General features: G+C 44.2%; 62 protein-coding genes and 2 pseudogenes (1 of these 64 cut by a window edge). 57 read left to right on the forward strand and 7 right to left on the reverse strand.

Annotated elements, in window-relative coordinates; translation table 11 throughout:
- Positions 1-125 precede the first annotated feature (125 nt).
- Positions 126-4,004, forward strand: coding sequence for a TIM-barrel domain-containing protein (locus tag HMPREF1254_RS05250; protein WP_036879572.1), 3,879 nt, complete (start codon positions 126-128; stop codon positions 4,002-4,004).
- A 132-nt stretch (positions 4,005-4,136) separates the two neighbouring features.
- Here the strand turns inward: HMPREF1254_RS05250 and HMPREF1254_RS05255 are convergent, their stop codons facing one another.
- Positions 4,137-5,576, reverse strand: a complete 1,440-nt coding sequence (locus HMPREF1254_RS05255) for a C69 family dipeptidase (RefSeq protein WP_023057698.1) — start codon at positions 5,574-5,576, stop codon at positions 4,137-4,139.
- Between the two features lie 642 nt (positions 5,577-6,218).
- On the opposite strand from HMPREF1254_RS05255, the pseudogene HMPREF1254_RS05260 reads away from it, so the two are divergent.
- From HMPREF1254_RS05260 to rplQ, 38 genes and pseudogenes are all read left to right on the forward strand, one after another.
- Positions 6,219-6,745 (forward strand): annotated as a pseudogene (locus HMPREF1254_RS05260) (IS30 family transposase); the annotation flags it as partial.
- A 55-nt stretch (positions 6,746-6,800) separates the two neighbouring features.
- Positions 6,801-7,115 (forward strand): hypothetical protein, encoded by a 315-nt coding sequence (locus HMPREF1254_RS05265; RefSeq protein WP_023057640.1) that lies wholly within the window; start codon positions 6,801-6,803, stop codon positions 7,113-7,115.
- 694 nt (positions 7,116-7,809) lie between these two features.
- The gene (locus HMPREF1254_RS11715; RefSeq protein WP_081699043.1) at positions 7,810-8,244 is read left to right on the forward strand and encodes a TNT domain-containing protein; all 435 of its coding nucleotides are present in this window, start codon (positions 7,810-7,812) and stop codon (positions 8,242-8,244) included.
- The gene (locus tag HMPREF1254_RS05280) at positions 8,244-8,462 is read left to right on the forward strand and encodes a hypothetical protein (RefSeq protein ID WP_023057680.1); all 219 of its coding nucleotides are present in this window, start codon (positions 8,244-8,246) and stop codon (positions 8,460-8,462) included. Before HMPREF1254_RS11715 ends, HMPREF1254_RS05280 begins: the two co-directional genes overlap by 1 nt.
- 333 nt (positions 8,463-8,795) lie before the next feature.
- Positions 8,796-9,251 carry a PKD domain-containing protein gene (locus HMPREF1254_RS05285; RefSeq protein WP_231385811.1) on the forward strand — a complete coding sequence of 152 codons (456 nt, stop codon included), beginning with the start codon at positions 8,796-8,798 and terminating at the stop codon, positions 9,249-9,251.
- A pseudogene (locus HMPREF1254_RS12305) lies at positions 9,244-9,387 on the forward strand (IS982 family transposase); the annotation flags it as partial. The gene HMPREF1254_RS05285 and the pseudogene HMPREF1254_RS12305, both read left to right, overlap by 8 nt.
- Before the next feature lie 352 nt (positions 9,388-9,739).
- Positions 9,740-10,123 carry a 30S ribosomal protein S12 gene (rpsL, locus tag HMPREF1254_RS05290; RefSeq protein ID WP_004350155.1) on the forward strand — a complete coding sequence of 128 codons (384 nt, stop codon included), beginning with the start codon at positions 9,740-9,742 and terminating at the stop codon, positions 10,121-10,123.
- Positions 10,124-10,376: 253 nt separating this feature from the next.
- Positions 10,377-10,853, forward strand: coding sequence for a 30S ribosomal protein S7 (gene rpsG, locus HMPREF1254_RS05295; protein WP_023057662.1), 477 nt, complete (start codon positions 10,377-10,379; stop codon positions 10,851-10,853).
- 23 nt (positions 10,854-10,876) lie between these two features.
- The gene (fusA, locus tag HMPREF1254_RS05300) at positions 10,877-12,991 is read left to right on the forward strand and encodes an elongation factor G (RefSeq protein ID WP_023057634.1); all 2,115 of its coding nucleotides are present in this window, start codon (positions 10,877-10,879) and stop codon (positions 12,989-12,991) included.
- A gap of 93 nt (positions 12,992-13,084) precedes the next feature.
- On the forward strand, positions 13,085-13,390 hold the full coding sequence (rpsJ, locus tag HMPREF1254_RS05305; RefSeq protein ID WP_004350159.1) for a 30S ribosomal protein S10: 306 nt from the start codon (positions 13,085-13,087) through the stop codon (positions 13,388-13,390).
- 124 nt (positions 13,391-13,514) lie between these two features.
- Entirely contained in the window at positions 13,515-14,129 is a 615-nt protein-coding gene (gene rplC / locus HMPREF1254_RS05310) for a 50S ribosomal protein L3 (protein ID WP_023057671.1), read from the forward strand.
- Positions 14,129-14,758, forward strand: coding sequence for a 50S ribosomal protein L4 (gene rplD, locus HMPREF1254_RS05315; protein ID WP_023057685.1), 630 nt, complete (start codon positions 14,129-14,131; stop codon positions 14,756-14,758). The genes rplC and rplD overlap by 1 nt, the downstream gene beginning before the upstream one ends.
- A 15-nt stretch (positions 14,759-14,773) precedes the next feature.
- The gene (gene rplW / locus HMPREF1254_RS05320) at positions 14,774-15,118 is read left to right on the forward strand and encodes a 50S ribosomal protein L23 (protein ID WP_023057690.1); all 345 of its coding nucleotides are present in this window, start codon (positions 14,774-14,776) and stop codon (positions 15,116-15,118) included.
- Positions 15,119-15,126: 8 nt separating this feature from the next.
- Positions 15,127-15,951, forward strand: a complete 825-nt coding sequence (gene rplB, locus HMPREF1254_RS05325) for a 50S ribosomal protein L2 (RefSeq protein WP_023057679.1) — start codon at positions 15,127-15,129, stop codon at positions 15,949-15,951.
- A 22-nt stretch (positions 15,952-15,973) separates the two neighbouring features.
- The gene (gene rpsS, locus HMPREF1254_RS05330) at positions 15,974-16,240 is read left to right on the forward strand and encodes a 30S ribosomal protein S19 (RefSeq protein ID WP_023057705.1); all 267 of its coding nucleotides are present in this window, start codon (positions 15,974-15,976) and stop codon (positions 16,238-16,240) included.
- A 34-nt stretch (positions 16,241-16,274) separates the two neighbouring features.
- The gene (gene rplV, locus HMPREF1254_RS05335) at positions 16,275-16,679 is read left to right on the forward strand and encodes a 50S ribosomal protein L22 (protein ID WP_004350170.1); all 405 of its coding nucleotides are present in this window, start codon (positions 16,275-16,277) and stop codon (positions 16,677-16,679) included.
- A gap of 8 nt (positions 16,680-16,687) precedes the next feature.
- The gene (gene rpsC / locus HMPREF1254_RS05340) at positions 16,688-17,419 is read left to right on the forward strand and encodes a 30S ribosomal protein S3 (protein WP_023057653.1); all 732 of its coding nucleotides are present in this window, start codon (positions 16,688-16,690) and stop codon (positions 17,417-17,419) included.
- A gap of 14 nt (positions 17,420-17,433) precedes the next feature.
- On the forward strand, positions 17,434-17,862 hold the full coding sequence (rplP, locus tag HMPREF1254_RS05345) for a 50S ribosomal protein L16 (RefSeq protein WP_004350174.1): 429 nt from the start codon (positions 17,434-17,436) through the stop codon (positions 17,860-17,862).
- A gap of 3 nt (positions 17,863-17,865) precedes the next feature.
- Complete coding sequence (rpmC, locus tag HMPREF1254_RS05350) at positions 17,866-18,060, forward strand: 50S ribosomal protein L29 (protein ID WP_023057693.1); 195 nt, start codon at positions 17,866-17,868, stop codon at positions 18,058-18,060.
- 2 nt (positions 18,061-18,062) lie between these two features.
- Entirely contained in the window at positions 18,063-18,329 is a 267-nt protein-coding gene (gene rpsQ / locus HMPREF1254_RS05355; protein WP_036874578.1) for a 30S ribosomal protein S17, read from the forward strand.
- Between the two features lie 2 nt (positions 18,330-18,331).
- Positions 18,332-18,697 carry a 50S ribosomal protein L14 gene (gene rplN / locus HMPREF1254_RS05360; protein WP_023057652.1) on the forward strand — a complete coding sequence of 122 codons (366 nt, stop codon included), beginning with the start codon at positions 18,332-18,334 and terminating at the stop codon, positions 18,695-18,697.
- Positions 18,698-18,716: 19 nt separating this feature from the next.
- The gene (gene rplX, locus HMPREF1254_RS05365) at positions 18,717-19,034 is read left to right on the forward strand and encodes a 50S ribosomal protein L24 (RefSeq protein WP_023057633.1); all 318 of its coding nucleotides are present in this window, start codon (positions 18,717-18,719) and stop codon (positions 19,032-19,034) included.
- A gap of 1 nt (position 19,035) precedes the next feature.
- Complete coding sequence (gene rplE / locus HMPREF1254_RS05370; protein WP_004350183.1) at positions 19,036-19,590, forward strand: 50S ribosomal protein L5; 555 nt, start codon at positions 19,036-19,038, stop codon at positions 19,588-19,590.
- A 6-nt stretch (positions 19,591-19,596) separates the two neighbouring features.
- Positions 19,597-19,899: a 30S ribosomal protein S14 gene (gene rpsN, locus HMPREF1254_RS05375; protein WP_023057674.1), complete on the forward strand. Its 303-nt coding sequence runs from the start codon at positions 19,597-19,599 to the stop codon at positions 19,897-19,899.
- Positions 19,900-19,985: 86 nt separating this feature from the next.
- Complete coding sequence (rpsH, locus tag HMPREF1254_RS05380) at positions 19,986-20,381, forward strand: 30S ribosomal protein S8 (RefSeq protein ID WP_023057706.1); 396 nt, start codon at positions 19,986-19,988, stop codon at positions 20,379-20,381.
- A 14-nt stretch (positions 20,382-20,395) separates the two neighbouring features.
- Positions 20,396-20,968 (forward strand): 50S ribosomal protein L6, encoded by a 573-nt coding sequence (gene rplF, locus HMPREF1254_RS05385; protein ID WP_023057669.1) that lies wholly within the window; start codon positions 20,396-20,398, stop codon positions 20,966-20,968.
- 18 nt (positions 20,969-20,986) lie between these two features.
- Complete coding sequence (gene rplR / locus HMPREF1254_RS05390) at positions 20,987-21,331, forward strand: 50S ribosomal protein L18 (RefSeq protein WP_023057632.1); 345 nt, start codon at positions 20,987-20,989, stop codon at positions 21,329-21,331.
- 6 nt (positions 21,332-21,337) lie between these two features.
- Positions 21,338-21,850 (forward strand): 30S ribosomal protein S5, encoded by a 513-nt coding sequence (gene rpsE, locus HMPREF1254_RS05395; protein WP_036879483.1) that lies wholly within the window; start codon positions 21,338-21,340, stop codon positions 21,848-21,850.
- A gap of 12 nt (positions 21,851-21,862) precedes the next feature.
- Positions 21,863-22,039, forward strand: a complete 177-nt coding sequence (gene rpmD, locus HMPREF1254_RS05400) for a 50S ribosomal protein L30 (RefSeq protein WP_023057720.1) — start codon at positions 21,863-21,865, stop codon at positions 22,037-22,039.
- 22 nt (positions 22,040-22,061) lie between these two features.
- A complete protein-coding gene (gene rplO / locus HMPREF1254_RS05405; protein WP_023057686.1) occupies positions 22,062-22,508 on the forward strand; it encodes a 50S ribosomal protein L15 in 447 nt (148 codons plus the stop codon).
- Between the two features lie 3 nt (positions 22,509-22,511).
- Positions 22,512-23,849 (forward strand): preprotein translocase subunit SecY, encoded by a 1,338-nt coding sequence (secY, locus tag HMPREF1254_RS05410; RefSeq protein WP_023057667.1) that lies wholly within the window; start codon positions 22,512-22,514, stop codon positions 23,847-23,849.
- Between the two features lie 393 nt (positions 23,850-24,242).
- A complete protein-coding gene (infA, locus tag HMPREF1254_RS05420) occupies positions 24,243-24,461 on the forward strand; it encodes a translation initiation factor IF-1 (protein WP_004350199.1) in 219 nt (72 codons plus the stop codon).
- 13 nt (positions 24,462-24,474) lie between these two features.
- A complete protein-coding gene (ykgO, locus tag HMPREF1254_RS11720) occupies positions 24,475-24,591 on the forward strand; it encodes a type B 50S ribosomal protein L36 (protein WP_004350205.1) in 117 nt (38 codons plus the stop codon).
- An 89-nt stretch (positions 24,592-24,680) separates the two neighbouring features.
- Complete coding sequence (gene rpsM, locus HMPREF1254_RS05425; RefSeq protein ID WP_004350207.1) at positions 24,681-25,061, forward strand: 30S ribosomal protein S13; 381 nt, start codon at positions 24,681-24,683, stop codon at positions 25,059-25,061.
- A gap of 83 nt (positions 25,062-25,144) precedes the next feature.
- Positions 25,145-25,534: a 30S ribosomal protein S11 gene (gene rpsK, locus HMPREF1254_RS05430; RefSeq protein ID WP_023057629.1), complete on the forward strand. Its 390-nt coding sequence runs from the start codon at positions 25,145-25,147 to the stop codon at positions 25,532-25,534.
- A gap of 71 nt (positions 25,535-25,605) precedes the next feature.
- Positions 25,606-26,211: a 30S ribosomal protein S4 gene (rpsD, locus tag HMPREF1254_RS05435; protein WP_023057664.1), complete on the forward strand. Its 606-nt coding sequence runs from the start codon at positions 25,606-25,608 to the stop codon at positions 26,209-26,211.
- Between the two features lie 12 nt (positions 26,212-26,223).
- The gene (locus HMPREF1254_RS05440) at positions 26,224-27,216 is read left to right on the forward strand and encodes a DNA-directed RNA polymerase subunit alpha (protein ID WP_023057678.1); all 993 of its coding nucleotides are present in this window, start codon (positions 26,224-26,226) and stop codon (positions 27,214-27,216) included.
- 167 nt (positions 27,217-27,383) lie between these two features.
- Complete coding sequence (gene rplQ, locus HMPREF1254_RS05445) at positions 27,384-27,962, forward strand: 50S ribosomal protein L17 (protein ID WP_023057673.1); 579 nt, start codon at positions 27,384-27,386, stop codon at positions 27,960-27,962.
- 229 nt (positions 27,963-28,191) lie between these two features.
- Here the strand turns inward: rplQ and HMPREF1254_RS05450 are convergent, their stop codons facing one another.
- Positions 28,192-29,166, reverse strand: coding sequence for a C10 family peptidase (locus HMPREF1254_RS05450; protein WP_326480571.1), 975 nt, complete (start codon positions 29,164-29,166; stop codon positions 28,192-28,194).
- Between the two features lie 642 nt (positions 29,167-29,808).
- On the opposite strand from HMPREF1254_RS05450, the gene HMPREF1254_RS05455 reads away from it, so the two are divergent.
- The 5 genes from HMPREF1254_RS05455 (at position 29,809) to HMPREF1254_RS05480 (ending at position 34,265) form a co-directional block, all read left to right on the forward strand.
- Entirely contained in the window at positions 29,809-30,012 is a 204-nt protein-coding gene (locus HMPREF1254_RS05455; protein ID WP_023057658.1) for a hypothetical protein, read from the forward strand.
- 202 nt (positions 30,013-30,214) lie between these two features.
- A complete protein-coding gene (locus HMPREF1254_RS05460; RefSeq protein WP_036891093.1) occupies positions 30,215-30,547 on the forward strand; it encodes a hypothetical protein in 333 nt (110 codons plus the stop codon).
- A 1,272-nt stretch (positions 30,548-31,819) separates the two neighbouring features.
- Positions 31,820-32,101 (forward strand): hypothetical protein, encoded by a 282-nt coding sequence (locus HMPREF1254_RS11455; RefSeq protein ID WP_051331284.1) that lies wholly within the window; start codon positions 31,820-31,822, stop codon positions 32,099-32,101.
- Positions 32,102-32,189: 88 nt separating this feature from the next.
- Positions 32,190-32,888 (forward strand): hypothetical protein, encoded by a 699-nt coding sequence (locus HMPREF1254_RS05475; protein ID WP_155945425.1) that lies wholly within the window; start codon positions 32,190-32,192, stop codon positions 32,886-32,888.
- 525 nt (positions 32,889-33,413) lie between these two features.
- A complete protein-coding gene (locus HMPREF1254_RS05480) occupies positions 33,414-34,265 on the forward strand; it encodes a glycine zipper (RefSeq protein WP_023057651.1) in 852 nt (283 codons plus the stop codon).
- A gap of 135 nt (positions 34,266-34,400) precedes the next feature.
- On the opposite strand, the gene HMPREF1254_RS05485 is transcribed toward HMPREF1254_RS05480, so the two are convergent.
- Positions 34,401-35,624 (reverse strand): acyloxyacyl hydrolase, encoded by a 1,224-nt coding sequence (locus HMPREF1254_RS05485; protein ID WP_023057719.1) that lies wholly within the window; start codon positions 35,622-35,624, stop codon positions 34,401-34,403.
- A 253-nt stretch (positions 35,625-35,877) separates the two neighbouring features.
- Here HMPREF1254_RS05485 and HMPREF1254_RS05495 point away from each other — a divergent pair, with 253 nt between their 5' ends.
- Positions 35,878-36,822 (forward strand): SPFH domain-containing protein, encoded by a 945-nt coding sequence (locus HMPREF1254_RS05495; protein ID WP_023057631.1) that lies wholly within the window; start codon positions 35,878-35,880, stop codon positions 36,820-36,822.
- A gap of 5 nt (positions 36,823-36,827) precedes the next feature.
- Entirely contained in the window at positions 36,828-37,052 is a 225-nt protein-coding gene (locus HMPREF1254_RS05500; RefSeq protein WP_023057650.1) for an Arc family DNA-binding protein, read from the forward strand.
- 159 nt (positions 37,053-37,211) lie between these two features.
- Here the strand turns inward: HMPREF1254_RS05500 and HMPREF1254_RS05505 are convergent, their stop codons facing one another.
- Positions 37,212-37,652 carry a hypothetical protein gene (locus HMPREF1254_RS05505; RefSeq protein ID WP_023057638.1) on the reverse strand — a complete coding sequence of 147 codons (441 nt, stop codon included), beginning with the start codon at positions 37,650-37,652 and terminating at the stop codon, positions 37,212-37,214.
- Between the two features lie 158 nt (positions 37,653-37,810).
- Here HMPREF1254_RS05505 and mnmA point away from each other — a divergent pair, with 158 nt between their 5' ends.
- From mnmA to HMPREF1254_RS05550, 9 genes are all read left to right on the forward strand, one after another.
- A complete protein-coding gene (gene mnmA / locus HMPREF1254_RS05510; RefSeq protein WP_023057659.1) occupies positions 37,811-38,893 on the forward strand; it encodes a tRNA 2-thiouridine(34) synthase MnmA in 1,083 nt (360 codons plus the stop codon).
- A 595-nt stretch (positions 38,894-39,488) separates the two neighbouring features.
- The gene (locus HMPREF1254_RS05515) at positions 39,489-42,800 is read left to right on the forward strand and encodes a SusC/RagA family TonB-linked outer membrane protein (protein ID WP_036891098.1); all 3,312 of its coding nucleotides are present in this window, start codon (positions 39,489-39,491) and stop codon (positions 42,798-42,800) included.
- 12 nt (positions 42,801-42,812) lie between these two features.
- Positions 42,813-44,390, forward strand: coding sequence for a RagB/SusD family nutrient uptake outer membrane protein (locus HMPREF1254_RS05520; protein WP_023057675.1), 1,578 nt, complete (start codon positions 42,813-42,815; stop codon positions 44,388-44,390).
- Between the two features lie 28 nt (positions 44,391-44,418).
- Positions 44,419-45,339: a zinc-binding metallopeptidase gene (locus tag HMPREF1254_RS05525; RefSeq protein ID WP_036891108.1), complete on the forward strand. Its 921-nt coding sequence runs from the start codon at positions 44,419-44,421 to the stop codon at positions 45,337-45,339.
- Between the two features lie 12 nt (positions 45,340-45,351).
- The gene (locus HMPREF1254_RS11460) at positions 45,352-46,962 is read left to right on the forward strand and encodes a DUF4302 domain-containing protein (RefSeq protein WP_023057626.1); all 1,611 of its coding nucleotides are present in this window, start codon (positions 45,352-45,354) and stop codon (positions 46,960-46,962) included.
- Positions 46,963-46,972: 10 nt separating this feature from the next.
- Positions 46,973-48,286 carry a BACON domain-containing protein gene (locus HMPREF1254_RS11465; RefSeq protein WP_023057639.1) on the forward strand — a complete coding sequence of 438 codons (1,314 nt, stop codon included), beginning with the start codon at positions 46,973-46,975 and terminating at the stop codon, positions 48,284-48,286.
- 1,180 nt (positions 48,287-49,466) lie between these two features.
- Positions 49,467-50,033, forward strand: coding sequence for an alkyl hydroperoxide reductase subunit C (ahpC, locus tag HMPREF1254_RS05540; protein WP_023057672.1), 567 nt, complete (start codon positions 49,467-49,469; stop codon positions 50,031-50,033).
- A 159-nt stretch (positions 50,034-50,192) separates the two neighbouring features.
- The gene (ahpF, locus tag HMPREF1254_RS05545; protein ID WP_023057700.1) at positions 50,193-51,752 is read left to right on the forward strand and encodes an alkyl hydroperoxide reductase subunit F; all 1,560 of its coding nucleotides are present in this window, start codon (positions 50,193-50,195) and stop codon (positions 51,750-51,752) included.
- A gap of 165 nt (positions 51,753-51,917) precedes the next feature.
- Positions 51,918-52,391, forward strand: coding sequence for a Dps family protein (locus HMPREF1254_RS05550; RefSeq protein ID WP_023057695.1), 474 nt, complete (start codon positions 51,918-51,920; stop codon positions 52,389-52,391).
- Between the two features lie 272 nt (positions 52,392-52,663).
- Here HMPREF1254_RS05550 and rsgA read toward each other — a convergent pair whose 3' ends face one another.
- The 3 genes from rsgA to rsmA form a co-directional block, all read right to left on the reverse strand.
- Entirely contained in the window at positions 52,664-53,596 is a 933-nt protein-coding gene (gene rsgA / locus HMPREF1254_RS05555; protein WP_023057646.1) for a ribosome small subunit-dependent GTPase A, read from the reverse strand.
- Positions 53,597-53,836: 240 nt separating this feature from the next.
- Complete coding sequence (frr, locus tag HMPREF1254_RS05560; protein ID WP_023057641.1) at positions 53,837-54,397, reverse strand: ribosome recycling factor; 561 nt, start codon at positions 54,395-54,397, stop codon at positions 53,837-53,839.
- Between the two features lie 174 nt (positions 54,398-54,571).
- Positions 54,572-55,381, reverse strand: a complete 810-nt coding sequence (gene rsmA / locus HMPREF1254_RS05565; protein WP_023057714.1) for a 16S rRNA (adenine(1518)-N(6)/adenine(1519)-N(6))-dimethyltransferase RsmA — start codon at positions 55,379-55,381, stop codon at positions 54,572-54,574.
- A 332-nt stretch (positions 55,382-55,713) separates the two neighbouring features.
- Here rsmA and HMPREF1254_RS05570 point away from each other — a divergent pair, with 332 nt between their 5' ends.
- Both HMPREF1254_RS05570 and HMPREF1254_RS05575 read left to right on the forward strand, forming a co-directional pair.
- On the forward strand, positions 55,714-56,790 hold the full coding sequence (locus HMPREF1254_RS05570; RefSeq protein WP_023057663.1) for a Gfo/Idh/MocA family protein: 1,077 nt from the start codon (positions 55,714-55,716) through the stop codon (positions 56,788-56,790).
- Between the two features lie 41 nt (positions 56,791-56,831).
- Positions 56,832-57,049 carry the start of a Gfo/Idh/MocA family oxidoreductase gene (locus tag HMPREF1254_RS05575; protein WP_023057649.1) on the forward strand. 1,267 nt of this gene lie beyond the right edge of the window, so the window shows 218 of its 1,485 coding nt (coding positions 1-218); its start codon is at positions 56,832-56,834; the stop codon falls past the right edge of the window.

The raw sequence follows: 57,049 nt of genomic DNA on the forward strand, positions 1-57,049 counted from the left end.
CCACTTTTGTACGTTTTTCGTATTTTGTAACTTTGTAAAAAGATAGGCTGCGCCTCAGCCATTCAAACAAGTTTGATGGCCTTTCGGCTTAAACTATTATTTCACTAACAAGTTATCGATAAACTATGAAACAATCTTTTGGTATTCTTGCACTCACCACGTTTGCGTCACTGTCTACATGGATGGTAAATCCGGCTGTAGCAAGCAATCATGCGATGATGAATCGTGCAGGTGTCACGTCTGCCATGGGCGTTGAGCTGTCATCGCCGGCTCGAGCCCTCGTTACCGGCGCGCGCATGCTCAACGATCATGCCGCAGTGTTCACGCTCGCTACCAACCAGCAAATTACAGTCGACTTTTATGCGCCCAACATCTTCAGGCTTTACCAGGACAGTATCGGTCTGCCGATGCACAATCCTCAGGCAAAGCCTCAGGCAGATATCCTTGTAGCACAACCACGGCGGGCAGTAGGAGCCGTTGACTTGAAGCTGCTGGGCGACAACTATCTCCTCACTACTTCCTCATTGCAGGTGGCGTTGAGCAAGCAACAAGGCGCGATGGCCCTGACCGACTTGCGTACGGGGCAAGTGGTGGCGCGCACGCTCTCCGCACCCATCATCGAGAAAGACAAGGTTAAGCTGCAGTTGACAAGCCGGCCCGATGAATATTTTTATGGCGGCGGTGTGCAAAACGGACGATTCTCTCACAAGGGAAAGAAGATTGCCATCGAGAATACCAACAACTGGGTAGACGGCGGTGTGGCATCGCCCACGCCATTCTATTGGAGCACTAAGGGATATGGCGTGATGTGGCACACGTTCAAGCCGGGCAGCTACGACTTTGGTGCGACCGATCCTTCAAAGGTGCTTTTGCAGCATGATACGCGTCATCTGGACTGCTTCTTCATGGTAGACAGCGCGCCCACGGCCTTGCTCAACGATTTTTATCAGCTCACGGGGCATCCCGTGCTACTGCCTAAGTTTGGCTTCTATGAAGGCCACCTTAATGCCTACAACCGCGACTATTGGAAAGAGGTGAAGAAGGGACGCGGCGTGATGACCTTTGAAGACGGAAAGGAATATACGGAAAGCCAAAAAGACAACGGCGGCGTGAAAGAGAGTTTGAATGGAGAGAAAAACAACTATCTGTTTTCGGCTCGCGCCGCCATCGACCGGTATGTTAAGCACGACATGCCGTTAGGATGGTTCCTGCCCAATGACGGCTACGGAGCAGGATATGGACAAACCGCCACGCTCGACGGTAACATCGCCAACCTGAAAATGTTTGGCGACTATGCGCGCTCGAAAGGGGTGGAAATCGGGCTGTGGACGCAGAGCGACTTGCATCCCAAAGACGGTGTAGAGGCACTTTTGCAACGAGACATCGTCAAAGAAGTGAGAGATGCTGGGGTGCGCGTGCTCAAAACAGACGTCGCCTGGGTGGGCTGGGGTTACAGCTTTGGCCTGAACGGCGTGGCGGATGTCGGCGCCATCATGCCCCGTTATGGTGACAATGCGCGTCCCTTCATCATCACGTTAGACGGTTGGGCCGGCACGCAACGATACGCGGGCGTGTGGACAGGCGACCAGACAGGAGGCGACTGGGAGTACATTCGTTTTCACATTCCTACCTTCATTGGGTCTGGCCTATCCGGGCAACCGAATGTAACAAGCGACGTGGATGGTATTTTCGGCGGACGCAACGTACCTGTGAACGTGCGCGAGTTTCAGTGGAAAACGTTTACCCCAATGGCTCTGAACATGGACGGTTGGGGTTCAAATCCTAAATATCCGCATATATTAGGCGGTAAATCGGTGGCTCTCAACAGATGGTCGTTGAAGCTCAAGTCGCAGCTCATACCCTATATTTACACCACTGCCCATGATGCCGTGACGGGAAAGCCCATGATGCGCCCCATGTTTATGGAAGAGCGCAACGCTTACACACTGGGTCATCGCACGCAATACCAGTATATGTTTGGCGACGCTTTCTTGGTAGCACCTGTTTATAAAGACACGCATGCCGACAAAGAGGGTAACGACGTGCGCGACTATATTTATCTGCCACATGGAACGTGGATAGATTATTTCACGGGCCAGCGCTATACGGGCGGACGCATCATCAACCAGTTTGATGCACCACTGTGGAAACTGCCGCTGTTCGTAAAGGCCGACGTCATCATTCCTTACACGCACGCCAACAACAATCCCAGCGAGATACGTCGTGATTACCGGGCGTACGAGGTTTACGCCATGAACGGATGTGTGGGTCATGAATATGATGACGACGGCAAGACGCAGGCTTACTTGAAAGGGGAGGGGGTGAATACTAAGATATCTACCCAGGTGAAGAAAGGCATGTTGACCGTGCAAGTGGAGAAGACGACGGGCGGTTATCAGGGATTTGAGCCGGAGAAACAAACCGACTTTAAGCTCAATGTCACACAGATGCCTAAGAAACTATGGGCAAAGGTGGGCAATCGCAAGACCAAGCTCAAGCAGGTGTTCAGTCAAAAAGAATTTGAGCAGGGTGAGAACGTGTGGTTTTACAACGAGCGACCTGACCTGAACCAATGGGTCAAGGCGGGCGAAGAGTCGGTGGGCGAAGTGATTAAAAACCCACAGGTGTATGTACGCTTGGCCAAGAACAATGTCACAGAACATGCGACGGAGCTTGTCGTGAAGGGTTTCTGCTTCCAGCCTGCCGAAGCGTTGCTACATCAACATGGCCCACTTGCCGCACCTACTTTCAATCAGCAGCGAAGTAAGGAACTGGCTTATCAGCTCACACCTGCGTGGAACGAGGTGAAAGGTGCGGATTATTATGAATTGGAGTTTGACGGCCAACTTTATTCTACACTGCGCACACCTCAGTGTACCATTGACGATTTGCAGCCTTTAACCTCCTACGATTTCCGTGTGCGCGCAGTGAATGCCGCCGGAAAGAGTGATTGGCAGCCGTTCTCTTTGAGCACGGTCAGCGACCCTTTGGAATGGGCTGTGAAAGAACTGCGCGCACAGACGTCGGTTCCGGCGCAGACGGGAGAAGGTACGGCGAAACTCTTCGACCGTGACGTGAAGACCATTTGGCATACGGCTTGGGACAACAACAAGGTCTTGCCGTTTGATATGATTGTTGATTTGCGCGCGGTTCATCAGCTAGACCATCTGTGTTACGTTCCGCGTACCGATGCGGGTAACGGTACTATCTTAAAAGGAACATGGGCATTGTCTGCCGACCGGCAAACCTGGACCGCACCCATAGCGTTTACATGGCAGCGCAATGCGGATGAGAAGTGCATAGCTTTCACTGGTCATCCCAAAGCAAGATACGTCAAGTTTCGTTTTGAAGAGGCGGTAGGCGGCTTCGGCAGCGGTGCCGAGATGTATGTGTTTAGAAAACCAAACACCGAAGGTGAGATACAGGGCGACATCAATCGTGACAAGCGTATTGACGAAAACGACCTGACATCGTACATGAACTATACGGGATTGCGCCGTGGTGACGCTGATTATGATTATGTGTCAATTGGCGACATCAACCACAACGGCCTCATTGACGCTTATGACATTTCGTGCGTGGGTGTTGAGTTGGACGGCGGTGCGAGCCAGCGCAACGATCAGGTGCGTGGCTCGTTGGAACTGATTGCGCCAAAAACGTTCAAGGCTGGCGATGACATTGAAATACAGGTGGTGGGCAAGAACCTGCATTTTGTCAATGCGCTGAGTTTCGCATTGCCTTACAATGCTGATGAACTGGAATATCGCGGCGTTACCTTGCAGGGCATGAAAGAAATGGTAAACCTCACCTACGACCGCCTGCATACCAACGGACAGAAGGCCTTGTATCCCACCTTTGTCAATCGTGGCAACAACTTCTTGCTGGATGAGGGCGACCCCAAGCTCTTCATCATCAAGTTCCATGCGAAGAAGTCGGGCAAGCTGAACCTGAAGATGCGCGACGGCATGTTGGTTGACCGCAACTTGGGCGTGAGCAACTTCTAACTGCGGATGGAACGGTGGGGTGGTGACCCACGAGAAAAACCTGATGAAACCAATTCTTCTGTCTTATGGTAAGACATATCTTTTGGTTTCATCAGGTTTTTATTTATGGTTCAAATAAACCTCGCGGTTCAATCAAGCACCGTGGAACAGATATTCGGCTTGAATGTCTTTGGTGAGTTCTGTGAACAACCGCTCTTGCAACTTGTCGGCCACGCATAGTGCGCGCGTCAGCACCTTGTCAGAAAATTCTTGCAGCATGTCTTTAGCACGTAACGGCTGTGTTTTGTATATACGCAAATACTCTTCTTCCATTTCACGCTGCCGTTGGTCGGTTTCCTCCTCAAATTTGCGGTACGTCTCTTTAATCATGGGTGCGTATTTGTTGTAGTTCACCATGCCCAGCACCATCACCTTACGGAATTTCCAATAAGCAGAATCGGCACTCGACTGGTCGGTTCCCTGCGTGTATTCAACCGGATATGAGCTGATGCCCTGATACAGCGGCAGGAACAAGCCGAGGTCGGCCATGCCCATGGCAACGTATGCGACGCAGCCAATGGCCTGAGGCAGTTCGGGACGCACCTGCAGGATGTGCGTCTGCGTGGTCCTGAAGATAGATACCGGGCGGTAAGGCTCTTTGGGGTTGCTATGTAGATAGGGGTCGTGTTCGGTATTGTCGTAGTGGAAACGGAACGCCGTGCGCAAGTCTGTTATGCTGATAGGTTTCTCGGCCTTGGCGTAAACGGGGAATGTGTTTTTGGTTACGTCATTTTTAACGGCCGGCGAGAACATCTGCTGCAGGCCCCATACGCGCGGATAGTTATAGGTGGTGTCGAGTTTTATGTCGCGCGCATACGACGCGTGGAAATCAAATTCGCCCTTCTTCGGGTCGTGTAATCCATGTTTCTCGGCAAACTCAATCAAGTCGGCGGATGCCAAATAGTTCTCTTTGTCGCATGGGTCGTACTGGCGGAAACGGCTCTGGTTGCCCGTGACGAAATATTGCTCTTTCGGCATTCTGCAAGCCAACCACCGATGTCCGCAGGCCGTTTCCAAGTACCATATTTCTTGTGCGTCTACGAATCCGATGCCGAAACCTTCTGCGATACCATGTTTCTCAATGAGCATGCCCAAGCGCTCCACGCCCTCGCGTGCGGTGTGAACGTAAGGCAGTACAATATTGAATACGGCATTTTCGGCCAAACCCGTTTCTACCAAAGGGTCATGTTTTAACACCTCATCGCTGCTGAAGATACTTTCAGTCGCACTCATGCCCACGCCGGCGGTGTTGAATCCTGCGCTTCCCCAGTGGTGCGGTAGGTTGAAGGGTGCCAATGCGCTGTACCCCAATGCTTCTTTGGGCAGTTCACAGCGGAACGGACTGTCCAGAGCGATAAATTCTTTCGGTCCTTCTTTCGTATCTTCGTACAGTTCGTAGTTTTTGGCTTCCATGGCATCCCAGTCTTCTGAACGGGCTACAATCATGGAACCGTCGGCTGTCATCTCTCTTCCTACTATGATGGTAGTACACTCTGATGGTAATTCGCTTACCTGATGTTTTTTTTGTCTCATACTCGTTTTATGTGATATGATGGTTAGAAATATGATGTTGCGCGGTATTAGACCCCGCCATTTGCAAATTTATGAATAATTTTTGGATGATGTATCGATAGGGTAGTAAATTTTACAGAACCATACGACTCCTTTATATAATGATTTTGGTTGGTGTTTGTAGCCTATCAATCGAAACGTTCTTCGGTGAAATGGCTTCCGCTGCAACAACTTTTTAACACAAATACCGGACGTTTTTTTAACCAACTTGCTCATACATTGAAAATATGCGAAATATAGAGGCGTTTTGTTATTTTGTTGATAATTAGATTGTTATTCGATTTGAAAATCTAAAACACCATGAAAAGGAGAAGTAGATTGAAGGGGAAATACCTTCTTTTTGTACAAAAAGGCCTGCTATAGGATGCAAATTGGGACATAAAAGCGTGCACATTACGCGGCAAGAGCATACCTATTGCAAGGAAAAAGCATGCATATTGCCGATTTGTTCTGTGTGAATGTAGTAAAAGATGATGATTTTAAGACTTTCAACACCTAAAACATCTCCCTGATTTATCTATTTCTCAATTTTGTTTTGTCAAAGAAAACGAATCGATTTAACAAACGAAAGGTTCATTAACACATGCGGGTAACGATGGCTACATCTATAACATCATCCACAATGACACAACAGGGGAGCTTGCCAAGCACACAAGGCATAAGATGAAGTATAGGCTTCGTCCCAAGGGCAGATATCTTCCAATCAAGGACAGGGTGAGTATCCATGAAAGAAGTAAGGAAGTTGACGGGAAGAGATTCGGAGATTTTGAGATGGACTTAATCGTAGACCCTGACCAGCACGCCATACTCACGCTGGTGGAGAAGTCTACCAGTATGCTGCTTATGCAGAAACTGCCAAACAGTCAAAGCCTCTGGCAAAGGTAGTTAGGAAACAGCTGCGGCCATACAAGGACTGCCTGAAGACCATTACAACAGACAACGGGCCTGAATTTGCGGCACATAAGGACAATACAAATAAGCTAATCAGACAATATATACCGAAAAAGGATTCGTTTGAGCGTTATACAGACAAGAGAATAATGTCTATACAAAAGAAACTGAACGAAAGGCCGAGAGAAAAATTAAACTTTTCTACACCAAAACGAGAGTTCTTTAAACACGTTTTGTAATTTTGCACTTGCTGGTTGACTCTGCGCATTGTTAAATTATAGATACGATGCCGCTATGAAAAAATATTGGACTAAATTGAGATTTGACATCTTTGATCATTTCGAATTAGATATAGACGATGTTGAGAAATTTGGCTCTATGGAAAAAGTCAGAGATAAAACCAATGGCATTGGTGAAATACTTAGCAATATAACACGTCCTCGCGATGAAAGAGGGTATGAATTATTACCATCAGGACCAAGTGATATTATCTTTCAAGAAGCTGCTGACGGTTTCTGTTCATGGTTTATCTTCCAATACATGAGAGGATACAAACCGTTTGTGATTATGATATCGAAAGAAATTGACTTTGAAAATCTATTGAAGTAATGTTGATAAATAAAACTAAATATAAAATTATAATAGTAAATATGTTTTTTTGCTGCTTCGGAATAGTCATAAGTTATCACTTTAGAAGTGATATATTTACTATTCCAACAGGATATTATGTTTTAGAGGCCGACACGTCCAACGTTGGGAAAAGCTCAAGGCATCTGATAGTACTTTTATCTAATGTTCCATATTTAGAGAATAATGTTAAGAAATGCCTTGAAGAATCATTTTGGAGGCATATTACCTTAGACGCATTACATTTTTACAATGTATATTCTGTACGTTATTATCGAGAAACAAAATATCTGACTCGCAACTTTAAAGAAGGAAATCAATATGTTCCATTATATAGCCATTGGGATAACACAATGATTGGAGAAATCATTTCAAGGACGAATTGGGGAATATTGCATTTTGCAAACGTGAAAATGGGACAGGATTCTATAGCATTATAATTAATGATACAGGTTATGGATTTCATATGTTTGTAGATCTTGTTAAAAGAGATAGAACTTATCAGGACTTCAAAGATATAAAAGACTTCTATATTAAAAAATGCAAGGAATTAGGAATCAAGAAAAATCATATGGAGATTGATGAAAAATATTGAGAAATTTGTGCAAAAAGTTGTTCCTTGGATGAATTTAAACTTATCTAAAAGGCGAACGAGAATACAAAAAGGTAATGAAATATGAAAAAGTGTAATGTTCCATATCGCTCAATAGCAATATTGTTATTTACCACATTACTGTCATCCTGCCTAAAAGAGACTGCTGTTCCTATCGAGTCTGCATTCTCAATCGAATCATCAGAAGATAAGACCTCCCCTGTAACCATCCATTTGAGAAACGAGAGTTATGGGGCTCATAGAGGAAGATTCGCCTCTCCTAAAAGGTCTGACGGTACTATGTTTTCTTTTAAAGGTCGGGCCTTAAGAGGTGATGAAACTGATTATGCAGAATTCTATGATCTTGTTGTTCTGGAAGATATTTCTGTAGAGCAAGGTTCTATTATACCTTGGTTTAATCAACCAGGACAAGGTAGTCAAATTATGTTCTCTGAAGGTATTGAAGAACTGATCAAGGAGGGGAAAATAGAAATTCGCAATTTAAAGAAAATAAAGTGATGGAAATTTCAATAAACGAAAAGAGTGTTTTAGAGTTAAATCAACCACAAATTTTTCATCGAGAAGATTTTGTTTGTATAAAAATTCACGACACCGTAGAGCATATATATATATATAAAGAAAATAAATCTGAGAAGTTTGTTGCTTTTGGATTGACATATCCTAACAACAAAGGAGTTCCAATTAAAAAAAAATCGATTCTATTGCAAACAAACTAAAGTTTCTTAAAAAAAACATATATGCTAAAACGGGGTATATATCGTATAGAATGGAAATTGCAGATGAAATGATAACGCCTTTTGTTATTATAATGTGTAAATACGTGTTCTACTTTGGACTTCTTGCTGGCGATAATTCAAGAGGACCCAAAACTATGATTGTATTATTGGGAGTGCGGAAATACGAAGAAAAATAATATGCTTAGTAGAGTTATACGACTCCTTCTGTTAACGTGTTTAGGCTCTTCCTGTCTCAAGGAGACTGCTGTTCCTATCTAATCGGCATTCACCATTGAGACATCAGAAGATAAGACCTCACCTGTAACTATCCAATTGAAAAATGAGAGTTATGGGGCTGATGAGTGTGACTGGATATTTGGAGGAGGACAGCCTTGTAGTTCTACAGACAAAAGCCCAGGAAAGGTTATATTCACTCAGGCAGGTGAGCACAAAATTACCTTACGAGTCTGGAATGCTGTAGAGGAAAGGACAAGTCAGCAGACCCTCAGAGTTGACGCCGCCATGACGATAGACTTTGATTTTACCGTGGCAATCAATGATATTGCTCCGGGAACTGTTTCCATCATCAACAAAAGCAAAGGCGGAAGCCAATATGAGTGGACTTTTGAAGGTGGCATCCCCTCTACATCCAACCAACAACATCCGGGAACAATAACCTTTGCGGACGGTGGTGAGCATAAGATTCACTTAAGAGTATTCAATGGCAGTAAATACGAGGAACGTACTAAGACGCTAACCCTACAACCTCCTATTCAAGCCGACTTTTAAGTCGTACTTCTCTAACGCTGTTTCTTACAACCGTTTTGTTGAACTTGAATGTAGGGTGTTTTTCCCTCTTATGTTCTTTCTTAATCTGTGTGCATTTGGAAGATGTGCAGGTGTTACATTTGTTGACTCAACAATGAACATTACCCTTAACTTGTCAGAATAAGGTCGGGATGAATCCGAATTGGGGTATAAAATATAATACGCGAGAGTACGTTTTACAGATTCTTTTCGCGCTCTTCACGAACGATAAGTGTTGTTGATATACATTCGTTTTCGGTGTAAATTATCAAAATGAATGCTATATTTTGTTAAATTTTTAAGCTCGTGAAAAATTGAACTTATTATTTTGTACGAGTTTTAATTATTATTTGTACCTTTGCAGCCCGAAAAGGTTCATTGTATCCAATTCACTAAAGGGGATATTGTGTCCTCTTTCGATATCGCTTCGATAATATACAAAATAATATATAAAATTAAAAAGTAAAATTATGCCTACTATTTCACAGTTAGTAAGAAAAGGCAGACGGGTGATTGAAAGCTCAAGCAAGTCGCCAGCTTTGGACAACTGTCCTCAGCGTCGTGGCGTTTGTGTGCGCGTGTATACAACCACTCCAAAGAAGCCTAATTCGGCGATGCGTAAGGTCGCCCGTGTTCGTTTGACCAACCAGAAGGAAGTAAACTCTTACATCCCAGGAGAAGGACACAACTTGCAAGAGCACAGTATCGTGCTGGTTCGTGGCGGTCGTGTGAAAGATCTTCCTGGTGTTCGTTACCACATCGTTCGCGGAACATTGGATACCGCCGGCGTTGCAAACCGCACGCAGCGACGTTCTAAATATGGAGCGAAGCGCCCTAAGGCAGCTAAGAAGTAAGCTGAACGCAAGAAAGATTCTAAATCAGCGGGTTCTGTGGTTGGTAAGAATGTAGATGATACATGACTTCAGAACCGGAGATTGGAAAATGGCTCAAGAGCCCAGTGACTTGGAATCTTTTCTTTATCCCATTAAAATAATATTTATCGTTTTGCTGGAGAATTATTATCAAGGTTGAGTAAATGCTCAAGAGTGGGTGTTGAAGATCAAAACAATAACAGCCTCCGCAGACACAATTTTTTATTAAGTAAAAATGAGAAAAGCAAAACCAAAGAAGCGTGTGATCTTGCCAGATCCAGTCTTCAATGACAAAAATGTATCTAAGTTTGTCAATCACTTGATGTACGATGGAAAGAAAAATACAGCGTACGAAATCTTCTACAAAGCTCTGGATACCGTTAAGGCTAAGATGGGCAATGAAGAGAAGTCTCCATTGGAAATTTGGAAGCAGGCGTTGGATAACATTACACCGCAAGTGGAGGTGAAGAGCCGTCGTATCGGTGGTGCCACATTCCAGGTGCCAACGGAAATCCGTCCTGATCGTAAGCAGAGTGTATCGATGAAGAACTTGATACAGTACGCACGTAAGCGTGGTGGAAAGAGCATGGCAGATAAGCTCGCAGCAGAGATTATGGATGCCTTTAACAATCAGGGTGGCGCTTATAAGCGTAAAGAAGATATGCACCGTATGGCTGAGGCAAACCGCGCATTCGCACACTTCAGATTTTAATGATATAATAAGGTAAAAAGACAATGGCAAATCGCGATTTACATTTAACACGTAACATAGGTATCATGGCCCACATCGATGCCGGTAAAACAACAACTTCTGAGCGTATCTTGTTCTATACAGGAAAGACTCATAAGATTGGTGAGGTGCATGATGGAGCAGCTACTATGGACTGGATGGCCCAGGAACAGGAGCGTGGTATTACCATTACTTCTGCTGCGACAACCTGTACCTGGAAATATTTAGGGAAAGCTTTCAAGATTAACCTGATTGATACTCCGGGACACGTCGACTTTACCGCTGAGGTAGAACGTTCTTTGCGTGTGCTCGACGGTGCAGTAGCAACCTATTCTGCAGCCGATGGTGTACAGCCACAGTCGGAAACAGTGTGGCGTCAGGCTGATAAATATAATGTACCGCGCATCGGATATGTGAACAAGATGGACCGTTCAGGTGCAAACTTCTTCGAGACAGTTCAGCAGATGAGGGACATCTTGGGTGCCAACCCTTGTCCAATTCAGATACCAATCGGTGCTGAAGAAAACTTCAAGGGTGTAGTTGACCTTATTAAAATGAAGGCGATGTATTGGCACGACGAAACTATGGGTGCTGAATACGACGTTACGGATATCCCAGCAGAGTTGGTAGACGAAGCGAACGAGTGGAGAGATAAATTGTTAGATTCTGCTGCAAGTTTTGACGATGACTTGATGGAGAAATATCTCGAGGGTCAGGAAATCGATGAGATGCAGTTGATCAAGGCAATCCGTAAAGGAACTTGTGCCATGGAGCTGACTCCTATGGTACTGGGATCATCCTATAAGAACAAGGGTGTTCAGCCATTATTGGATTACATTTGTGCATTCTTGCCATCACCTCTGGACACGGAGGCGATTGTGGGTACCAATCCCGACACTGATGAGGATGAAGACCGTAAGCCTTCCGAGGATGAGCCGACAGCCGCTTTGGCGTTCAAGATTGCGACAGACCCGTTCATGGGACGTTTGGTGTTCTTCCGCGTGTATTCCGGAAAAGTTACCGCGGGCTCGTATGTCTACAATCCGCGTACGGGTAAGAAAGAGCGTATCAGCCGTCTGTTCCAGATGGATTCTCATAAGGAAATTCCGATGGATTCGATCGACGCGGGTGATATCGGAGCCGGTGTTGGATTCAAGGATATTCGCACGGGTGACACCTTGTGTGACGAGGAGCATCCTATCGTGCTGGAATCCATGACATTCCCCGACACCGTGATTTCCATAGCCGTTGAGCCAAAGAGCCAGGCAGATATTGCTAAGCTGGATAACGGTTTGGCCAAGTTGGCAGAGGAAGACCCAACGTTTACAGTTCGTACCGACGAGCAGAGTGGTCAGACGATTATCTCTGGTATGGGTGAGTTGCACTTGGATATCATCATTGACCGTTTGAAACGTGAATTTAAGGTTGAATGTAACCAGGGCAAGCCACAGGTTAACTATAAGGAGGCTATCACCAAGGATGTAACCTTGCGTGAAGTTTACAAGAAACAGAGTGGTGGTCGTGGTAAATTCGCCGACATTATCGTTACTGTTGGTCCCAAGGATGAGGATTATACCGAAGGCGACTTGCAGTTTGTTAACGAGGTTAAAGGTGGTAACGTGCCAAAGGAATTCATTCCTTCTGTACAGAAGGGTTTCCAAGATTGCCTGAAGAATGGTGTCTTGGGTGGCTTCCCTGTTACGGGCTTAAAGGTTACATTGACGGATGGTTCTTTCCACCCTGTTGACTCTGACCAATTGTCTTTCGAGCTTGCTGCACATAATGCATTTAAGAATGCTTGCCCGAAGGCTGGTCCTGTTTTGATGGAGCCTATCATGAAAGTGGAAGTAGTGACACCAGAAGAGAACATGGGTGACGTGATTGGCGACTTGAATAAGCGTCGCGGTCTTGTACAAGGCATGGATGAAGCGCGCAGTGGTGCTCGTATCGTTAAAGCAATGGTGCCATTGGCCGAGATGTTTGGTTATGTAACTGCTTTGCGTACCATCACATCAGGACGTGCAACTAGTTCGATGGAATATGATCATCATGCACCTGTTTCTACCTCTATCGCGAAGACAGTGCTTGAGGAAGTTAATGGTAAGGCAGATCTTCTTTAAAAAAGAATATAAGGAAAGAGAATCACATCTTAGCGTATGACTCTTAAGATGTGTATCTCTCTCCTCTTAATAAATAACTAACAAATATCAAAGATGAGTCAAAAAATCAGAATTAAGCTGAAGTCTTACGACCACCAGTTGGTTGACAAATCAGCTGAGAAAATTGTGAAGGCAGTAAAAGCAACAGGTGCTATTGTCAGTGGTCCTATTCCATTGCCTACTCACAAGAGAATTTTCACCGTGAACCGCAGTACTTTCGTGAATAAGAAAGCACGTGAGCAGTTTCAACTCTCAAACTTCAAGCGTTTGATAGATATCTATAGCTCATCAGCCAAGACAGTTGATGCTTTGATGAAGTTGGATTTGCCCAGTGGTGTTGAGGTAGAAATCAAGGTGTAAATTAACGTATGAAAAGTTTTTTGTAGGGGAGCATGAGTAATTGATTTGAGAAGTATCTACTCGTCCACTCGTCAACTAAAGAACTTAAAAACTAAAAAACTCATAAACTAATAATTTTATTGAAATGCCAGGATTAATTGGAAGAAAAATCGGAATGACATCCGTTTTCAGTGCCGACGGTAAAAATATACCGTGCACTGTTATCGAAGCTGGTCCTTGTGTTGTAACCCAGGTCAAAACAGTGGAAACCGATGGTTACAAGGCTCTTCAATTAGGTTTCGGAGAAGCAAAGGAAAAGAGAACAACCAAACCTTTGTTGGGAACCTTCAAAAAAGCCGGCACAACACCTAAAAAGCACTTGGTCGAGTTCAAATTTGATGGGGAGTATAACCTGGGTGACACTATTACTGTTGAGTTGTTTAACGATACAGAATTCGTTGACGTAATAGGCACCTCAAAAGGTAAAGGCTTCCAGGGCGTAGTTAAGCGTCACGGATTCGGCGGCGTAGGTCAGCGTACACACGGTCAGGATGACCGAGCTCGCAAGCCGGGTTCTATTGGTGCATGTTCTTATCCAGCTAAAGTGTTTAAAGGTATGCGCATGGGCGGCCAGATGGGTGGTGACAGAGTCACAACTCAGAATCTGAGAGTGTTAAAAGTGATTCCAGAGAAGAACCTCTTGATTGTCAAGGGCTCGTTTGCTGGATGCAATGGTTCAACTGTTTTAATTGAGAAATAATGGAAGTTAGCGTATTAAATATCAATGGTCAGGAAACTGGAAGAAAGGTTACGTTGAACGAAGCTATCTTCGGAATAGAGCCAAACGACCATGTGCTATATCTTGATGTAAAGCAGTATCTTGCAAATCAGCGTCAAGGAACAGCCAAGGCGAAAGAGAGAAGTGAGATGAGTGGTTCTACTCGCAAACTTGGTCGCCAGAAAGGTGGTGGCGGGGCACGTCGCGGTGATATCAACTCGCCTGTACTTGTTGGTGGCGCACGCGTGTTTGGTCCAAAACCACGTGACTATCGCTTTAAATTGAATAAAAAAGTAAAGAATCTTGCTCGTAAATCAGCTTTGTCATACAAAGCACAGGAGAACGCAATCGTTATCGTGGAAGACTTTACTTTGGATGCCCCAAAGACTAAAGATTTCGTAAATATTGCAAAAAATCTTAAAGTCGAGGGTAAGAAGTCGCTCCTGGTTTTGCCAGAAGCAAATAAAAATGTATATTTGTCGGCTCGTAATCTGCAACAAGCAGAAGTGATGACGGCATCTACACTCAATACTTATAAAGTTTTGAATGCAGATGTTCTTGTTGTGACAGAAAACTCGTTGAAGGTGATCGACAATATCTTAATTAAATAAAGGAGACAATAGAAAATGGCAATTATCATTAAACCACTGGTCACTGAGAAGATGACTAAGATTACAGACAAGTCTTCTATTGAAAAAACTTATAAGGTGAAAGGCGAGAGCCGCACTAAGGTTGCAGAACTGAAGTATGGTTTCATCGTTCGTCCAGAAGCCGATAAGCTCCAAATTAAGAAAGAGATTGAAAGTCTGTACAACGTTACAGTAATAAATGTGAACACAGCTCGCTACGCAGGTAAGCGTTCAAGTCGCTATACTCGCGCTGGACTTGTGAAGGGACAGAAAGCTGCGTTCAAGAAAGCAATCGTCACTCTGAAAGAGGGCGATACAATTGATTTTTACAGCAATATTTAAAATAAAAAATGGCAGTACGTAAATTTAAACCGGTAACTCCGGGACAAAGACACAAGGTTATTGGCACGTTCGAGGATATTACTGCATCCGTGCCAGAGAAGTCTCTCGTTTACGGTAAACGCTCTTCTGGTGGTCGAAACAACACCGGAAAAATGACTGTCCGCTACATAGGTGGAGGTCATAGAAGAAAACTTCGTTTTATCGATTTCAAGCGTGAGAAAGATGGTGTTCCAGCTGTAGTAAAAACAATCGAATACGATCCAAACCGTTCGGCTCGTATCGCTTTGTTGTTTTATGCAGATGGTGAAAAACGTTACATTATTGCTCCTAATGGACTACAGGTAGGCGCTACGCTGATGTCTGGTGCTGATGCTGCGCCTGAGGTTGGTAATGCACTTCCTTTAGCAAACATTCCTGTTGGTACAGTGATTCACAACATTGAATTGCGTCCAGGTCAGGGTGCGTTGCTCGTTCGTTCGGCTGGTAATTTTGCTCAGTTGACTTCTCGTGAGGGCAGTTATTGTGTGATTAAGCTCCCTTCTGGCGAAACTCGTCAGATATTGAGTGCTTGTAAGGCTACGGTAGGTAGTGTTGGCAACTCTGACCATGCATTGGAACAGTCTGGTAAGGCTGGTCGTTCACGCTGGTTAGGTCGTCGCCCACACAACCGTGGTGTAGTGATGAACCCTGTTGATCACCCAATGGGTGGTGGTGAAGGCCGTCAGAGTGGTGGACATCCACGTTCACGCAAGGGCTTGTATGCTAAGGGCCTCAAGACTCGTGCACCTAAGAAGCATTCTAACAAGTACATTATTGAAAGAGCTAACAAATAATCAAGTAAACTAAGAGTAAAATATGAGTCGTTCACTTAAGAAAGGTCCGTATATCAACGTAGCTCTGGAAAAGAAAATTCTCGCTATGAATGAGAGTGGAAAGAAGAGCGTTGTTAAAACATGGGCAAGAGCTTCAATGATTTCCCCTGATTTCGTGGGTCACACTGTTGCAGTCCATAACGGAAATAAATTTATCCCTGTTTACGTTACAGAAAACATGGTAGGACATAAGTTAGGAGAGTTCTCTCCAACTCGTCGTTTTGGTGGCCACGCCGGTAACAAGAAATAATAGGGACAAACCATTTAAAAAGTAAAAATTAATAATGGGAGCAAGAAAGCATATAGCGGCTGAAAAATTAAAAGAAGCCCGCAAAAATTTATACTTCGCAAAGCTCAAAGGTGTTCCTTCATCACCCCGGAAAATGCGCTATGTAGTAGACATGATCCGAGGTATGGAAGTTAACCGCGCTCTCGGAGTATTGAGATTCTCAAAAAAGCAAGCTGCTCAAGATATAGAGAAGTTACTTCTTTCTGCAATTGCTAACTGGGAAGCTAAGAATGATCGTAAGGCTGAAGATGGAGAGTTGTTCGTCAGCCGTGTCTTCGTAGATGAAGGTGTTACGATGAAGCGTATGAGACCGGCACCGCAAGGCCGTGGGTACAGAATTCGTAAGCGTAGTAACCATGTTACTTTGTTTGTTGATGCCAAAACTAATGACGAAAAATAATAAATAGAATGGGACAGAAAGTTAATCCAATAAGCAATCGACTTGGAATTATCCGTGGTTGGGATTCAAATTGGTTCGGTGGTAAGGACTTCGGAGACAACCTTGTAGAAGACAGGAAAATCCGCAAGTATCTTAACGAGCGTTTGGCTAAGGCAAGCCTTTCACGCATCGTCATTGAACGTACCTTGAAGCTCGTTACCATTACTATTTGTACAGCAAGACCTGGTATCGTCATTGGTAAAGGAGGTCAAGATGTAGATAAACTCAAGGAGGAATTGAAGAATCTTTTCCATAAAGATATTCAAATCAATATTTTTGAGGTAAAGAAGCCTGAACTCGATGCCAACATTGTAGGAAACAATATCGCTCGCCAAGTAGAAGGTAAAATCGCTTACCGCCGTGCTATCAAGATGGCCATACAAAATACGATGCGTGCTGGTGCAGAGGGTATCAAGGTTCAAATTTCTGGACGTTTGAATGGTGCAGAAATGGCACGCAAGGAAATGTACAAAGAAGGTCGTACACCATTGCATACATTCCGTGCTGACATCGATTACTGCCAGACAGAGGCGCTTACGAAAGTAGGCTTGCTCGGCATCAAAGTTTGGATTTGTCGTGGAGAAGTTTATGGTAAGCAAGAATTGACACCAAACTTCACACAGGATAAGACTAATACTGGTCGTCCAAACGGTGGCCGTAACAGTGGTCGCGGTAATCGTAGAAGAAACAATAACCGTTAAAAGAAAAAGTTATCATGTTACAGCCAAAAAGAGTAAAATATAGAAGACCTCAAGATGGACGTGGAAACAAAGGAAACGCCCATAGAGGAACACAGCTCGTTTTCGGTTCGTTCGGTATCAAGACGCTTGAACCCAAATGGATCGATAGCCGACAGATAGAAGCTGCACGTGTAGCAGTTAACCGTTACATGCAGCGTGAAGGACAAGTCTGGATTCGAATCTTTCCGGACAAACCAATCACTCGTAAGCCTGCCGATGTCCGTATGGGTAAAGGTAAGGGTGATCCCATGGGATGGGTGGCTCCGGTTACACCGGGACGTATCCTCTTTGAAGTAGAAGGTGTAAGTTTTGATGTAGCTAAAGAGGCATTGCGCTTGGCTGCTCAGAAGTTGCCTGTGAAGACAAAGTTTGTTGTACGACGTGATTACGATAAAAACGCTTAAGCTATGAAGATGACAGAATTAAAAGGACTCGCTGAAAAAGACTTGCGAGAGAAGCTAGAGAACGCTGAGGCAGCTTACAGTCAGATGAAGCTAAATCATGCTGTGTCTCCACTGGAGAATCCATCTCAGATTAAGGTTGCTCGTCGTGACATCGCTCGTATGAAAACTGAACTGCAGCAGAGGGAACTTAAAAAATAACAATGGTTCAGATGGAAACAAGAAATTTAAGAAAAGTTAGACAGGGTGTCGTTGTTAGCAACAGCATGGATAAGACTATCGTCATTGCTGCAAAGTTCAAAGAGAAACACCCTATATATGGTAAGTTTGTTCAGAAGACAAAAAAATACCATGTGCATGATGAAAAGAATGAGGCTAATGTAGGTGATACAGTACTCATTATGGAGACACGTCCTTTGTCGAAAACAAAGAGATGGAGATTAGTTCAAATAGTAGAAAAAGCTAAGTAATTATGATACAGGCAGAATCAAAACTTACAGTATGTGATAACAGCGGCGCACGTGAGGCTCTTTGCATCCGTGTTCTCGGTGGTACCGGTCGCCGTTATGCAAGTGTGGGAGACATTATCGTTGTTTCAGTGAAAAACGTAATCCCATCAAGCGATTTGAAAAAAGGTGCAGTATCTAAGGCTTTAGTCGTTCGTACAAAGAAAGAGATTCGTCGTCCGGATGGTTCATACATTCGTTTCGATGACAATGCTTGTGTTTTGTTGAATAATGCTGGGGAGATAAGAGGAAGCCGTATCTTCGGTCCTGTTGCTCGCGAGCTGCGTGCAATAAACATGAAAGTGGTTTCTTTGGCACCAGAGGTTCTTTAATTATTAAAATAACAAGCAAATGAGTAAGTTACATATAAAGAAAGACGATACAGTGATTGTACTGTCCGGTTCGGATAAAGGCAAGACTGGAAAGGTGCTCAAAGTGTTGGTCGACAAGGAACGCGCCATTGTTGAGGGAGTGAATGTAGTAGCCAGGAGCACAAAGCCTTCGGCTAAGACTCCCCAAGGAGGCATTGTAAGGCAGGAAGCACCTATACATATTTCTAATTTGAGTTTAATTGACCCAAAGAGTGGCAAAGCTACTCGTATTTCTATCAAAAGAGATGGAAAGAAAGTGATACGAATCGCCAAAAAATCAGGGGAGGAAATCAAATAATATGGATACAGCGCAATTTAAGAAAACTTATAAAGAGAAAATCGCTCCAGCATTGAAAGAACAGTTTCACTACTCTTCAACAATGGAGGTTCCCGTTCTCAAAAAAATCGTCATCAATCAAGGACTTGGTAATGCAACTGAGGACAAGAAGATTATTGACGTTGCAGTGAATGAGATTTCATCAATTACCGGTCAGAAAGCCGTTACGACCTATTCTAAGAAAGATATTGCAAACTTCAAACTTCGTAAGAAAATGCCGATCGGTGTGATGGTAACCTTACGTCGCGAGCGTATGTATGAGTTCTTGGAAAAACTCGTACGTGTGGCTTTACCTCGTATTCGTGACTTCAAAGGAATTGAAAGTAAGTTTGATGGACGCGGTAATTATACGCTGGGTATTGAAGAGCAAATCATCTTCCCGGAAATCAATATCGACGCGATCGATCGTATACAGGGTATGAACATCACTTTTGTCACGTCTGCCAAGACTGATGAAGAGGGATACGCTTTGCTCAAAGGTTTCGGCCTTCCATTTAAGAACGCAAAAAACGATTAAAAGAATATGGCAAAAGAATCAATGAAAGCTCGCGAAATTAAGCGTGCGAAGCTTGTGGCTCGCTACGCAGAAAAGCGCGCAGCTCTTAAAAAGGTTGTTGCAACATCCGAGGATCCTGCAGAAGCTTACGAGGCAGCTCGTAAATTGCAGTCAATTCCTAAGAACGCGAATCCTATCCGCCTTCATAACCGTTGCAAGGTTACGGGACGTCCAAAAGGATATATCCGCCAATTCGGCCTTTCTCGTATTCAGTTTAGAGAAATGGCTTCGCAAGGATTGATTCCTGGCGTTAAGAAGGCAAGTTGGTAATTGGTAACACATTACTGACACCATACATCAATTCGATGCTAATTTAATATTGTCGGGGTAGTCCCGATTAATTAAACTTTTATAAAATGACAGATCCAATAGCAGATTATCTGACAAGACTCAGAAATGCGATTATGGCACATCACCGTGTCGTTGAGATTCCTGCGTCTAACTTGAAAAAGGAGATTACTAAGATCCTTTTCGAGAAGGGATACATCTTGAACTATAAGTTCATTGAAGATGGTCCTCAGGGAACAATTAAAGTTGCTTTGAAGTATGATCCTACTACAAAGCAGAACGCTATCAAGAAATTGAAGCGAGTGTCTACACCCGGTTTGCGCCAGTATACCGGTTATAAAGACATGCCGAGAGTAATTAACGGACTAGGTATTGCCATATTATCTACGTCTCAGGGTGTAATGACTGACAAGGAAGCTACTGCACAAAAAATAGGCGGTGAGGTTCTTTGCTATGTATATTAATTGGAGGTTAGAATATGTCAAGAATAGGAAAATTGCCAATTAGTATTCCAGCAGGAGTAACTGTGAATTTCGACGAGAAGACTAATGTCTTTACTGTCAAGGGACCCAAAGGCGAATTGACTCAGGAGATTAATCCTTCGATCAAGCCATACATTAGTGATGGACAAATTACCTTTGAGGTAGATGAGAAAAGTCCGGTAGACTATAAGCAAAAACAAGCTTATCATGGTTTGTATCGTTCTTTAGTCAACAATATGGTTGTTGGTGTAAGCGAAGGCTATAGCAAGACACTCGAGCTTATCGGTGTTGGTTTCCGTGTATCCAATCAAGGTAATCTTGTAGAGTTCTCTCTCGGATATACTCACCCAATCTTTATCCAGCTTCCTAGTGAAGTGAAGGTTGAAACGAAGTCAGAAAGAAACCAAAATCCGCTTATTACGCTTGAGTCGTGCGATAAGCAACTGTTAGGTCTCATTTGTGCTAAAATTCGTTCTTTCCGTATGCCTGAGCCTTACAAGGGAAAAGGTATCCTCTTCAAGGGAGAGGTTATTCGTAGAAAGTCTGGAAAGACAGCTGCGGCTAAGTAATTTTAATTTTTTACGATTATGACAACAAAGAAAGAAAAAAGACGAATGAAGATAAAGTTCCGTATTCGTAAGAATGTAAACGGAACAGCTGAGCGCCCACGTCTAAGTGTTTTCCGCTCTAATAAACAGATTTACGCTCAGGTAATAAATGATATAACTGGTACAACTCTTGCTTCTGCGTCCTCTTTAGGCTTGGAAAAAATGCCAAAGGATGAGCAGGCCCAGAAGGTTGGAGAACTCATCGCACAAAAGGCACAAGCAGCTGGAATAGAAGCTGTTGTTTTTGACCGTAATGGTTATCTCTACCATGGTCGTGTTAAAGAGTTGGCTGATGCTGCTCGTAAGGGCGGACTTAATTTTTAAACGGTTATGGCAATGAATAAAGTAAAAATAAATAGCGACGTAGAATTAAAAGATCGTTTGGTTGCAATCAACCGTGTTACAAAAGTGACAAAAGGTGGTCGAACATTCACTTTTGCTGCTATTGTCGTTGTAGGTGATGGCAACGGAATTATTGGTTACGGACTTGGTAAGGCTGGTGAAGTAACATCTGCCATAGCCAAGGGCACTGAAGCAGCCAAGAAAAATTTGGTGAAGGTTCCGGTATTGAAAGGTACGATTCCTCATGAGATAGAAGCACGTTATAGCGGTGCACGAGTATTCTTGCGCCCGGCTGCAGCTGGTACAGGATTGGTTGCCGGCGGTGCAATGCGCGCAGTGTTGGACAGTGTTGGTATTACAGACGTCTTGGCTAAGTCAAAGGGATCTTCTAACCCTCACAACTTGGTAAAAGCTACGATCTTAGCGTTGAGTCAGGTTCGTGATGCATACACCATTGCAGGTGCACGTGGTATCGATATGAATAAGGTATTTAACGGATAAGGAAACTGAATAATGGCAACAATAAAAGTAAAACAAATCAAAAGCAAAATTGGTGCTCCTGTGGACCAGAAGAAAACGCTGCTGGCATTGGGACTTCATAAAATCTCTCAGATTGTTGAAGTAGAGGATACGCCAAGTATGCGTGGTATGATTCGGAAGGTACATCATTTAGTTACCGTCGTTGAATAGTAATCTTTTAAGAAGTAAAATCATGAAATTATATAATTTGAAACCAGCAGAAGGCTCTACTCATTCACGTCGTCGTATTGGTCGTGGTCCAGGTTCTGGACTTGGCGGAACTTCTACTCGTGGACACAAAGGAGCAAAATCTCGTTCTGGTTATAAAAAGAAGGTTGGATTTGAAGGTGGTCAGATGCCACTTCAGCGCCGTGTACCTAAAGGTGGCTTCAAAAATATCAATCGTAAGGAATATTTTGCAGTGAATTTGTCGACACTCCAGACGTTAGCAGAAGAAAAGAACCTTGCCAAGATTGGAATCGCCGAGTTGGTGGCAGCTGGCCTAACCAATGGCAAGAAGCTTGTAAAAATCTTAGGCAACGGTGAACTGACAGCTAAAATTGACGTTGAAGCAAATGCATTCTCAAAAACTGCTGAAGAGGCAATTAAGGCAGTAGGTGGTAACACAACTATAATCTAAGTAATGAAAAAGTTTATTGAGACACTGAAGAACTGTTGGAAGATTGAGGATTTGCGCCAGCGTCTCCTCATTACGCTTCTGTTTACGGCCATTTATCGTTTTGGCTCGTTTGTAGTACTGCCGGGTATTAATCCTGCTTCGTTAGGACAACTCCAAAAGCAGACTGAAGGCGGCTTGATGTCGCTGCTTGACATGTTCTCTGGTGGTGCATTCTCAAATGCGTCAATCTTCGCACTTGGGATCATGCCTTATATCTCAGCTTCTATCGTTATGCAACTTCTTGCCGTCGCTGTACCTTATTTCCAAAAGATGCAGCGAGAGGGAGAGAGTGGTCGGAAGAAGATTAGTATGTACACTCGATACCTGACAGTATTCATTTTGCTGTTGCAGGCCCCTAGTTACTTGATGAACCTGAAGTATCAGGCTTCACAAGCGTTGGCTACAGGTATCTCATGGACTGTCTTCATGATTCCAGCTACCATTATTCTGGCTGCAGGAAGTATGTTTATCCTTTGGTTAGGTGAACGTATAACAGATAAAGGCGTAGGTAACGGTATCTCATTAATTATCATGATAGGAATCATCGCCCGCCTTCCTCAGGCTTTCGTGCAAGAGGCAGGTTCACGCTTAACAGCTATTAGCGGAGGTGGATTAATCATGTTTATCGTTGAGTTGCTGATTCTGTTTGGTGTGATTTGTGCTGCAATCCTGCTGGTACAGGGAACACGAAAAGTCCCCGTACAGTATGCCAAAAGGTTGGTGGGCAACAAGCAATATGGTGGTGCACGTCAATACATCCCATTGAAATTGTTCGCAGCCAACGTGATGCCTATCATCTTTGCGCAGGCATTGATGTTCATTCCTTTGGCTATTGTTCAGTATCAGTCAGACAATGCGTCTCCTGTAGTTCGTTCTCTCATGGACCCACACAGTTTGTTATATAATGTCATCTATGTGATTCTGATAATAGCATTCACGTATTTCTATACAGCAATTACCTTGAATCCTGTACAGATGGCAGAAGATATGAAGCGCAATAATGGTTTTATCCCAGGAATTAGACCTGGTAAGGATACAGCCGAGTACATTGATACTATTATGTCTCGCTTAACCTTCCCTGGTTCTTTGTTCATTGCTTTTATCGCGATTATGCCAGCTTTAGCAGGTCTGTTGAACGTACAGCAAGGATTCTCTCAGTTCTTCGGAGGTACATCTCTCTTGATTCTCGTTGGTGTTGTCATAGATACTTTGCAGCAGATAGAGAGCCACTTATTGATGCGTCATTACGATGGACTGTTGAACGTGGGGCATACTAGAGGAAGTCATGTATCAGCCTATTAATCTTTAAGTCTGAGAGTGAGTATATTCCTAAAGACTGAAGATGAAATTGACCTGATGTGTGAGGCGAAGCAACTGGCAGGAACAAAGTGCGCTGAAGTTGGTAAGCATATTCAGGAAGGTGGTTATGGCTCCTTGCTTGATTGCTTAGCACACACAATCATCAGAGGCCATGGAGTTGCCCAGAGCATTTTTTGAATTTTCAAGTTTTGGAGATCCATTTCGGGGAAGTACCTGTACCTCTGTCAATCATGTAGTTGTACATGGCATTTCAAACAGGCAAATCATCTTACGTGATGATGACATCGGCCAGAATACGATAATCATTCATCATGGTCAAGTGGAGATTTTATCAACGTTTAAGAATATTGATCTTTTAGAAAGAACTAGTTAATTATGGCAAAACAGTCTGCAATAGAGCAAGACGGAACCATCGTTGAGAGTTTATCTAACGCTATGTTTCGTGTAGAGCTTGAAAACGGTGTGGAGATTATAGCACATATCTCTGGGAAAATGAGAATGCACTATATAAAGATCCTGCCTGGTGATAAGGTGAAGGTCGAAATGAGTCCTTACGATTTGACCAAAGGCAGAATCGTTTTCAGATACAAATAATCAAGTATAAGATATGAAGACAAGAGCATCATTAAAGAAACGTACACCCGACTGTAAGATCGTTCGTCGTAAAGGTCGTCTGTTCGTCATTAACAAGAAAAACCCGAAGTTTAAATTACGTCAGGGCTAAAAAGATGAAGAGTTGTTCTACTCAATGAGAATTGAAGTGTGCAGCTCAAATCCAATCAAAGTTATTTATTTTATTAATTTTATCAACAAATGGCAATAAGAATTGTTGGAGTAGATTTGCCCCAGAATAAGCGTGGCGAAATCGCATTGACCTATATCTATGGTATTGGTCGAAGTAGTTCAGCAAAGATATTGGATAAGGCTGGTGTAAACCGTGACTTGAAGGTTAGTGAATGGACTGACGATCAAGCAGCCAAGATCCGTGAAATTATCGGTGCTGAATTCAAAGTAGAAGGTGATCTCCGCTCAGAGATCCAGATGAATATCAAGCGACTGATGGATATTGGTTGTTATCGTGGCGTTAGACATCGTAATGGTCTTCCAGTTCGTGGTCAGAGCACCAAAAACAATGCTCGTACACGTAAGGGTAGAAAGAAGACTGTTGCTAATAAGAAGAAGGCTACTAAGTAAATTTAGTTGAGAGTTGAGGGTTGAGAAACTATTTTCTCAATACATTAAAACTTAAACTCCTAACTTTTAAACTAAAAAAGATTATGGCAAAGAAAACAACAGCTTCAAAAAAGAGGAATGTAAGAGTGGACGCACTGGGACAGTTGCATGTTCACAGCTCATTCAACAATATTATCGTTTCATTGGCAAACAGCGAAGGTCAGATCATATCTTGGTCTTCTGCAGGTAAGATGGGCTTCCGTGGCTCTAAGAAAAATACTCCTTACGCAGCACAGATGGCTGGCGAGGATTGCGCTAAAGTTGCTTACGACTTGGGATTGCGTAAAGTTAGAGCTTTCGTGAAAGGACCTGGTAACGGACGTGAATCTGCCATCCGTGCGGTACATGCTGCAGGAATTGAGATTACAGAGATAATTGATGTTACTCCATTGCCACACAATGGGTGCCGTCCTCCAAAGAGACGTAAGGTATAAATTCTCATCTTGAGCCTGCTTTTATTGTCAGGCTCCAGATATTCATCACTAGAAAAGTTTATTTTTATATTATGGCTAGATATATAGGTCCGAAATCTAAAATTGCACGTCGATTTGGTGAACCCATCTTCGGCGCTGACAAAGTTTTGTCCAAGAGAAACTTCCCTCCTGGACAGCATGGCAATAACCGACGCAGAAAGATGTCTGAGTTCGGCGCCATGTTGGCAGAGAAGCAAAAAGCAAAGTATACATACGGTGTACTTGAGCGTCAGTTCCGTAATATGTTTGAGAAGGCTGCTAAGGCTGACGGAATTACCGGTGAGGTTCTCCTTCAGAACTTAGAATGTCGTCTTGACAATGTTGTATTCCGTTTGGGTATTGCCCCAACGCGCGCTGCTGCTCGTCAAATGGTAGGGCATAAGCACATCGTCGTTGATGGAAAAGTTGTCAATATTCCTTCTTATGCAGTTAAGCCAGGCCAAATTGTTGGTGTACGTGAGAAAGCGAAGTCTCTCGAAGTCATCGAAACTTCTTTGGCAGGTTTCAACCATAGTAAATATCCTTGGATTGAATGGGATGAAAATTCTAAGAGTGGTAAGTTCTTGCATTTGCCTGAACGAGCTGACATCCCTGAGAATATTAAGGAACAGTTAATCGTTGAGTTGTACTCTAAATAAATCATTAAATTAATGGCGATATTAGCATTTCAAAAACCTGATAAAGTAGTAATGTTGGAGGCTGATGACAAGTTCGGCAAGTTCGAATTCCGTCCTCTTGAGCCTGGCTTTGGTATTACCATCGGTAATTCATTGCGCCGCATTCTCCTTTCATCACTTGAAGGCTATGCTATCAATACCATCCGTATCGCTGGTGTTGAGCATGAGTTCTCTTCAGTACCTGGTGTAAAGGAAGATGTTACCAACATTATCTTGAATCTCAAACAAGTTCGATTCAAGCAAGTAGTAGAAGAATTCGAGAATGAGAAAGTTAGTATCACCGTAGAGAATTCCACTGAGTTCAAAGCGGGCGATATCGGTAAGTATCTGACTGGATTTGAAGTGTTAAACCCTGATTTGGTGATTTGTCATTTAGATGCTAAAGCTTCCATGCAGATAGACCTGACCATCAACAAAGGACGTGGATACATTCCAGCTGACGAGAATCGTCAATGCTGCACGGATGTCAATGTTCTCCCAATCGATTCAATCTACACCCCAATCCGTAATGTTAAATACTCTGTTGAGCCTTATCGTGTTGAGCAAAAAACCGACTACGACAAGCTTGTCATTGAGGTAACGACGGATGGTTCCATATCCCCAAAGGATGCACTGAAAGAGGCTGCTAAGATTCTCATCCATCACTTCATGTTGTTCTCTGATGAAAAGATAACACTTGAAAGTCCTGATCAGGACGACAACCAGGAGTTTGATGAGGAAGTGTTGCGCATGCGTCAATTGCTTAAAACGAAGCTCGTTGACTTGAACCTCAGTGTTCGCGCACTCAATTGTCTCAAGGCTGCCGAAGTTGAAACGCTCGGTGACTTGGTACAGTACAACAAGACAGACTTATTGAAGTTCCGCAACTTTGGAAAGAAATCGCTTTCTGAGCTTGATGATTTGCTCGAAAGTCTGAATCTATCATTTGGAACCGATACATCAAAGTATAAACTGGATAAGGAGTAAGGTTTAAGTATGAGTTGTTAGGTTTTTAAGTTTTTAAGTTTATAAGTTTAGTTTGGATACTTTGAGTAATCAATAGTCTGATAACGAATGCGTAAACTTTCCATCTACTTAAATCCTTAACGTCATATTATGAAATCCACTCTCATCCACAATGAACAAAACAAAAAATGAGACACAATAAAAAATTCAACCACTTAGGTCGTACTGCATCTCATCGTGATGCTATGCTTGCTAACATGGCAGTATCCCTGATCATGCACAAAAGAATCACTACGACCCTCGCAAAGGCAAAGGCTTTAAAAAAGTATGTAGAGCCACTGATTACTCGTTCAAAAGACGATACAACCAATTCGCGTCGTGTAGTTTTCCGCTACCTTCAGAAAAAGGAAGCTGTGACAGAACTGTACAAGACTGTAGCTCCAAAAGTAGGTGATCGTCCAGGCGGTTATACCCGTGTAATCAAGCTGGGTACTCGTCAAGGTGATGCTGCTCAGATTGCTTTTATCGAGTTAGTTGATTTTGATGACAATATGGCAAAGACTGAGAAAACAGCTAAGAGAACTCGTCGTAGCCGTCGTTCTTCAGGTAAGAAGAATGATGAAGCTGCTAAGGCTGAAAATGCTGTTGAAACAGACAATGCTGTTAAGGTAGAACCAACTGAAGAAACATCGAAAGAGGCTTCTGAAGCTAATGCCAAAGAAGATGTTTCTGAAGCAAAGGCACAAGACGAAAAGGATGCTAAGTAAATTTTACCATATTGGTTTCAATATGAACGCTCTCATCCAATTGGCTTGAGAGCGTTTTTTATAAGTACACTCGGCATAAGTACTGTCTAATGGGTAAGTCCCGATTAAGTCTTAGTAGCGGGAATTACATTGTCGTTCGTTGAAGAGGCTATTTAGTCTTCCTTCAATTGTCATCATTGTCTCCAAGGATGGCTCCTATTGAATGAGGCCGAGGATGAGACCAACAAGGCTATTGATAAGGCCAAGCAGGAACCCACGAAAGCCACGGAATTGACTTCCAATAACTATCTTCGGCTTGATAGTTTGTTGTCTCAAGGTCGCGTTGTTGTCCATTTCCTTCGATAACTAAAGCAAGTGTGCCATTGACAGGAGTGCTGCTCACGTTCCAAACCTTCGCCTCGCCCCTGCTGATAGCTCGTTTGGAGAATTCCTCGATGGTGAGCTGGCTGCCATAATACAGGGTGAGGTGACTCATCCACGCTCCTTGCTTCTCTGGATGAATGCCAACAATCATGTCTTGATAGTAACTGTAGTCGCCACTATTCTTTGGTGTCAAGATGCCGATGTCGAAGTAGCCGTCTTGAGAGCCTCCCCAGCCCCAGTTGATATGTACTTTGCCTTCTGCATTATAACCATCGATTACAAAAGCATGACCGTTTTCCCATTTCGAGTTGTTGCCCGAATAGTAAATGGAGCGTTTCTCAGACAATTCCTTATACACCATGTCCATCCATTCTTGTTCTGAATAGTAGTTGCGGGTGTAGCGGTTCATGTCAGGATTGTAGCCGAAATTGTTAATTGATGCGTTCTGTGCAGATTTTGTGTACGAAGAACTGAAGTTAGGTTTATAATCCATATTGACGGAAATGCCCACCTGTCGCATCAACTCTGACACAGCTTTGGCCTCTTCGTCAGTGTATTTTCCTTTTTCATAGATAGGCAACATCTTGTCCCACTGATAAGGGGATGCGGAAAAGTCGGCGGAGAGCGTCTCACCATTCATCGAATAACTGTTCGACCCTTTCCCCACAGTGGGATACTTGTAATAGCGCATTATCTGTGACATAGTGATTGCCACGCAGCCCACAAGATAGGGGTTGCCGTTAGCATTCTTTTGCACATCGTTGTTGAAGGGGGCTTCTTGTTGCCATCTGGTTTCTATGAGTGGGTCTACATGGTTGGGTAGGGGTGCCGATGGCGCGATGGTGCCACTGTAGCCATGTCAGCTGGCTAAACGCGAGGCTATGGCTGCGTTGGCCGCCCGTAAGTGCTATTGAAAGGCGGGATTGATGTTCGTGTCGTTGGTATATGGCTTGTTTGATACACCGACAACGGCTTCAATGGCGTCGTCGTTGGCCAATACCACAAAACCCGGCTAATGTGTCACAACGATGGTAATACATGCCTTTTTTACCGACATGAAACTATAAGGAAAAATATGTCTCGCCATGCCGTCATGACCTCTCATCTTTTAACAACGAAAAACACAAAAGAATCTAAAAACGTTCCGCAAGGGATATTTTATAAAGGAACGTTACGTTCTATCTAAAACAAAAACATCGTTGCAGCCTTTCACTTTTGACGAAAAATCGAAGAGAAACTACAACGCATTGATTTTCGCTTTTTCGTCAGAACGTCTACGTTTTTTGGTTTCTTTATATCATACGCACATTTTCGTGTTTTCTGTTTATTTCGTTGTTGATTTCTTCTACGCTGTTTACAACACCAAAATATATAATGTTTAAATTAAAATAGCCATGGGCCGCGTCGAATGTTTTCTACAGAATCCATGGCCGATTCATCTTTATTTTCTATTTTTGCAAGGTACAATATAAATATTTAAGGTATGGAAATCATAGCATTACTGGTGTTTATAGTCATTGCCCTTCTGGGCTGGGGGTGTGGTGTGCTGCACGACAAATGGTTCAATTACTGCCCAACAGCTGATGAGGAGGGTGCTTTTAACAGTGCCGCACACACCACGGATGGCGAGTTGAGCCTGAGGGATATTCTGAAGACCAACAGCATTAAAGGTTTTCAGGCCATCTGATAGCTCGCCTTTTTGAAGAGGTTGGTTTTCGCTGTTGTTCGTCTTTGTAATACATTGATAATAAATGCGCTAACTCTTTCATGTTTAATGATTTAATGCATCCAAAAACATGGCATACTTGGTTCCGAGGGAAAAATGCACGGCATAGAGCTTATGATTACATGGTCAGAAGATCAAAAAACTTGGAATAGAAATTGCGGCCGTGAATCTAGATGATAAAGGAGTGCTAGTATACAAAGAAGTTGGCAATACATACACTTCCACGCATAATTATTTTGTTAGTAATAGTAATGAAGTTGAGTTTATACTTGGAGGTAAACGTCATACAGTATTGGCAACAGGACAAGTGCATACCCATCCTTCTTGGAATCCAACTCAGACTGAAAATCCACTAGGGATAAGTGGGGCAGATATAAATTTGGCTAATAAATATTTTGATGGAATTATTAATATTTTGCTAGTCCCAACGAAACAATTATTCAAAGTCTCGGTAAATGGAAATGGACTGGCTTTTCCCGTAGAGAGAAAATGGTAAGTTTTTTCATAATATTTTAAATTTAAAGGAATGTATAAAGTTATATTTTTCTTAATATCGATCACTCTCTTATGTCTTTCATGTAACAATGAAGGCTATAAGGAGACAGACAGGTACATGGAGATAGACAATCAAGATTTGAAAAGGGAACTGGCTTTTTATGTTGACTCCTTGGATTCCATTCATAAAGGCGAGGACTATGTCATAAGAGTATATTGTCGGGACATCAGCAACATTCTGAAGCGATATACAATATCCGATGAGATTGATTATGATTCGTGGAATAGATGTCCATATAATTTTAAAAGCAAAGTTCATGGTAAGGATATCTTGTTTGTGATGTGGACGGCGAATCCGAGACAATCGCTGGCTATGAGCCCCGTTTTCAAATTAGATGACAAAAGCTTTGGCAAGGAGGTAAAGAAATACTTTCCAAAAATATACAAGAAATATGGCTTGAAAGATTCTCGTTATCCTCAGATAATATACGAGCCAGACTTGATATATCTTACTTTTTTACGGAATAAGCTCATTGGAAAATATAGGAGTAGAGGATTGCCTGGAGACCATGTACCCGTCAACATTAATAAAAAAATAATATATATGTGACATCAATCAATAGTCTGTTAAGTTTTTGTGGTTTGCGGCGTAATAGACATTTGGTAGGCCGAAAAGCTCCAAATGTTCTTTATTTAACCCGTTGGTTGAATTAAATTAGAGCGAATTTGACTTGCCCGGTAGGCCTATAGAAATGCACTCCCAATAAATTTAAATGTATTTGGAGGTTGGAATAATAGCACACCTAGAGGACACGGGATAGTTACAGGACCGACTATCATTGGTTTCATCACTGGTGCATGGGAAAAAAATAAAATTGAAAAAGGAAGTCTCAAGATTAGCTGAAATCGATAAACCTTTACAGTCAGTATACCCAGATTTTTCATAACTTGCGGAGTAAGATCGCTTTATAATGGTGCATATTCCGTCATAAATGAATTGTGGGCTAATTATAGAATGTCCGCCATTAAACTTAATTTTACGAAACATGGTCTAGAAAGGGCCTTAAGCCTTGGCTTTACAGAAAAACGAATCAAAGAGATTATATATTATGGGAAAAAACGTTCCAATACGCAAAAGGTGGAAAATAAATACAAAATTTACTTATAAAGACAATATCGTTATATTAAACCATAATGGAAACGTAATAACCACTTTTAGTAATTTTGAAGGGGCGGGTAGTCTTCCAAGAGGATATTTTAAAGGATTTTGATCATGGAAAGAGTTGACAAATTAGTTAATGACATATTAAAGAAATGGAATCCATTAGAGGTTCCATCCGAAATAGCTGAGGATGAGTACTCTTCATATGTTACATTTATAATGAAATACTCCCAAAATATAAATAGTATCTATTTATGCCCCAAAAAAATATTGACTGATTATATGGATATGGAAATTTCGAATCTCGAGGACGATGCAGAATTGGAACAAATTGCCAGAAGCATATATGAGGCGGTCTTGAGCGATGATGCATTTAAACAGACTATAGAATAGATGCTTTGTACCAGACTTTTATGAGGAGATGGTAGCTTTCGATATAATACAAAGAGCTTCATGGTTAATTTACAAAATATCGTACGTTATGAAACATCAAGTTTACTTTTTGCCATTTGTTGTTTTTTATTTACTGATGTCTGGTTGCTCAATAAAACGAAGCGATACAGAAGAAGTTACCAATGACACTATAGTATGTAAGAAGAAAATTCAAGACCACCTTGTTAGGTATTGTACTTATGAATATTTTATAATTAATAAAGGTGACACCTCTGCATATTCATTTATATTTAGATCAGGACGCGCTTATCCTCATGATTGTAACATGGAGATTGTGAACTGGCCAAGGTACAAGCAGTATTTGATACCAAAAGATACTATAATATCTTGCTATGAACCAAATTATAAAGACTTTTTAAAGGAAATGGATTTATGTTTAAACGTCGCATTGAATGAGAAAGATTCTATAAATCTCAAACATATAGTCTTTCGCCTTGTTAATTGTACGGATATAGCTATTGAAACTTCAAATTTATTTTACAAGATGAGGAGAAAAGATCTTACTCATCAGAATATCTTAGATGCTTTGCAAAAGACTTCATTAAAAGAAGATTTCAATAGAATCCTTAAAAAATACAATTTACATATTGCGGACGAGAACTGTTATGAAGAGATATATCTTGTAAAAAAATCAGACTTCCTGAATATTAGTAACTATTCTAATAAAAAAGAAGTACCAGATTCCATCTTAGATGTAAACGTCAGTTTAAATATTGCTCATATGTGATCCAATCATGACTTCTGAGTGATTTAATCCTCCTCAGGGTAAGGGTCATTGTGGAACAAACGGCAGTTTGAGTCACAAAGACACACCTTGCCAGTATAAAGAAATGATACTTTTGTTGTTGGTATTACCTCCCAATATTTCCTGACCAAAGTTAAGACTGATCGACTTATTAGCTTCTTGACTTATCGACTGAGTTAAGTATGTAGTTTAATGAGTGAGTCAATTTTGACCTGAGCTAAAACTAACTTACTGACCATCTGACTTATAGATTTACTTTATTCTTGATTATACTTTGTAAACGAGGGTGTGGCGTATTGAATGTTGGTAGGTAGTGGGGGGCTTTGGAATAGGGTTTTCCCTACGGTTTTATCGGGAAAATCCCCGCTGCATGAAAGTTTTGTTTGCTATCTTTGTAGTGCTGGAAAACGGGCCTGAAGATATTATTTGAGTCGTGTCCTGGCGTTAAGCTGAGGTCTGTTGGGTAGGCTTGACAGACGAAAATTCGGATTTATAAATACAAGAAACATGAGAAGAGGTTTGGTTACAGCTGTTTGTGCCACGGTGCTGTTGAGTAGCTGCGGCACTTATACGGGTAGCGGTGCTTATACTGGCAGTACCCTTGGATCCGTTTTGGGAAGTGCTATTGGTGGTATCAGCTATGGCGCCCGTGGCAGTGATATCGGCACGATTGTCGGTATGGCGGGTGGTGCCATCGTGGGTGGCGCCATTGGTGCGCAGGCCGACAAGAAGCGTCAAGCCGATTTGGAACAATATCAACGCGACAAGGAGGAACGTGCTTATCAGCGTAAGCAGCGCCGACAGCGCCAAAATGAACAGCGCGACGACCGCAGCTCTAATTACGAGCAGCAGGGCAAGGCGTATAGCGGCTTCGATGAAACGAATAGTGGTGACGACCGCTTGTACGATTTCGAGGGCAGTGATTACACGGGTGATTACAGCGCACAGAAGCCCACCACCCATCTACCCGAGTCGTCAAGTGTGGAAAAATTGGCGAAGGGACTCAGCTATACCCCGGCCATCGAGATTCGTAACGCTCGTTTTGTAGACGACAATCAAGACAATGTCATTTCGCGTGGTGAAATCTGTAAGGTGATTTTTGAAGTGTACAACCGTGGCACTCAGACCTTGTACGACATCCAACCAACAGTGGTAGAGATGTCTGGCAATAAGCATCTGTCTATTTCACCCAGTCTGCATGTGGAGAAAATCGAACCGGGTGCAGGCATTCGGTACACGGCAGTGGTTCGCGCCAACAATAAGTTGAAAAAGGGAACGGCTAAGATTTGTGCGTCTGTCGTACAGGGAAACAAAGCCATCTCGAAGGTTTGCGAGTTTAATATTCCGACAAAGAAATAATCGAAAACCAGTCATCTATCGCACCATTGCAGTTCTCTTCCAGTTAGACAACATACTTATATTAGCCCGATGTGGGCAAGTAAATGCTGAGCAACAATTGTTGTTCGGCATTTTTAATGAGGGTAAGAAACCGCATTAGCGGCCTCGTTTGTGATGAAAGTGATAGCCAACGCCCAACATGAGGTGATTGGGTGTTTTGAAGTCGTATAAGCTATAACCGATGTTGAGGAAAACAGAATGCGCTACATCTACCTTCAAAGCCAGTGTTTGATACCATCCTTTGAGTTCGGCATGTGCATTGATGAGATTCTTTCCCATGCCCGCATCGATGGTGAAATAAGGCATTACAAACTCAGCCCTGGCAGAAAGCCCGAGAGACATTTGTCGGATGGCGGACGGACTCACAACATGATCCAGGTCGTTGTGCGATTCATTATAGGCTACGGCGTAGTCTTCAATGTACAGATTCGAGCTGCTGTCGTACACGCCATCCAGCGAAATGCCGGCATTGAACCAGTGATTCAGGTTGTAGAGCGGGGTGAAGTTGAAACCTATCACGCCGTATCTGTCTGGCAAAGCTACGGGATTGCCATCCAAATAGATGCCCTGTTTGCGCCAGGCGCCATAAACCAAAAGGTCGTAGCTGATGTGCTTGTTGAACGGCGGAATGGCTCTTTTCGGAATCAGTTTGTCATTTTTACGATTCAGGTAGTAGGCCAGACTGACGCGTCCGCCTAAAATGTTGAGCCCGGCATTGGGTATTGAGGTGTTACCATTGGAGTAGTGGGAAAGTGAAATGCCTGCGTTTAAGTCCAGATGGTTGGAGAGTCGCCACCTCAGATAGAAGTCGGCGTCGATATAGGCGGTCACTTTTGATCCTATGACCTTATTCTGTGGGTTGGTTTCCTGATTGTAAGGATGCCAATTGAAGGTAAGCCCCAGGTTCCATTCATAATTGAGCGACAGGCTGGAGGTGAATCTCTTGATGGGCGCACCCTGAAAGATAAAAGCCGACAGCGGGTTCCCCAATTGTGGATTCAGGTTGTGGTAAGCCAAACCAATGCCTTGGTAAGCATCCTTGTACGTCTGTGCTTGCACACTGGCCTGTGGCATCTGAAAGGCATATTTCAGGCGAGTGGTGAAGGCATGGTTCATCGTTCGTCGCTCATCGTTAGCCCCTTTGAGGTACGGGTTGGTGTGCAAAATGGTCGATGGAACAACGTCCCATTCCAGTCGGTGAATGGTCTTCTGCTGCACTTGCAAGGTGTCAGCATCTTCTGCATGAACACTGTTGGCAAAAAGAGCAATCCATAGAATGCTCAATGAAAGCCTTGTACCTGTCTGAAAAATGAGTTTCATGATGCGATGATGATTACAGCAACAAAAATAATGAAAATGATTGGTTGTGGCAATAGAATGGAATTAAAAATCAATTTACCGTAGTCACTGCCGACATAAATGGAGGGTAGGGCGGTAGTAGCTTTGCTGTTGGCTTTGTGTGGCGTGTTAAATAATGCTAACAAAGAGCATAATAAGCGAAAAATAGTTGGTGGATATGCCTTTTGATACATATATTTGTGATATCAAAATAATATCAATAATCAACAAAATTATGGAAAACAAAGAGTTTACTTTTAAGGGAATGAAGGTCAACGGATTCGTCATGTTATTCGTGTTTATAGCCATTTTCGCCTTGGGTGTGTTCCTTATTTCGGCTGGTGTCGACTCTTCGGATGGGCAAATCGGGGCAGGTGTGAGTCTTTGCGTCACAGACTTGATCTTATTGATGGGCTTTGTGCAGATAGAACCCAATGAAGCTCGGGTGATGATGTTCTTCGGAAAGTATCGCGGAACCTTCTCGGAAGTGGGTTATTATTGGGTCAATCCATTTATCAGTACGAAGAAATTGTCTCTCCGTGCCAGAAACTTGAACGCCGAACCCATCAAGGTTAACGATAAAATTGGCAACCCTGTGATGATTGGGTTGGTGCTGGTTTGGAAGCTGAAGGATACGTATAAGGCGATGTTCGAAATCGATTCGCAGACCATGGCGCAAGGTCTTGGCATCTCAGTGGGTAAGGATGTGAGCAGCATTATGCGGGCTTTCGAGAACTTTGTGATGATACAGAGCGAGGCAGCCCTACGCCAAGTTGCTGGTCAGTATGCCTATGATAACAACGAATCCAATCAAGAAGAACTGACCTTGCGTGGTGGTGATGAGTCTATTAACAAGGAGTTGGAAATGAAGTTGGCCGAAAGATTGGAGATGGCCGGTATCGAAATCGTTGAGGCTCGTATCAATTATCTGGCTTATGCGCCCGAGATTGCAGCCGTGATGCTGCGCCGTCAGCAGGCATCTGCCGTCATTATGGCCCGCGAGAAGATAGTAGAAGGAGCGGTATCGATGGTGAAAATGGCCATAGACAGGCTTTCCAGTGAGGGCGTTATCGATCTTGATGATGACAAGAAGGCGGCAATGGTAAGCAATTTGATGGTGGTTCTCTGTGGTGATGATACGGCTCAACCTGTTGTTAACACGGGTACGTTGAACATGTAAGGCGAATGGCAAAGAAAGAAAACAAGAATAAAAGTTTCATTCTGCGTATTGATTCAGACACGATGGACGCGGTAGAGAAATGGGCTGCCGATGAGTTTCGGTCTATCAACGGCCAACTGCAATGGATTATCAGTGAGGCTTTACGCAAGAATGGGAGACTCAAAAAACGAAAGATGCAGGTGGTGGAGGAAGATAAGCCAGATGAAAGCGCTGAAGATCCGACTACCTAAGCATCCTATGTCTTTGCGGATGGATGGCTGTTCGTACCTTCATTCATAATCCGTAATATGGGTAGACTCACACGCAATGGCTGATTCGAGAAAATAAACATGCCGAAGAAGGAAAACCCTCTTCGGCATGTTGGTTTAAATGCGCTTGTGTCGTATGCTTTACTTCTTCAGCTTCAGGTCGGTATTGGTACCTTCTCCTGCTTCTTCAAACTTGTCGGATACCAGACGCAGTGTCTGATCGTCCAACTGAAGGAAGGTTATTGAATCCATTTTTTCTGACTGTACGCGTACATAATTCTTGCCGTTGTTCTCAATCAGTCTGGCTATACCAGTAGTGCGAGCCATGGTTTCTTTACCCTTTGGGGTAACAGCTACCTGCTCGTAAGCAAACTCCTTGATGCTGTCTCCGTAGATCGAAAGGCTGTACTGGTACGTACCATCAGCGGCAGGACCCTCACCTTCGTAAACCAGTGTGTCGGCTACAACCGTAGTGTCGGTTGCCAAAGAATCTGTACCCTCTGCATTGGCTGCTTTCTTACCATTTTGCTGACACGCAGCGAACATAGCTGCGGCAGCGAACATAAATACTAACTTTTTCATATTTTCGTTTGTTTATAGAATAATATGAAGATAACTCTTTTTCGATGTTTATATTGTAGCTGCGTGTGATAATATTTGTAAAAAACGAAAAGCCACCCGACCTTACCGGCAAAAATGCGTATCTTTGCCGATGAAACTAAGCATAGGAGAGGCAAGAAATGGGAATCAACGTAGCTGATATCAAGGACAAACGAATCGCTGTGCTGCTTTCGGGCGGTGTAGACAGCTCGGTTGTGGTGTACGAATTGGCGCAAATGGGACTGCATCCCGATTGTTTTTATATCAAGATAGGCCCCGAGGAAGCCGAAGAGTGGGACTGCTTGTCGGAAGAAGACCTGGAGATGGCTACTGCCGTGGCTGCGAAATACGGTTGCAGGTTGCAGGTTGTTGATTGTCATAAAGAGTATTGGAGCGAGGTAACAAAGTACACCATGGAGAAGGTGAAGGCGGGTTACACGCCTAATCCCGACGTGATGTGCAACCGACTCATCAAGTTTGGAGCCTTTGATGCAAAGGCAGGTCATCAGTATGACTTGATTGCGACGGGTCACTATGCACAAACCGAGGTGATTAACGGCAAGAAGTGGCTCGTCACCAGTCCTGATCCAGTGAAAGATCAGACCGACTTTTTGGCTCAGATATACGACTGGCAGCTCAAGAAGGCCTTGTTTCCCATTGGGCATTATCAAAAGAATGAGGTACGCGAAATTGCCGAGCGCGAGCATCTTGTCAACGCCAAGCGCAGGGACAGTCAGGGCATTTGTTTCCTGGGACAGATTGATTACAACGAATACCTGCGCCGCTATCTGGGTGAAAAGCATGGCGACGTGATAGAATTAGAAACGGATAAGAAGATTGGTGAGCACCGCGGATTGTGGTTTCACACCATCGGTCAGCGTCACGGCCTGGGCTTTGGAGGCGGTCCTTGGTTCGTGGTGAAGAAGGATGTTCAGGCCAACGTGCTCTATGTCAGTAGGGGATACGACCCCAAGACGGCCTACAAGTCGGACTTTAAGGTACACGATTTCCATTTCCTCACCGAGCCTTTGGATATGGAGCACATAACATTCAAAATCAGACATACGCCCGAATATCATCCGGCAACCATAGAAAAGACGGCTGAAGGCTGTTATACCGTTCATGCCGCACAGCCCATCCACGGCGTAGCACCCGGACAATTCTGCGTGGTATACGATGAACAGCATCATCGTTGCATCGGTTCTGCTGAGATTACCGTATAGGTTAAAACAGCTTGTGTTTTTCCTTCGTGACACATGGCTTTTTGCCCTTCCGCACCAATCACATTGACTTTGGTGGCCAATAGCATTGACTTTGGTGGGCAATAGCATTGACTTTGAAGGCCAATAGCATTGACTTTGGAGAGATAAGTTAAGGTTGTTGATTTTCAGATAGATAGCTATCTGTTATCGTGCGTTTTGACTAAGGGGCGACACATAGCGTAGGGATGTTTCTATTAACTGGTCGATACGCTTTCTTTGGCGTAGGAAGGAAATCGTTTTGATGAGCCACACGAAAGTAAACAACCGCTTTTTCTGGATAGATGATAGTGTTGATGAAAAATGATTTTCATGCGAATGGTTGTGAATTTTTATCAACAAAAGTAAGAGATTCGTAACATATTAGTTGAATAAGTATGCTAAGAATAGTGTCAATTTGTAAGCTGAAAACAAGATAATCGAGGATTTTGATGGATTATCCTTTCTGTTACGTTGATTTTTTCTACTTTTTTATGTTTTTTCTTGTGCGTCTTGTTAATTTGTACTAACTTTGCAATTCATTTTAGTAAATAATTATTTTTAACGCAAGAGAGAAATTATGGAGAAAAGACTTGGGATGGTTATGGTCGGCCTGTTCCTATGCATAGGAATGGTCTTTGCCCAAACCAAAATTACTGGAACCGTAATCTCCGGTGAAGACGGTGAACCCATCATTGGCGCGTCAGTGCTGATTAAAGGGACTACCGTTGGCGGAACGGTCACTGACATTGATGGTCACTTCACCTTGAACACAGCTGAAGGCACAACCATTGTGATTAGCTATGTGGGTATGGAGCCCCAAACGCTGAAGGCGAAGAATGGAATGAAAGTGACGCTGAGGCACGACCAGAAATTGGTCTTGGACGAAGTTGTTGTTACGGGTATGACCAGTACAGACAAAAGATTGTTTTCCGGAGCCGCTACGAAAATTGATGCCAAGGAGGCGAAGATTAGCGGTATGGCTGATATCAGCCGCTCGCTGGAGGGCCGTGCGGCCGGTGTAAGCGTGCAGAACGTATCAGGTACGTTTGGTACGGCGCCCAAGATTCGCGTGCGTGGTGCCACCTCTATTCACGGTAGCTCAAAGCCTTTGTGGGTGGTAGACGGCGTGATTATGGAGGACGTGGTGGATGTTTCGGCAGAAGATTTGTCATCGGGAGATGCCAACACGCTGATTTCATCGGCCATTGCTGGACTGAACTCAGACGATATTGAGAGTTTCCAGATATTGAAAGATGGCTCGGCTACATCTATTTATGGTGCGCGTGCGATGGCTGGTGTCATCGTCATCACCACCAAGAAGGGTAAAGCCGGACAGTCGCACATCAGTTATACCGGTGAATACACCATGCGACTCAGGCCAACCTACAGCACCTTCAACATCATGAACTCGCAAGACCAGATGTCTATTTACCGCGAGTTGGAGAAGAAGGGATTCTTGAACTATGCCGAGACGGCCAACGCCATGAACAGTGGCGTGTATGGTAAGATGTACCAAATGTTGTCGGAATACAACAAGGAAACTGGTCAGTTTGCCCTGGCCAATACGGAGAAGGCAAAGAACGCCTATCTGCGCGCGGCCGAATTTAGAAACACCAACTGGTTTAAGGACTTGTTCTCAACAGCCATCATGCACAACCACTCGGTGAGTATCTCGGGCGGTACAGAGAAATCGCAATACTATGCTTCACTCTCTGCCATGTTTGACCCAGGATGGACCAAGCAGAGTAAGGTGCAACGATACACGGCTAACATCAACACCACTTACAACCTCAACAAGCATTTTGACATCAATTTGATTGGAAATGCCTCGTACCGTAAGCAACAGGCACCGGGAACGTTGAACTCGGATGTTGACTTGGTGACTGGTGAGGTGAAGCGCGACTTCGATATCAACCCATATTCCTATGCGTTGAACACCTCGCGTACGTTGGATCCAAATGAATATTACACTCGCAACTTCGCCCCATTCAACATCTTCCATGAGTTGGACAACAACTATATGGATTTGCATGTGTCCGATTTCCGTGTGCAGGCCAGCATCGACTACAGGCCTATTCAGAAATTGAAGATTACCCTGTTGGGGTCGGCTAAGAGTTCTTCCACCTCTCAAGAACATAACATTCTGGACGAATCGAACCAGGCCATGGCTTACCGTGCCATGCCTACGGCCGCCATTCGTGACAAGAACCCCTTCTTGTACAAAGATCCAGACAATATTTATGCGCTACCTATTTCCGTGTTGCCTTACGGTGGTATCTACGAACGTCGCGACAACAGGTTCTTTGGATGGGACACACGACTCTCAGCCAGCTACAACGACGTGTTCAACGATACGCACATCGTGAACCTCTACGGAGGTATGGAAACCAACTTCGTTGACCGTAAGTCAACCTGGTTCCGCGGTTGGGGTTTGCAATACAGCCAAGGCGAAGTGCCACTGTATGCATACCAGGTTTTCAAAAAAGGTCAGGAGAATGGTTCTGATTATTTTACGATGGACAATTCCCACATTCGCAGTGCGGCATTCTTTGGTACGGGTACCTATTCTTATAAAGGACGTTATCAGTTGACTGGTACCATTCGTTACGAGGGAACCAACTATTTGGGCAAGGCTACCAGTGCACGCTGGATGCCTACATGGAACCTTTCGGGTGCTTGGAACGCACATGAGGAAAGCTGGTATGAGGGCTTGTTCAAGGATGTGTTGACACACAGCACGTTCCGTGTGAGCTACTCGCTGACCGGTGACCGTCCTGCCATCACTAATGCCCTGCCTATTTTCCGCAGCTCCAACCCATGGCGACCCTTCACCAATGTGCAGGAACCGGGATTGGATCAGGTGTTAGGTAATTCAGAGTTGACCTATGAGAAAAAGCACGAGCTGAACTTTGGTTTCGATTTGGGCTTCCTGAAGAACCGCATCAACCTGAGTGCCGACTTCTATTGGCGTAACAACTACGACTTGATTGGCATCGCCAACACCGAGTTGTATGGTCCGCAGTATGCCAACGTGGCATCCATGAAGTCGAATGGTATGGAATTCACGCTCTCTACTACCAACATCAAGACGGAGGACTTTACTTGGAGTACCAACCTGATCTACTCGCATTCGCACAACGAGATTACCGAACTCAATGCGCTGTCTCGCGTCATTGACATGGTTCAGGGAACAGGTTTTGCCAAAAAGGGCTATCCCGTTCGCTCGGTGTTCTCTGTTCCTTTCCGTGGATTGAACCGCGAAGGATTGCCAACCTTCCTCGATCAAAATGGTAATGTGACCACCACGGGCATCTACTTCCAGGAACGTGATCCGGAAAAGGTGAAGTTCTTGAAATATGAAGGATCTGCTGAACCTACTGACGTAGGCTCGCTGGGCAACATCTTTAAATACAAGAACTGGACGCTGAACGTGTTCTTGACCTACTCGTTCGGTAACGTGGTGCGTCTGGATCCGGTGTTCTCCAACGAATATGACGACCTCTCGTCTATGCCTAAGGAGTTCCGTAACCGCTGGGAAGTGTCTGGCGATGAGCGAAAGACCAGCATCCCTGTGATAGCAAGTGCGCAGCAGAATAGGTTCGACAGAAACCTGTCTTATGCCTACAACGCATACAACTATTCGGATGCGCGTATCGCCAAGGGAGATTTTATCCGCATGAAGGAATTGTCTTTGGGCTATGATTTCCCAAATAGCGTGCGCAAGTTCCTGAACGTAAATACGCTCTCCTTGAAGCTTCAAGCCACCAACCTCTTCTTGCTCTATGCAGACAGCAAGCTAAACGGGCAGGATCCTGAATTCTTTAATACAGGTGGTGTAGCCGTTCCGGTACCAAAGCAGTTCACACTCACACTTAGATTAGGACTCTAAAATACAGCAAAGATGAAAACAATAAAAATAACATATACAGCATTGGCCTTGACATTCTCGGCTCTGACATTGTCTTCGTGCGACGAGTATCTGGATACCATGCCGGACAACCGGACGACCATTGATACAGAGAAGAAGGTGGCCAATCTATTGGTGTCAGCCTATCCTCATTCCTCTAATCTGTTGATCAATGAGACGATGTCGGATAATGCTGACTATTATGGCGACAAAAACCCAAACGGTAACCGCTTTGGCGACCAGGTATACTTCTGGCAAGACGTGACAGAGGGTGACAATGAGTCGCCCATGAAATTTTGGCTATCTTGTTATGATGCCATCGCAAGCGCAAACCAAGCACTGGCATCCATTGAAGAAATGGGTGGTGCCAAGACAGAAGCATTGCAGACCTCCAAAGCAGAAGCATTGCTTTGCCGGGCATACGCACACTTCTTGCTGGTCAACGAATTCTGCATGAACTACAGTGAAGGTAGTAAAGCGTTGGGTATACATTACTCTGACAAGGTGGAAAACATCACCGAGAAACACAATCGTGGTACCGTTGCTGAGGTCTATGCGCGTATCGAGCAAGACTTGAAAGAGGCACTTCCCATCGTGACGGACAATTATACCGTACCGAAGTACCACTTCAACAAGAGGGCGGCCTACGCCTTCGCTACCCGTTTCTATCTCTATTATGAGAAATGGAACGAGGCTGTGAAGTATGCTGACATGTGTTTGGGCAGCAATGCTGCAGCAACTCTTCGTGACTGGAAGGCCATGAGTGAGATGATTTCTGATCCAGATGCCATCTCACAGCATTATGTTGCAGCAGATGTCGCTGCCAATTTGATGATGAACACACATGTTTCACAACTGGGTCTGTACTTCGGTCCGTATCTTTTGTACAAGCGTTACGCACATGGCGCATACGTTTCCAGCAACGAAGACTTTGAGGCAACTAACGTTTGGGGCAGGGGTGGATTCTATTATCAGCCGTTTTCGCGCAGAGGTAACAATTTTGATGTAGTGCAAATATGGAAGTTGCCTTATCTGTTCGAAATTGAAGACCCTGTTGCGAGGACCGGTCTTCCCCACACGGTGAATGTGGTTTTCACAACAGACGAAGTGCTGTTGAACCGTGCAGAGGCCTACATCATGCTCAAACAATACGATAAGGCTGCGGCCGATCTTGACATGTGGATGCATAATATTGTGAAAACTGATGTGACGTTGACACCAGAAAAGATACAGAATTTCTATAAATCGGTTCCCTATTCTTATGATGATGCTACAAAGATGGCGTCGACCGTGAAGAAACATCTGCATCCGGCCTTCGCCATTGACGCAGAAGGGTCTGTGCAGGAAACAATGTTGCAGTGTGTCTTAGGCTTCCGTCGTATGGAAACTCTTCATCAGGGCTTGCGCTGGTTTGACGTGAAGCGTTACGGTATTGAAATCGTTCGCCGAACCATGGGGCCCGATGGAAAGCCAGCTACGTTGACAGATGTGTTGAAGAAGGATGATAATCGCCGTGCCGTCCAGATACCATTGGACATTCTTCAGGCAGGTGTTGAGGCTAATCCACGTTAATTTAATAAATATAAATTCGAATATGTATATGAAAAAATATATAGTATGCGCGTCGCTTTGCCTTGTATGCTTAGGGTTTGGTTCCTGTTCAGAGGACAAACTCGAGGCGGAAAGTGTCATCGTTGACTCAAACGTAAAGCAGACTGACTTCGATAAATGGATCAAGGCAAACTTTACTGATCCTTATAATATAGTGTTCAAGTATCGGTATGAACACAACGAAACTGACATGAACTATTACAACGTGCCTGCCGACTATGAGCAAGCTGTGAAACTGGCGCACATCGTGAAATATGCCAGCATCGAGGCATACGACCAAGTGGCAGGTGTGGATTTTACCAGAACATTCTTCCCCAAGCTATTCTATGCGACAGGCGAGTTTGAGTATCGCAACGATGGTACCATGATTTTGGGTACAGCAGAGGGCGGAAAGAAAATATTCTTGGCCGGAACAAATCATTTGAATAAACTTTCTACAACGGTTGAAAGTTTGAACACATATTATCTGCGTACCATTCATCACGAGTTCACGCACATTTTGAATCAGACGAAGAACTACACAGCTGAGTACCAGAAGGTGAACGGAAATCTGTATATCGGAGACGCATGGAGCTCGGAAAAAGGAGCGACGGGTTATCTGCAGCGTGGTTTCATCACGGCTTACTCACAGATGGAGGCTCGTGAAGACTTTGCCGAGATGTTGTCCATGTATGTCACCAACACGCCAGAGCAGTGGGCAAAGTGGATGGCAGAGGCTGCCAAGGATCCTAAGACAGGTAAGAAAACTCCCGGTGCTGAGCACATTGCCAAGAAGCTGGAGATGGTAAGGGTCTACATGCGTGATGAATTCAACATTGATATCGATGCGCTTCGCGATGAGATTCTGCGTCGTGAGGGGGATGTCATCAATGGATATGTGAACTTGACTGATTTGAAAATAGATAAGTAAGAGGAGACCATCATGATGAAAACAAATAAAATATTGACAGGCTTGTTCTTGATGCTTTCAGCACTGCTGTTCCAGTCGTGCTTGAAAGATCAGGAGGATGTGTTTGACGAGTCATCAGCCGCTCGTATGGAAAACTACCTGAATGAGGCACAGCGTGTGTTGATGAGTTCTGAGAATGGCTGGGTACTTGAATATTATCCTGAGACTCACCGCAAATATGGCGGCTTCACTTATACATTGAAGTTTACCAAGGATGAGGCTGAAGTGAGATCTGAGATTAATCCAGATGCGAAGGAAACCTGCCTGTATGCCATGAAGACAAACAATGGGCCTGAGTTGTCTTTTGACACCTATAGCCCGATGATGCACTTCTTCGCAACGCCTTCGTCCGGCTTGTATGAGGCCTATGGCGGTGATTTTGAGTTCGTTATCGACAGCATCGGGCAGGATGCCATCAAGTTCCATGGCAAGCGCTCACAGAATGTGATGTACATGCGTCGCCTGAAAGAGAGTGCCGCAGCCTACCAGAAGAAAGTGGTAGACGTGGGTGATAATTTTAACCTTATTGGCTCTGATGGCACTATCGGCAGCAAGAAGGCTCATTTTGAATATGATGTTGTTGCCCGCCAGCTTACCATCATAACGGATACTGACACCCTTAAAACGGCCTACAACTATACGGACAACGGGTTGCGATTGTACGAGCCACTGATGGTCAATGGCGTATCGGTCTCCGAGTTGACTTACTCCAAGGAAAAACTCTCATTGGTTGCTGACAAGGTAGATTTGGCCAAAGGCTGGCAGAATCCGCAGGCAGTCGTTGATGAAATTAAGAGCATTGGTTCGGATGATGAGGCCTTCAGCCGTACCTATCGTAACATTCCCAAGCTGGGTGAATTCAAATTTGTTACGGGTGCCGACTGGGTAAACGTGACGACCAACGGAAACGACCTGACTGTTAGTATGACTCCAAACACTACTGGCGACGTTCGTTCAACCGAAGTCGTTGTTGTGAATGGCAATTACAAATCATCGTTCGTCGTGACACAATGTGAGGTTGGCGATGTGACTGGCAACTATGCATTCATTTATAAGGACAATAAAGGAAACAAAAAAATGACAAAGGCATCGCTGTCTGTATCCGGCAAGGATATGAAGTTTACTTTCATGGACCTTGAGGATAAAAAGACTTACAGCATCCCTGCGGCCTTTGATCAGGCTACTGGCTCGTTGAGAATACAAGGTGGAAACCTGGGCAAGTTCAACTCTACCTATTATATGATAGGTGTTCTCTTGTTTGGCGAAAGAAGTCAGGGGACATGGGACCCCCATGCCTACATTTCAGCACCGTTCCAGCATGACGAGAAGGACGGTACCTATGCCATCTTCGGAGGAAAGGTTAATGATTATCCCATTGAAGGACTGCTACTCTTTGCTTCTGAGATTGAAACACCAAAGTCTTTGTCAGATATGGCTGGCTTCCTATTCTGGTTCGAATCGCCTATCATTGTCAAGATGAAGGACAAGGGGCAGCCTGCCAAGAGTTTCTCTGGACTGGAAGGAAGAATGCCTCAGGTAATGCGTTCTTCCATACCAGCATCTATCAAAATGATCGAAAAATAAATAAAGCAACATGAAGAAAATATATAGTTTCCTGCTACTTGCGGTCTTTACATTGACTTTTAGTGCATGTAGCGACGATCATGATCAAGTTGGCAGCGAGTATTCTCGCGAGTCTTCTGTCAAGGTACTCAGTTCTAACCTTGTGTTCTCGGCTGCTGCCGGTACTGGTACGTTGGTGTTTGAAGCACCTTCAGCAGCTACCGTGTCGGTTGATGCCCAATGGGCTTCGGCTGTGGTCAACGGCAACAAGGTTGATGTGAGCGTTAAGAAAAACGCCAAGTTGGAAGGGCGTTCGGCACTATTGACCATCAAATGTGGAGGTGATTCCACGCAGGTTACCGTTCAACAACGTGGAATGATGTTCAAATACGGTGGTAAGACTAATCAGTTTATTTATAACGATGCTGCCGGAACCATCAACATCCCAGTGAAGAATGAAGGGGCTAATCTCTCCATCAAGGGGCTTGATTGGGCAGAGGCAAGTATCAGTGATGAGGCCATCAACATCAAACTGTCTGAGAATAAGTCGGGACATATCCGGTCTGGCCTCATTAAGTACACTACTGGCCCTTATACAGATTCAATCTATGTGTGTCAAGGAGAGAAGAAAGACATCGTCAACAAGACCTACAATCTGGGTGGTTACGATTTGTCTAAGATTACGGAGAATACGAAAAGCATAGATGAAGTGTTTTCTGTGAAGAAGGTGATGGTGGTTGAAGTGAAAGGCCAGTTGCTGATTTATTTCCCTGATACCAACTGGATTTTACCTATGACGCTCGATGAGGGCTCGTTGAGTTTCGACATTAACGCTGGTGAACGCATGGGTATGTATTACAATTACTACCATGTTTTCTCAGGTGTTGTTGATTATGCATACCTGGCTTCCTTCTTGAAGAACGAGATAGGTTTTGCGTTTGCAAGCTCAGATTCTAAGTTGAGTATCTCTGGCTACTTTGACTATAGTGATAAACAAAACGCAACAATCGCTTTTATGGGTGACAACATATTTAATGATGCCCTTATTAAGCAGTTGATTAAAGATCCGACGGCTGAGTACAATGCCAATGCATTGGGCTTCTTTATCTTCAATTCCAATAAGGTAGCGAAGAATAGTTACCAGGGCATGGAATCTCTTTATTATAAGCCTTTCATGTTGGAGATTACACCAAAGTCAGCCAAGGCTGCCGTTCTCGAATTTGGCAAGTCTGCCAATCAAGACGAAGTTTCCAAGCAGGCGGTTCTCGAGAAAGTGAAAAAGCAGCTTCGTAACCACACGCTATCTGGTAAACTTCCATCAGAAATTGGTAAGGTTTTGAGGTAGTCGCTGAGTAAATTGTTTATATAAAGCCTGGTTTGAATTTGTTCAAGCCAGGCTTTATGATTGTACAGCATCCGTAAACAACCTTCAATCTGTCGCTCAGAGTGGCTATCTGTGTTCTTGTTATTACACCCAAGTGCTGCTCCAAGGTTGACTTCTTGCGCGTTGACCCCGTCGCCGTACGTTCCGTGTGAGGTGTAGTTACATGTTGCATGCTCATCTATATGCATGGTTGCATGTAGATGAGCATGAAAGTTGCTTTTGTGATGAAAGTCTAATGGGCATTGATGTGTGTGCTAATCGATAGGGGTGTGAAAGTCATTTGTAGTAAATTCTAAATGGGAAAAATGAGTCTAAGATTTGCAAGATTGTTGATTTATTTCAAAATTTACAAGTTGTGAAATAGAAAAAATATGGCACCTGTCAGCTTGTTTTGAGGCGTTGAAATGTAAGTAACAAATAAGAAATGAGGCAATTGCATGCTTTTTAACGTGCTGTTTGCATGATTTGTCTTTCATATTTACATGCAATAGTGAGGCAAAAGCATAGAGGTTGAGGGTCAAACTGCATGCTTTTGAAAATGAAAAGCAATGCTATTGGAGATTGATGCCTGACAGTAATCAGTAACATCTTATATGATAGCGAGATACGAAAACGCTCAAAATATGCGTTTTTCCGGTCAGTCCTTCCTTTGGTTGCAAATATGCGAGTATTCAGAAGGCTTGTCAAGATATTTCGTTGCTTGTCAGTCGCTGCGCGTTTATCACGACGTTTCCAGTGGTCATGTCTTCCATCCCCTTTTTTTGTCCCGCTCACGATTGTCACCGCGTGGCAGGGCCGTTTACTTTTGCCCGTTACCTCTTCCCACCGAATGTTGTGACGTGCCTTCCTGTGCCGTTAGCGTTGCCGTTTCGAGTCGTTCCGTTAGCGAGGGTGCGGACGCTGCGGTTTCAGCCCGCGCCACCCTTTATCCTTCTAAAAGCGAGAGGGGGCAGCGAGTAATGAGGAATAAACTGTTGAAAAATGTTAAGTCAGGAGTAGATATTATAATTATGGTTATAATTCACGCTGTTTCAGCAGTTGGTTGCTTGTTTTCAGCAATTTATCGCTAACTTTGTAATTATTACAAGCGGCGGGTCATGCATTCGTTGCGATACATAACAATTTAATAAACACGATACAGATGGAATCAATAATCAACGCACAAGTACCTGAGTTTAAGGTTCAGGCATTTCAACAAGGAGAGTTCAAGACAGTTTCTAACGAAGACATCAAGGGCAAATGGGCCATCTTCTTCTTCTACCCGGCCGACTTCACTTTTGTTTGTCCTACAGAATTGGTAGACTTGGCAGGCAAGTACGAAGAATTAAAGAAGATGGGCGTGGAGGTGTTCTCCGTAAGTTGTGACACCCACTTTGTACACAAAGCATGGCACGACACATCTGACAGCATTAAGAAGATTAACTACACCATGCTTGCTGACCCATTGGCCGTGTTGGCAAAAGGCTTTGGCGTTTACAAAGAAGACGAAGGTGTAGCTTATCGCGGCACTTTCCTGGTAGATCCAGAGGGCAAGATAAAGGTTGCAGAGATTCAAGACAACAGCATTGGCCGCAACGCCGACGAGTTGGTACGCAAGGTATCAGCAGCACAGTTTGTGGAATCTCACCCCGGTGAAGTGTGTCCGGCTAAGTGGAAGCAGGGCGAAGAGACGCTGAAACCAAGCATCGACCTGGTAGGAAAACTGTAAAAAGATACAAGAACCAAACTTGACCGGTAGCTGAAAGAAAATGCCTGCGAACCAAGTATCGTTGTTGTTTTCTCCAGCTACCTTTTTTTTATTCCTTTTGCATTTCTGCAAGAAACGCAAAGAAAAACAAACTACCCTCACATAATAAGTTATAGCACAATGTTAGATACAACCATCCTACAACAGGTTAAAGATGTCTTCAAAGACTTAACCCACCAATATACCTTCAAAGTAACGGCGCATCCGCAACATGAAAAAGCCGCAGAACTAAAAGAATTCATCAACGACTTTGTTTCCACATCCCAGCTTTTTAAGGCACAATTTGTGGAGACCGATGACATGACCATCCAGTTCTCCTTGCTGAAAGACAATGAAGAAACAGGCGTGATGTTTCGTGGCATACCCAACGGTCATGAGTTCACGTCGCTTCTTTTGGCTGTCCTGAATGCCGACGGCAAGGGCAAGAACCTGCCCGACGATGCCATTTGCAGGCGCATCCAGCGTCTAAAGGGAAACATCAAACTGCAAACATACGTCTCGTTAACCTGCACCAACTGTCCCGACGTGGTACAGGCGTTGAATGTCATGGCGCTAATTAGTCCAAAAATTACGCACGAAATGATAGATGGCGCCTTGTTTCAAGACGAGGTAGAGCGCTTGAATATTCAAGCTGTCCCAACGGTATATGCCAACGGAGAGTTATTGCACATTGGACGAGGCAGCTTGGGAGAGCTGCTCACCAAACTGGAAGACATGGTTGGCAGCGAAGAGGATGAGAACCAAGAGCCGGTGGAACGCCGTTACGATGTCGTAGTTGTGGGAGGTGGACCCGCCGGAGCGTCGGCAGCTATTTATTCCGCACGCAAGGGTTTGCGGGTGGCTGTCGTGGCAAGCCGCATCGGTGGACAGGTGAAAGATACGGTTGGCATAGAAAACTTCATATCCGTTCCCAAGACAACAGGAGCGAAGATGGCCGACAATCTCCTCGCACATCTCAAGGAATACCCCATAGACGTGTTTGACAACAGAAGGGTTGACAAGGTGTTGTTTGATGAAAAACTAAAACAGGTACATGTAAAAGGCGGTGAGATATTTATCTCACCTGCGGTCATCATTGCCACAGGCGCAAGTTGGAGAAAGCTCAACGTGCAAGACGAGGCTAAGTATATGGGGCATGGTGTACACTTCTGTCCCCACTGCGACGGTCCTTTCTATAAGAACAAGCATGTGGCAGTGGTTGGCGGAGGCAACTCTGGCGTGGAAGCGGCCATCGATTTGGCGGGCATCTGCAAAAAGGTAACCTTGCTCGAATTTGGTGAGACCCTACGGGCTGACACCGTTTTACAAGAAAAAGCGAAGAGCTTGGGTAACGTGGAAATATTCACCATGGCACAAACTACGGCCATCGTGGGCGACGGGCAGAAAGTAACCGCCATTCGTGTGAAGAACCGCAACGATGATGAAGAGCGTGACATAGCAGTAGACGGCATCTTCGTACAGATAGGATTGGCGGCCAATGCCGACCCTTTCCGTGAGGCTCTTCCGTTGAATCAACGTCACGAGATAGAGGTGGACAACTATTGTAGGACTACCGTGCCTGGAGTTTATGCCGCAGGAGATGTGACCAACGTACCTTATAAACAAATCATGATTGCCATGGGTGAAGGTGCCAAAGCTGCTCTTTCAGCCTTTGACGACAGGATTAGGGGCGTAATATGACGGCTTATTCAATATTTCGTGATAGAACTTCAATATCATGCTCTGTTGCATGATTATGGAAAAACTAAAAAAGAAATCTATTTATTTTTATGTGTTTATTACACAAAGGCTTCAGTAGTAAACACTATTAACTAAATTGTATCACTATAAAAAAACAAAAGAAACATGAAAAATTTAATGATTACAGGATTAAACGAGAACAAAGTTAACGGAGTGGTTAAGGGATTAAATCAATTGCTTGCCGATTTGCATGTTTACTATATGAACTTACGAGGCTTACATTGGAATGTGCAAGGCAAGGGCTTCTTTCAGCTTCATGCAGAATATGAGAAGCAATACAACGATACGGCTGAAAAGATTGACAGCGTTGCAGAACGTTTGCTGCAATTAGACAGTAAACCAGAAAATCGCTTCAGCGAACTGCTAAAAGCGGCTTCTTTGCAAGAGGAGAACGACAAGGTTACCGATACTGATGGCATGCAACTAATTTTAGACACGTTAAAAGTGCTGATTGCTCAAGAACGTGCCATTATTGCAGCAGCCGAAGAGGCCAACGATGAAGTGACTATTGCTTTAATGGATGACTTCTTGGTAGGTCAGGAAAAAGCGGTTTGGATGGTAAATGCTTACTTGGCATAACCGCATCGACAAGCAGAAAAATATGAAAAGAGGAGACGGTAAACCGTTACCATAAATATATAGTAACAGATATAATTTATGTTTGTCATCTTTTGATTTCTTTTTATGATAGAACAAGTCGGAAATCAATAAGACTGACAGATAGATTCAGCCTGAAGGAAAGTACAGATAAAGCCGTCTCGCTTTTCTCGTACAGTAGGGATGGTGTTCCGTGCGGGAGCCATCCCTTTTCACAGGGCCGTGCGTGAGTAGCCTGTCCGGATGGCTTTATGCTAATAGGCCGCGCGGTATTTGCTGTCATCCTTATCTTCCAACATGTTGAGATAACTCTGATAGCGGCTTGCGGAGATGTAATGATTCTCAACAGCTTGTATCACCGCACAGCCAGGCTCGTGGGTGTGAGTGCAGTTGTTGAATCTGCAATCTTTTGAAAATTTGAAGATTTCCTTGAAATAGCTTGTCAGTTCTTCTCGCTCGATGTCAAAGGTTCCAAAGCCTTTGATGCCCGGTGTGTCAATCAGGTAGCCACCTTCTGTTAGTTCTATCATCTCACTGAACGTGGTGGTGTGCATGCCTGTGCCGTGCGCGTTGCTGATTTCGGCCGTACGTTGGTCGGCGTGTGGGATGATGGCGTTGATGAGCGTTGACTTGCCAACGCCGCTATTCCCGCTGACCAGCGTTACCTTTTGTATCAGGAGTGATTGCAGCTGCGTGATGCCCATGCCCGTCTCGGCCGATATTTCCACACACGGATAGCCGATGGTTTCGTACAGTTCTACCATTTGTTGTTGGTAGCGGCGTTCGTCATCGTTGAGCAGGTCGGTCTTGTTGAACACCAACACCACGGGTACCCGATAGGCTTCGGCCCCGGCAAGGAAACGGTCGATGAACGTAGTGGATGTTTCCGGTTGCTTGATGGTGATGACGAGTAGGGCCAGGTCGAGGTTGGCTGCGATGATTTGGCTTTGCTTGGAGAGGTTGGACGCTTTGCGTATGATGTAGTTCTTGCGGTCGTCAATGGCGCTGATCAGTGCCGTTCCCCCGGCGTTCATGATGATGTCAACATAGTCGCCCACTGCCACGGGACTGGTGCTGCGGATACCTTTCAATCGAAAGTTACCCTTCACCTTGCTTTCTACGATGCGCCCGTCATCGGTCTTGACGGTGTACCAGCTTCCTGTGTTCTTGATAATGAGGCCGTGCATGGATGAATGTGGTTTAAAGCCTCACCACCAGCCCCTCTCCAAAAGAGAGGGGAGTGGATAGACTTTTATGCGGTTGGATAGTCTTGTGACTTTCATCTTTATCTTTCTTCATAAAGGAGTGGGTAATCAGAGGGATGAGTGGTTTGTGACGAAATAAACTGATCAACTTACAAACTCATAAACTTATGAACTTATCAACTCATCAGCTCATCAACTTACAAACTCATCAACTCAACTTCCCTACACCGTCATGATTTCTTTTGTCTTGTCATCCAGCAGGCTGTCTATCTGCTTGATGAACTTGTCGTGAATCTTCTGCAAGTCGTTCTCGGCGTCCTTTTCCGCATCTTCAGGCAGTCCGTCTTTAACGGCTTTCTTGAGTTTGTCTTTGATTTCAGAGCGCACGTTGCGCACTTCTATCTTCGATTTTTCGCCAATCTTGTTGCACTGTTTCACCAAATCCCGGCGACGCTCCTCGGTAGGCTGTGGAATTCCCAGGCGGATAATCTCTCCGTTGTTCTCTGGTGTGATGCCCACGTCAGAATCCATGATGGCCTTTTCGATGTCACGAATGGCCTTCCTGTCCCATGGTTTGATGGCGATGGTGCGCGCGTCGGGTACCGAAACGTTGGCCACTTGGTTGAGCGGAACCATGGAACCGTACGAGCTGACCATCACTCCTTCCAAGATAGCTACGTTCGCGCGGCCCGCACGAATGCGGTTCAGCTGTTCTTCTAAAAACATGGTAGCCATCTGCATGCGCTCTTCTGCGCTTTTTAATGTAGATTTTACGTCAATCATATCTTTTCTTGCATTAGTGTTAGTGTTGTACAAAAATACGGAATTGCAGGGAAATACGCAACTGTTTGCCGGAATTTGTTGTTGGTCATGGGGCGGGGCAGGTGTGGCGTTGTTGGCTTCCTTCAGTCAGGGGGGCTGCCTTTCGTGGCTGGTTGAAGGCTTTTTGGCTCATCGTTATCCCTGATGGCGAAGTCGCTTCAGCTCGGCTTCCACTCGGTTTGTCAATGCTACGAACTGTGCCACTGTCAGTTGCTCGGGTCGGTTGGTCATCAGTTCTCCCGTATAGAATCCAGCTGACGCACCCTCGCCCGGGAACAGCTGCCGCAGACTAACCCGCAACATCTTGCGGCGCTGGTTGAAAACAGCTTTGACAACTCGCTTGAAGAACGTCTCATCGCAGCCCAGGTCGCGCACTTCGTTTCGCGTCATGCGTATGACCGCACTCTTCACTTTGGGTGGCGGATTGAACACATGTTCGTCTACCGTGAACAGATATTCCACATGATACCACGCCTGTATCAATACCGACAGGATGCCGTACGCCTTGTTGCCGGGCTGTGAGGCGATGCGTTGTGCCACTTCGCGCTGTATCATGCCGGTGCAGCAGGGGATGAGGTCTTTGTAATCGAGCATCTTGAAGAAGATTTGGGAGGAGATGTCATACGGATAGTTGCCTGTCAATACGAACTGCCGTCCATTGAACGCCTGTTGAAGATCCATGCGCAGGAAGTCCTGTCCGATGATGTTGTCACGCAGTTTGGGAAAGTTCTCCTTGAGATAAGTCACCGACTCGCGGTCTATCTCGACCGCTTTCACTTCCCGAGGCTTCTCCACTAAGTATTGCGTCAGCACGCCCATGCCGGGTCCTATCTCCAAGATTGGGATGTCTGGGCATGTGTCCACGGTGTCGGCAATGCGCTTGGCAATGCTCAGATCGGTAAGAAAGTGCTGGCCTAAGTTCTTTTTTGGTTTTACTATCTTCATGGGTCAGTTGTTTTCAGTAGGCAGGTATGGCGCTACAACTCTATGTGTTTGAACCGTCATGCATGTCTCTTTAATAGGACAAAGATAGATATTAAAAATGAATTATATAGATGCGATTGTGAAAATATCACCCAAAAGAATAAATTCACAGCTAATTGTATCGGCCCACTCATAGGGGGATGACTGTGATTGTTTGTTCTTTCCTTACTTTGTTCTGTAGTAAAAATTAACTATCTTTTAACAGAAATACTACCAAATCCAGTTATTTTTTAGCTATATTTGCAAGCAGTTTAATGTATGATAAATCTAAATCTTTTAGGTAATTATTTCGGATGAAAATAAAAGTTGCGATTATCGGGTTCGGTCGAATGGGAAGGTTTTACCTTCAGGAATTTCAAAAGAACACCCGATATGACGTAGTATATATATGTGACATTAATGAAGACTGCTGTAAATTGGCGCGTGAATTGTCTCCAAGTTCAAAAGTTATCACCAACAGCGATGTGGTCTTTGATGACCCTAACGTACAGCTCGTCGTTTTAAGCGCATTTGCAAGTGATCGTAGAGATCGCATTGCCTTAGCTGTCGCCAAAGGAAAACATATCATAGCAGAGAAACCTATTGCTGACACTGTAGAAGCAGAAGAAGCCTGTGTGCAGATGACTGAAAATTACGATGGCATCTGTACGGTGAACATGTACCTGCGCAATTCTTGGTATCACAGCGAGTTAAAAGATATAGTGGCCAGCGGAGAGATTGGTGATTTGGCCATCCTGCGTATATGTCACATGACTCCGGGCTTGGCTCCGGGTGAAGGACATGAGTCGGAAGGACCGTGCTTTCACGACTGTGGTATGCATTATGTAGATGTGGCTCGATGGTATGCTGGCAGTGAATTCAAGACCTATCATGCCCAAGGCATTCGTATGTGGAATTACAAAGACCCGTGGTGGTTGCAGGTACATGGCACCTTTGAAAACGGTATTGTGTTTGATATCACGCAAGGTTTTGTCTACGGACAGCTTTCGAAGGATCAGATACATAATTCTTATATAGACATTATTGGCACCAAAGGTATTGCTCACATGACGCACGACTTCCATACGGCAGTCGTTGACGTGCGAGGTGTGAACGAGACACTGCATATTGAAAAACCTTTCGGTGGTAAGAATATTGATGTGCTCATTGAGCGCATGGCCAACTCAATAGTAACAGGAGTGCGTGACTCTCATCTACCCACCTTTAAAGATTCGGCTATCGCATCTAAATTCGCATGGGACTGTCTGGACGATGCAGCCAAGCACGACCTTCCAGCCATCGGAAATTTGGAAACATTGGAACAAATCAGGTACCGTAGAAGGCACATGACCGATGGATATGGACTGTTACCTAATAACTCAGAAGTTTAATCAACTTAAATTTTATATCTATATTAACCAACTAAACAATTATGGCAGATATTTCAAGAAGAGACTTCCTTAAGAGAGGAAGCGCCGCATTGGCGGGAATGATTGTAGCACCCAGTATCGTACCTAACACGGTGTTGGGTAAGGCGCGCGGTAAGAAATCACCAAGTGACAAACTGAATATTCTTGGTGTAGGTATCGGCGGACGTGGTGCCGCTGACCTCAGTGCAATGGAAACAGAGAACATCATTGGTCTTTGTGA

The sequence above is a fragment of the Prevotella sp. BV3P1 genome (assembly GCF_000479005.1).
Lineage (GTDB): Bacteria > Bacteroidota > Bacteroidia > Bacteroidales > Bacteroidaceae > Prevotella.

Coding starts and splice junctions, on each gene's coding strand:
- HMPREF1254_RS05570 (WP_023057663.1), top strand. CDS start 55,714: ATGAAAATAAAAGTTGCGATTATCGGGTTCGGTCGAATGGGAAGGTTT.
- rpmD (WP_023057720.1), top strand. CDS start 21,863: ATGGCAACAATAAAAGTAAAACAAATCAAAAGCAAAATTGGTGCTCCT.
- HMPREF1254_RS11465 (WP_023057639.1), top strand. CDS start 46,973: ATGAAGAAAATATATAGTTTCCTGCTACTTGCGGTCTTTACATTGACT.
- HMPREF1254_RS11455 (WP_051331284.1), top strand. CDS start 31,820: ATGGAAAGAGTTGACAAATTAGTTAATGACATATTAAAGAAATGGAAT.
- HMPREF1254_RS05480 (WP_023057651.1), top strand. CDS start 33,414: ATGAGAAGAGGTTTGGTTACAGCTGTTTGTGCCACGGTGCTGTTGAGT.
- HMPREF1254_RS05495 (WP_023057631.1), top strand. CDS start 35,878: ATGGAAAACAAAGAGTTTACTTTTAAGGGAATGAAGGTCAACGGATTC.
- rpsS (WP_023057705.1), top strand. CDS start 15,974: ATGAGTCGTTCACTTAAGAAAGGTCCGTATATCAACGTAGCTCTGGAA.
- rpmC (WP_023057693.1), top strand. CDS start 17,866: ATGAAGATGACAGAATTAAAAGGACTCGCTGAAAAAGACTTGCGAGAG.
- rpsN (WP_023057674.1), top strand. CDS start 19,597: ATGGCAAAAGAATCAATGAAAGCTCGCGAAATTAAGCGTGCGAAGCTT.
- rplF (WP_023057669.1), top strand. CDS start 20,396: ATGTCAAGAATAGGAAAATTGCCAATTAGTATTCCAGCAGGAGTAACT.
- rplX (WP_023057633.1), top strand. CDS start 18,717: ATGAGTAAGTTACATATAAAGAAAGACGATACAGTGATTGTACTGTCC.
- rplR (WP_023057632.1), top strand. CDS start 20,987: ATGACAACAAAGAAAGAAAAAAGACGAATGAAGATAAAGTTCCGTATT.
- rpsG (WP_023057662.1), top strand. CDS start 10,377: ATGAGAAAAGCAAAACCAAAGAAGCGTGTGATCTTGCCAGATCCAGTC.
- frr (WP_023057641.1), bottom strand. CDS start 54,397: ATGATTGACGTAAAATCTACATTAAAAAGCGCAGAAGAGCGCATGCAG.
- rplD (WP_023057685.1), top strand. CDS start 14,129: ATGGAAGTTAGCGTATTAAATATCAATGGTCAGGAAACTGGAAGAAAG.
- secY (WP_023057667.1), top strand. CDS start 22,512: ATGAAAAAGTTTATTGAGACACTGAAGAACTGTTGGAAGATTGAGGAT.
- HMPREF1254_RS05500 (WP_023057650.1), top strand. CDS start 36,828: ATGGCAAAGAAAGAAAACAAGAATAAAAGTTTCATTCTGCGTATTGAT.
- fusA (WP_023057634.1), top strand. CDS start 10,877: ATGGCAAATCGCGATTTACATTTAACACGTAACATAGGTATCATGGCC.
- rplQ (WP_023057673.1), top strand. CDS start 27,384: ATGAGACACAATAAAAAATTCAACCACTTAGGTCGTACTGCATCTCAT.
- HMPREF1254_RS05455 (WP_023057658.1), top strand. CDS start 29,809: ATGGAAATCATAGCATTACTGGTGTTTATAGTCATTGCCCTTCTGGGC.
- HMPREF1254_RS05475 (WP_155945425.1), top strand. CDS start 32,190: ATGAAACATCAAGTTTACTTTTTGCCATTTGTTGTTTTTTATTTACTG.
- HMPREF1254_RS05515 (WP_036891098.1), top strand. CDS start 39,489: ATGGAGAAAAGACTTGGGATGGTTATGGTCGGCCTGTTCCTATGCATA.
- HMPREF1254_RS05265 (WP_023057640.1), top strand. CDS start 6,801: ATGAAAAAATATTGGACTAAATTGAGATTTGACATCTTTGATCATTTC.
- rpsJ (WP_004350159.1), top strand. CDS start 13,085: ATGAGTCAAAAAATCAGAATTAAGCTGAAGTCTTACGACCACCAGTTG.
- HMPREF1254_RS05550 (WP_023057695.1), top strand. CDS start 51,918: ATGAAAAATTTAATGATTACAGGATTAAACGAGAACAAAGTTAACGGA.
- rpsE (WP_036879483.1), top strand. CDS start 21,338: ATGGCAATGAATAAAGTAAAAATAAATAGCGACGTAGAATTAAAAGAT.
- HMPREF1254_RS05250 (WP_036879572.1), top strand. CDS start 126: ATGAAACAATCTTTTGGTATTCTTGCACTCACCACGTTTGCGTCACTG.
- rsgA (WP_023057646.1), bottom strand. CDS start 53,596: ATGCACGGCCTCATTATCAAGAACACAGGAAGCTGGTACACCGTCAAG.
- rplO (WP_023057686.1), top strand. CDS start 22,062: ATGAAATTATATAATTTGAAACCAGCAGAAGGCTCTACTCATTCACGT.
- HMPREF1254_RS11715 (WP_081699043.1), top strand. CDS start 7,810: ATGAAAAAGTGTAATGTTCCATATCGCTCAATAGCAATATTGTTATTT.
- rplV (WP_004350170.1), top strand. CDS start 16,275: ATGGGAGCAAGAAAGCATATAGCGGCTGAAAAATTAAAAGAAGCCCGC.
- rsmA (WP_023057714.1), bottom strand. CDS start 55,381: ATGAAGATAGTAAAACCAAAAAAGAACTTAGGCCAGCACTTTCTTACC.
- rpsM (WP_004350207.1), top strand. CDS start 24,681: ATGGCAATAAGAATTGTTGGAGTAGATTTGCCCCAGAATAAGCGTGGC.
- HMPREF1254_RS05505 (WP_023057638.1), bottom strand. CDS start 37,652: ATGAAAAAGTTAGTATTTATGTTCGCTGCCGCAGCTATGTTCGCTGCG.
- ahpC (WP_023057672.1), top strand. CDS start 49,467: ATGGAATCAATAATCAACGCACAAGTACCTGAGTTTAAGGTTCAGGCA.
- rpsD (WP_023057664.1), top strand. CDS start 25,606: ATGGCTAGATATATAGGTCCGAAATCTAAAATTGCACGTCGATTTGGT.
- rpsL (WP_004350155.1), top strand. CDS start 9,740: ATGCCTACTATTTCACAGTTAGTAAGAAAAGGCAGACGGGTGATTGAA.
- rpsH (WP_023057706.1), top strand. CDS start 19,986: ATGACAGATCCAATAGCAGATTATCTGACAAGACTCAGAAATGCGATT.
- HMPREF1254_RS05440 (WP_023057678.1), top strand. CDS start 26,224: ATGGCGATATTAGCATTTCAAAAACCTGATAAAGTAGTAATGTTGGAG.
- HMPREF1254_RS05255 (WP_023057698.1), bottom strand. CDS start 5,576: ATGAGACAAAAAAAACATCAGGTAAGCGAATTACCATCAGAGTGTACT.
- rplB (WP_023057679.1), top strand. CDS start 15,127: ATGGCAGTACGTAAATTTAAACCGGTAACTCCGGGACAAAGACACAAG.
- rplE (WP_004350183.1), top strand. CDS start 19,036: ATGGATACAGCGCAATTTAAGAAAACTTATAAAGAGAAAATCGCTCCA.
- rplP (WP_004350174.1), top strand. CDS start 17,434: ATGTTACAGCCAAAAAGAGTAAAATATAGAAGACCTCAAGATGGACGT.
- ahpF (WP_023057700.1), top strand. CDS start 50,193: ATGTTAGATACAACCATCCTACAACAGGTTAAAGATGTCTTCAAAGAC.
- rpsQ (WP_036874578.1), top strand. CDS start 18,063: ATGGTTCAGATGGAAACAAGAAATTTAAGAAAAGTTAGACAGGGTGTC.
- HMPREF1254_RS05485 (WP_023057719.1), bottom strand. CDS start 35,624: ATGAAACTCATTTTTCAGACAGGTACAAGGCTTTCATTGAGCATTCTA.
- infA (WP_004350199.1), top strand. CDS start 24,243: ATGGCAAAACAGTCTGCAATAGAGCAAGACGGAACCATCGTTGAGAGT.
- rplW (WP_023057690.1), top strand. CDS start 14,774: ATGGCAATTATCATTAAACCACTGGTCACTGAGAAGATGACTAAGATT.
- rplN (WP_023057652.1), top strand. CDS start 18,332: ATGATACAGGCAGAATCAAAACTTACAGTATGTGATAACAGCGGCGCA.
- HMPREF1254_RS05520 (WP_023057675.1), top strand. CDS start 42,813: ATGAAAACAATAAAAATAACATATACAGCATTGGCCTTGACATTCTCG.
- HMPREF1254_RS11460 (WP_023057626.1), top strand. CDS start 45,352: ATGATGAAAACAAATAAAATATTGACAGGCTTGTTCTTGATGCTTTCA.
- rpsK (WP_023057629.1), top strand. CDS start 25,145: ATGGCAAAGAAAACAACAGCTTCAAAAAAGAGGAATGTAAGAGTGGAC.
- HMPREF1254_RS05280 (WP_023057680.1), top strand. CDS start 8,244: ATGGAAATTTCAATAAACGAAAAGAGTGTTTTAGAGTTAAATCAACCA.
- HMPREF1254_RS05525 (WP_036891108.1), top strand. CDS start 44,419: ATGAAAAAATATATAGTATGCGCGTCGCTTTGCCTTGTATGCTTAGGG.
- rpsC (WP_023057653.1), top strand. CDS start 16,688: ATGGGACAGAAAGTTAATCCAATAAGCAATCGACTTGGAATTATCCGT.
- mnmA (WP_023057659.1), top strand. CDS start 37,811: ATGGGAATCAACGTAGCTGATATCAAGGACAAACGAATCGCTGTGCTG.
- ykgO (WP_004350205.1), top strand. CDS start 24,475: ATGAAGACAAGAGCATCATTAAAGAAACGTACACCCGACTGTAAGATC.
- rplC (WP_023057671.1), top strand. CDS start 13,515: ATGCCAGGATTAATTGGAAGAAAAATCGGAATGACATCCGTTTTCAGT.